General features: G+C 56.8%; 50 protein-coding genes (2 of these 50 only partly in view). 19 read left to right on the top strand and 31 right to left on the bottom strand.

Features of this window, described 5'->3' with window-relative positions; translation table 11 throughout:
• Positions 1–59 carry the 5' end (the start) of a preprotein translocase subunit SecA gene (gene secA / locus ATO67_RS08795; RefSeq protein WP_067647011.1) on the bottom strand. 2,656 nt of this gene lie to the left of the window's left edge, so only the first 59 of its 2,715 coding nucleotides appear in the window; the start codon lies at positions 57–59; its stop codon lies beyond the left edge, outside the window.
• A gap of 243 nt (positions 60–302) precedes the next feature.
• On the opposite strand from secA, the gene ATO67_RS08790 reads away from it, so the two are divergent.
• From ATO67_RS08790 to ATO67_RS08770, 5 genes are all read left to right on the top strand, one after another.
• Complete coding sequence (locus ATO67_RS08790) at positions 303–1,178, top strand: peptidylprolyl isomerase (RefSeq protein WP_067647007.1); 876 nt, start codon at positions 303–305, stop codon at positions 1,176–1,178.
• Between the two features lie 79 nt (positions 1,179–1,257).
• Positions 1,258–2,499: a bifunctional glutamate N-acetyltransferase/amino-acid acetyltransferase ArgJ gene (gene argJ, locus ATO67_RS08785; protein WP_067647004.1), complete on the top strand. Its 1,242-nt coding sequence runs from the start codon at positions 1,258–1,260 to the stop codon at positions 2,497–2,499.
• A gap of 3 nt (positions 2,500–2,502) precedes the next feature.
• Entirely contained in the window at positions 2,503–3,288 is a 786-nt protein-coding gene (locus ATO67_RS08780; protein WP_425352190.1) for a GNAT family N-acetyltransferase, read from the top strand.
• Complete coding sequence (mutT, locus tag ATO67_RS08775) at positions 3,288–3,701, top strand: 8-oxo-dGTP diphosphatase MutT (RefSeq protein WP_067647001.1); 414 nt, start codon at positions 3,288–3,290, stop codon at positions 3,699–3,701. The genes ATO67_RS08780 and mutT overlap by 1 nt, the downstream gene beginning before the upstream one ends.
• 131 nt (positions 3,702–3,832) lie before the next feature.
• Positions 3,833–4,153 carry a hypothetical protein gene (locus tag ATO67_RS08770; protein WP_067646998.1) on the top strand — a complete coding sequence of 107 codons (321 nt, stop codon included), beginning with the start codon at positions 3,833–3,835 and terminating at the stop codon, positions 4,151–4,153.
• Positions 4,154–4,262: 109 nt separating this feature from the next.
• Here ATO67_RS08770 and ATO67_RS08765 read toward each other — a convergent pair whose 3' ends face one another.
• From ATO67_RS08765 to ATO67_RS08750, 4 genes are all read right to left on the bottom strand, one after another.
• Positions 4,263–7,400: an efflux RND transporter permease subunit gene (locus ATO67_RS08765; protein WP_067646996.1), complete on the bottom strand. Its 3,138-nt coding sequence runs from the start codon at positions 7,398–7,400 to the stop codon at positions 4,263–4,265.
• 9 nt (positions 7,401–7,409) lie between these two features.
• Positions 7,410–8,549, bottom strand: coding sequence for an efflux RND transporter periplasmic adaptor subunit (locus ATO67_RS08760; RefSeq protein WP_067646993.1), 1,140 nt, complete (start codon positions 8,547–8,549; stop codon positions 7,410–7,412).
• 74 nt (positions 8,550–8,623) lie between these two features.
• On the bottom strand, positions 8,624–9,181 hold the full coding sequence (locus tag ATO67_RS08755; protein WP_067646990.1) for a TetR/AcrR family transcriptional regulator: 558 nt from the start codon (positions 9,179–9,181) through the stop codon (positions 8,624–8,626).
• A 90-nt stretch (positions 9,182–9,271) separates the two neighbouring features.
• The gene (locus ATO67_RS08750; protein ID WP_067646987.1) at positions 9,272–10,213 is read right to left on the bottom strand and encodes a hydrogen peroxide-inducible genes activator; all 942 of its coding nucleotides are present in this window, start codon (positions 10,211–10,213) and stop codon (positions 9,272–9,274) included.
• A gap of 189 nt (positions 10,214–10,402) precedes the next feature.
• Here ATO67_RS08750 and katG point away from each other — a divergent pair, with 189 nt between their 5' ends.
• The 4 genes from katG (at position 10,403) to ATO67_RS08730 (ending at position 16,160) form a co-directional block, all read left to right on the top strand.
• Positions 10,403–12,592 carry a catalase/peroxidase HPI gene (gene katG / locus ATO67_RS08745; protein ID WP_067646984.1) on the top strand — a complete coding sequence of 730 codons (2,190 nt, stop codon included), beginning with the start codon at positions 10,403–10,405 and terminating at the stop codon, positions 12,590–12,592.
• A gap of 345 nt (positions 12,593–12,937) precedes the next feature.
• Complete coding sequence (locus ATO67_RS08740) at positions 12,938–13,444, top strand: putative pterin-binding protein (protein ID WP_067647336.1); 507 nt, start codon at positions 12,938–12,940, stop codon at positions 13,442–13,444.
• Between the two features lie 9 nt (positions 13,445–13,453).
• A complete protein-coding gene (locus ATO67_RS08735) occupies positions 13,454–15,385 on the top strand; it encodes a putative bifunctional diguanylate cyclase/phosphodiesterase (protein ID WP_067646981.1) in 1,932 nt (643 codons plus the stop codon).
• A gap of 79 nt (positions 15,386–15,464) precedes the next feature.
• Positions 15,465–16,160, top strand: a complete 696-nt coding sequence (locus ATO67_RS08730; RefSeq protein ID WP_067646979.1) for an FkbM family methyltransferase — start codon at positions 15,465–15,467, stop codon at positions 16,158–16,160.
• A gap of 4 nt (positions 16,161–16,164) precedes the next feature.
• Here the strand turns inward: ATO67_RS08730 and ATO67_RS08725 are convergent, their stop codons facing one another.
• The 5 genes from ATO67_RS08725 to ATO67_RS08705 form a co-directional block, all read right to left on the bottom strand.
• The gene (locus tag ATO67_RS08725) at positions 16,165–16,929 is read right to left on the bottom strand and encodes an ABC transporter ATP-binding protein (protein WP_067646972.1); all 765 of its coding nucleotides are present in this window, start codon (positions 16,927–16,929) and stop codon (positions 16,165–16,167) included.
• The gene (locus ATO67_RS08720) at positions 16,929–17,765 is read right to left on the bottom strand and encodes an ABC transporter ATP-binding protein (protein WP_067646970.1); all 837 of its coding nucleotides are present in this window, start codon (positions 17,763–17,765) and stop codon (positions 16,929–16,931) included. Before ATO67_RS08720 ends, ATO67_RS08725 begins: the two co-directional genes overlap by 1 nt.
• A 3-nt stretch (positions 17,766–17,768) precedes the next feature.
• On the bottom strand, positions 17,769–18,653 hold the full coding sequence (locus ATO67_RS08715; RefSeq protein WP_067646967.1) for an ABC transporter permease: 885 nt from the start codon (positions 18,651–18,653) through the stop codon (positions 17,769–17,771).
• The gene (locus ATO67_RS08710; protein WP_067646964.1) at positions 18,653–19,675 is read right to left on the bottom strand and encodes an ABC transporter permease; all 1,023 of its coding nucleotides are present in this window, start codon (positions 19,673–19,675) and stop codon (positions 18,653–18,655) included. The genes ATO67_RS08715 and ATO67_RS08710 overlap by 1 nt, the downstream gene beginning before the upstream one ends.
• A gap of 245 nt (positions 19,676–19,920) precedes the next feature.
• Positions 19,921–20,652 carry a FadR/GntR family transcriptional regulator gene (locus tag ATO67_RS08705; protein WP_067646957.1) on the bottom strand — a complete coding sequence of 244 codons (732 nt, stop codon included), beginning with the start codon at positions 20,650–20,652 and terminating at the stop codon, positions 19,921–19,923.
• Between the two features lie 328 nt (positions 20,653–20,980).
• On the opposite strand from ATO67_RS08705, the gene ATO67_RS08700 reads away from it, so the two are divergent.
• From ATO67_RS08700 to ATO67_RS08690, 3 genes are all read left to right on the top strand, one after another.
• Positions 20,981–22,825, top strand: a complete 1,845-nt coding sequence (locus ATO67_RS08700) for a type I secretion system permease/ATPase (RefSeq protein WP_082760203.1) — start codon at positions 20,981–20,983, stop codon at positions 22,823–22,825.
• Entirely contained in the window at positions 22,812–24,122 is a 1,311-nt protein-coding gene (locus ATO67_RS08695; RefSeq protein ID WP_067646955.1) for an HlyD family type I secretion periplasmic adaptor subunit, read from the top strand. Before ATO67_RS08700 ends, ATO67_RS08695 begins: the two co-directional genes overlap by 14 nt.
• 328 nt (positions 24,123–24,450) lie before the next feature.
• A complete protein-coding gene (locus ATO67_RS08690; RefSeq protein WP_067646952.1) occupies positions 24,451–26,373 on the top strand; it encodes a methyl-accepting chemotaxis protein in 1,923 nt (640 codons plus the stop codon).
• 77 nt (positions 26,374–26,450) lie between these two features.
• On the opposite strand, the gene ATO67_RS08685 is transcribed toward ATO67_RS08690, so the two are convergent.
• The 4 genes from ATO67_RS08685 to ATO67_RS08670 all read right to left on the bottom strand — a co-directional run bounded on the left by ATO67_RS08685 (position 26,451) and on the right by ATO67_RS08670 (position 31,333).
• Positions 26,451–27,551: an RHE_PE00001 family protein gene (locus ATO67_RS08685; RefSeq protein ID WP_067646949.1), complete on the bottom strand. Its 1,101-nt coding sequence runs from the start codon at positions 27,549–27,551 to the stop codon at positions 26,451–26,453.
• Positions 27,552–27,610: 59 nt separating this feature from the next.
• On the bottom strand, positions 27,611–28,948 hold the full coding sequence (locus tag ATO67_RS08680) for a sensor histidine kinase (protein ID WP_067646947.1): 1,338 nt from the start codon (positions 28,946–28,948) through the stop codon (positions 27,611–27,613).
• 4 nt (positions 28,949–28,952) lie between these two features.
• The gene (locus ATO67_RS08675) at positions 28,953–29,606 is read right to left on the bottom strand and encodes a response regulator (RefSeq protein WP_067646945.1); all 654 of its coding nucleotides are present in this window, start codon (positions 29,604–29,606) and stop codon (positions 28,953–28,955) included.
• Positions 29,607–29,671: 65 nt separating this feature from the next.
• A complete protein-coding gene (locus tag ATO67_RS08670) occupies positions 29,672–31,333 on the bottom strand; it encodes a phosphoethanolamine transferase (RefSeq protein ID WP_067646942.1) in 1,662 nt (553 codons plus the stop codon).
• 275 nt (positions 31,334–31,608) lie between these two features.
• On the opposite strand from ATO67_RS08670, the gene ATO67_RS08665 reads away from it, so the two are divergent.
• The gene (locus ATO67_RS08665; RefSeq protein ID WP_210176113.1) at positions 31,609–32,211 is read left to right on the top strand and encodes a hypothetical protein; all 603 of its coding nucleotides are present in this window, start codon (positions 31,609–31,611) and stop codon (positions 32,209–32,211) included.
• A gap of 1 nt (position 32,212) precedes the next feature.
• Here ATO67_RS08665 and ATO67_RS08660 read toward each other — a convergent pair whose 3' ends face one another.
• Positions 32,213–33,229, bottom strand: coding sequence for a DNA topoisomerase IB (locus tag ATO67_RS08660; RefSeq protein ID WP_067646939.1), 1,017 nt, complete (start codon positions 33,227–33,229; stop codon positions 32,213–32,215).
• A 114-nt stretch (positions 33,230–33,343) separates the two neighbouring features.
• Positions 33,344–34,573 (bottom strand): PQQ-dependent sugar dehydrogenase, encoded by a 1,230-nt coding sequence (locus ATO67_RS08655; RefSeq protein ID WP_067646936.1) that lies wholly within the window; start codon positions 34,571–34,573, stop codon positions 33,344–33,346.
• Positions 34,574–34,764: 191 nt separating this feature from the next.
• Here ATO67_RS08655 and ATO67_RS08650 point away from each other — a divergent pair, with 191 nt between their 5' ends.
• Positions 34,765–34,950, top strand: a complete 186-nt coding sequence (locus ATO67_RS08650; RefSeq protein WP_067646933.1) for a hypothetical protein — start codon at positions 34,765–34,767, stop codon at positions 34,948–34,950.
• A 6-nt stretch (positions 34,951–34,956) separates the two neighbouring features.
• Here ATO67_RS08650 and ATO67_RS08645 read toward each other — a convergent pair whose 3' ends face one another.
• From ATO67_RS08645 to ATO67_RS08635, 3 genes are read right to left on the bottom strand one after another with little or no spacing between them, the layout of a single operon-like run.
• The gene (locus ATO67_RS08645; protein ID WP_067646930.1) at positions 34,957–35,580 is read right to left on the bottom strand and encodes a class I SAM-dependent methyltransferase; all 624 of its coding nucleotides are present in this window, start codon (positions 35,578–35,580) and stop codon (positions 34,957–34,959) included.
• A gap of 7 nt (positions 35,581–35,587) precedes the next feature.
• A complete protein-coding gene (locus ATO67_RS08640) occupies positions 35,588–36,256 on the bottom strand; it encodes an RluA family pseudouridine synthase (RefSeq protein WP_067646927.1) in 669 nt (222 codons plus the stop codon).
• A 45-nt stretch (positions 36,257–36,301) separates the two neighbouring features.
• Positions 36,302–36,889 (bottom strand): IMPACT family protein, encoded by a 588-nt coding sequence (locus ATO67_RS08635; protein WP_067646924.1) that lies wholly within the window; start codon positions 36,887–36,889, stop codon positions 36,302–36,304.
• An 80-nt stretch (positions 36,890–36,969) separates the two neighbouring features.
• On the opposite strand from ATO67_RS08635, the gene ATO67_RS08630 reads away from it, so the two are divergent.
• A complete protein-coding gene (locus ATO67_RS08630) occupies positions 36,970–38,184 on the top strand; it encodes a TIGR03862 family flavoprotein (protein ID WP_067646921.1) in 1,215 nt (404 codons plus the stop codon).
• Between the two features lie 141 nt (positions 38,185–38,325).
• Positions 38,326–41,262, top strand: coding sequence for a hybrid sensor histidine kinase/response regulator (locus ATO67_RS08625; RefSeq protein ID WP_067646918.1), 2,937 nt, complete (start codon positions 38,326–38,328; stop codon positions 41,260–41,262).
• Positions 41,263–41,274: 12 nt separating this feature from the next.
• Here ATO67_RS08625 and ATO67_RS08620 read toward each other — a convergent pair whose 3' ends face one another.
• The 10 genes from ATO67_RS08620 to ATO67_RS08575 all read right to left on the bottom strand — a co-directional run bounded on the left by ATO67_RS08620 (position 41,275) and on the right by ATO67_RS08575 (position 53,688).
• Positions 41,275–42,219 carry a 2-hydroxyacid dehydrogenase gene (locus tag ATO67_RS08620; RefSeq protein WP_067646915.1) on the bottom strand — a complete coding sequence of 315 codons (945 nt, stop codon included), beginning with the start codon at positions 42,217–42,219 and terminating at the stop codon, positions 41,275–41,277.
• A gap of 128 nt (positions 42,220–42,347) precedes the next feature.
• The gene (locus ATO67_RS08615) at positions 42,348–44,696 is read right to left on the bottom strand and encodes a polysaccharide biosynthesis tyrosine autokinase (RefSeq protein ID WP_067646910.1); all 2,349 of its coding nucleotides are present in this window, start codon (positions 44,694–44,696) and stop codon (positions 42,348–42,350) included.
• Between the two features lie 75 nt (positions 44,697–44,771).
• Entirely contained in the window at positions 44,772–45,677 is a 906-nt protein-coding gene (locus tag ATO67_RS08610) for a UTP--glucose-1-phosphate uridylyltransferase (protein WP_067646908.1), read from the bottom strand.
• Positions 45,678–45,720: 43 nt separating this feature from the next.
• On the bottom strand, positions 45,721–46,716 hold the full coding sequence (locus tag ATO67_RS08605) for a glycosyltransferase family 2 protein (protein WP_067646905.1): 996 nt from the start codon (positions 46,714–46,716) through the stop codon (positions 45,721–45,723).
• Positions 46,713–47,651, bottom strand: a complete 939-nt coding sequence (locus tag ATO67_RS08600) for a glycosyltransferase family 2 protein (protein WP_067646901.1) — start codon at positions 47,649–47,651, stop codon at positions 46,713–46,715. The genes ATO67_RS08605 and ATO67_RS08600 overlap by 4 nt, the downstream gene beginning before the upstream one ends.
• A complete protein-coding gene (locus ATO67_RS08595) occupies positions 47,648–48,664 on the bottom strand; it encodes a glycosyltransferase family 2 protein (protein ID WP_067646899.1) in 1,017 nt (338 codons plus the stop codon). The genes ATO67_RS08600 and ATO67_RS08595 overlap by 4 nt, the downstream gene beginning before the upstream one ends.
• A gap of 13 nt (positions 48,665–48,677) precedes the next feature.
• On the bottom strand, positions 48,678–49,859 hold the full coding sequence (locus ATO67_RS08590; RefSeq protein ID WP_067646896.1) for a glycosyltransferase: 1,182 nt from the start codon (positions 49,857–49,859) through the stop codon (positions 48,678–48,680).
• 52 nt (positions 49,860–49,911) lie between these two features.
• Complete coding sequence (exoK, locus tag ATO67_RS08585; protein ID WP_067646893.1) at positions 49,912–50,700, bottom strand: endo-1,3-1,4-beta-glycanase ExoK; 789 nt, start codon at positions 50,698–50,700, stop codon at positions 49,912–49,914.
• A gap of 4 nt (positions 50,701–50,704) precedes the next feature.
• Positions 50,705–51,853 carry an acyltransferase family protein gene (locus ATO67_RS08580; protein WP_106404927.1) on the bottom strand — a complete coding sequence of 383 codons (1,149 nt, stop codon included), beginning with the start codon at positions 51,851–51,853 and terminating at the stop codon, positions 50,705–50,707.
• Positions 51,854–52,215: 362 nt separating this feature from the next.
• A complete protein-coding gene (locus tag ATO67_RS08575) occupies positions 52,216–53,688 on the bottom strand; it encodes a lipopolysaccharide biosynthesis protein (RefSeq protein ID WP_067646885.1) in 1,473 nt (490 codons plus the stop codon).
• A 120-nt stretch (positions 53,689–53,808) separates the two neighbouring features.
• Here ATO67_RS08575 and ATO67_RS08570 point away from each other — a divergent pair, with 120 nt between their 5' ends.
• Complete coding sequence (locus tag ATO67_RS08570) at positions 53,809–54,774, top strand: glycosyltransferase family A protein (protein ID WP_067646883.1); 966 nt, start codon at positions 53,809–53,811, stop codon at positions 54,772–54,774.
• A gap of 37 nt (positions 54,775–54,811) precedes the next feature.
• The gene (locus ATO67_RS08565) at positions 54,812–55,762 is read left to right on the top strand and encodes a polysaccharide pyruvyl transferase family protein (RefSeq protein WP_067646882.1); all 951 of its coding nucleotides are present in this window, start codon (positions 54,812–54,814) and stop codon (positions 55,760–55,762) included.
• A 21-nt stretch (positions 55,763–55,783) separates the two neighbouring features.
• Here the strand turns inward: ATO67_RS08565 and ATO67_RS08560 are convergent, their stop codons facing one another.
• Entirely contained in the window at positions 55,784–56,779 is a 996-nt protein-coding gene (locus ATO67_RS08560; RefSeq protein ID WP_067646880.1) for a glycosyltransferase family 2 protein, read from the bottom strand.
• A 117-nt stretch (positions 56,780–56,896) separates the two neighbouring features.
• Positions 56,897–57,187, bottom strand: a complete 291-nt coding sequence (locus ATO67_RS08555) for an exopolysaccharide production repressor protein (RefSeq protein ID WP_082760202.1) — start codon at positions 57,185–57,187, stop codon at positions 56,897–56,899.
• A 385-nt stretch (positions 57,188–57,572) separates the two neighbouring features.
• Between ATO67_RS08555 and ATO67_RS08550 the strand changes: the two genes are divergently transcribed.
• Positions 57,573–57,671 carry the start of a DUF6074 family protein gene (locus ATO67_RS08550; protein WP_342585710.1) on the top strand. Its footprint extends 177 nt past the window's final position, so only the first 99 of its 276 coding nucleotides appear in the window; its start codon is at positions 57,573–57,575; its stop codon lies beyond the right edge, outside the window.

Genomic DNA, 57,671 nt, shown 5'->3' with positions numbered 1-57,671 from the left:
ACGCGGCGATCATTTGCCGAGCCGAACAACTTGCGGGCGATTCCGCCGAGACTGACCATCTTAGTGGCCCTTTCTGAAATTCCGTTTTTTCCAGGGGGGTGGCGGTCTGGCACTGTAATAAAACACAAATGACAAACTTGACCCTGAAACGTATCTGGACGCGAGGTTACGCGACAGATAAGAGGGGGGGCAAATGATGTCAACGGTTCTGCCCGTTACAGAATGGCCACATTCCGGTGTTTGGAAGTTTTTTCAGCCGGAAAACCACGTCTGGAGCCGGCATTGTCTCCGAAAGGTTTAATATGTTGCGCTATAATAGAATTGCGGCTGCTGTTATCGTGGCCACCCTTGGTCTTCAGTTTCCCGCTTTCGCGCAGGAAGATGCCGTTGTCGCAAAGGTCGGTGATCTGGAAATCCGCCAGTCCGAACTCGATCTCGCCATGAGCAACCTCGATCCGCAGCTTGCACAGCTTCCTGATGAACAGAAGAAGGTTGCTGCTCTCTCCGGCGCCATCGACGTGAAGCTTCTGGTAAAGGACGCGACTGCCGAAGGTCTGGAAAAGACCGACGACTTCAAGAAGCGTCTCGCTTTCATCACCGACCGCGAACTGCACAACGCATATTTCCGCAAGCACGTGGTTGATGCTGTGACCAATGAAGAGGTCAAGGCACGTTACGAGAAGGAAGTGGCTGCGCTTCCGAAGGAAGACGAAATCAAGGCTGCCCACATTCTGGTTGCGACTGAAGAAGAAGCCAAGGAAGTGATCAAGCAGCTGGACGCTGGCAAGGACTTTGCAGCGCTCGCCAAGGAAAAGTCGACCGATTCCAACAAGGATGATGGCGGCGATCTCGGCTGGTTCGGCAAGGGCCGCATGGTTCCTGAATTTGAAGAAGCTGCGTTCGCTCTCGAAAAGGGTGCCTACACCAAGACCCCGGTCAAGTCGCAGTTCGGCTTTCACGTCATCAAGCTGGAAGACAAGCGCGTTGCGCCGCCACCAGCATACGAGCAGGTCGAAGCACAGGTTCGTCAGCTCGTCATGCGCGACAAGTATGTTGCCCTGATCGAAAAGGCGAAGGCCGAACAGAAGATCGACATTCCCGATGAGGCAATGCGCAAGGCTTACGAAGATGCCAGCAAGCAGCAGGCCGCTGAGCCACCTGCACCTGCGCAGCAGTAATTCTCCGCAATTTACGGGGCGGCGATGAGCCGCCCCGTTTTCATTTTATCTCGTCCCGACAAATGCAGGTTCTCCGCCAATGTCCGCTGCCGTTTCTCCGCTCGCCCCCAAATCCTATCCAGAGATGCCTGCCGTTCGCGGTGTGCGAATGGCAACGGCTGCCGCTGGTATCAAATACAAAAACCGCACCGATGTTCTGTTGATGGTGTTCGATGAACCCGCCAGCGTCGCAGGCGTTTTTACCAAATCGAAATGCCCATCCGCTCCTGTCGATTTCTGCCGAGCCAATCTGGCGCAGGGCGTTGCCCGCGCCGTGGTCGTCAATTCCGGCAACGCCAATGCCTTTACTGGCGTCAAGGGTCGGGCCGCGACTGAGCTGACGGGGAAATCCGCAGCTGAGGCCGTGGGCTGTGCAGCAAACGAAGTGTTTCTCGCTTCGACCGGTGTCATCGGTGAGCCGCTCGACGCCACGAAGTTCGCGGGCGTTCTCGGCCAGATGAATACGGATGCCAAGGGTGACTTCTGGCAGGAGGCCGCCAAGGCTATCATGACCACGGACACGTATCCGAAGGTCGCCACACGCACAGCCGAGATCGGTGGCGTCACCGTCACCATCAACGGCATCGCCAAGGGTGCGGGCATGATTGCGCCAGACATGGCGACGATGCTGTCCTTTGTCGTGACCGATGCGGATATCGCGCCCACTGCCTTGCAGGCGCTGTTGGCCGCAGGCGTTGGCCCGACGTTCAATTCGGTGACTGTTGATAGCGACACATCCACCTCCGACACGTTGATGCTGTTTGCAACAGGTGCGGCCCGTGCCGACGGACAGGTGCGTATCGAGACGGCTGAAGACTCCAGGCTCGGCTCGTTCCGTGAAGCACTGAACGATGTGTTGAAAGACCTTGCGTTGCAGGTCGTTCGCGATGGCGAGGGCGCGCGCAAGATGGTGGAAATCACCGTGACAGGCGCCGAAAATGACGCGGCAGCCAAGAAGATCGCTCTGTCCATCGCCAACTCGCCGCTGGTCAAGACGGCGGTAGCAGGTGAAGACGCCAACTGGGGCCGTGTCGTCATGGCCGTCGGCAAGTCCGGCGAGATGGCGGACCGCGACCGCCTTGCAATCTGGTTCGGCCATGTTCGTGTGGCCGTCAACGGCGAGCGCGACGCGGATTATTCCGAGGCTGAAGCCACTGCCGTGATGAAAAACCAGGATATTCCAGTCAAGGTGGATATTGGTCTCGGCAACGGCACGGCAACCGTGTGGACCTGCGATCTGACCAAGGAATATGTCGAAATCAACGGCGATTATCGGAGCTGATCAGTGGGGTCTAACGATATCCAGAGTGCTCCTGTCAATCTACCGCTCGTGCGGCGTCTCGAGGCTGTCAGCTTCCGTGCATGGCCGGCGTCTTCCGTCATCTATGATGGCAGCTGGCAGATAAGACTGACGGGTTCGCATCCGTCGAAGCGGATCAATTGTGTCGTGCCGCTCGATCCATCCGACTACGGTAATTGCAGCCTTCGGCTGGAAAAGGCCCGCAAACGCTTCGAGGACTTCGGGCGGCCGCTGATCGTGCGTGAAACGACGCTGATGCCGCCTCAACTGCGCGAGCATCTTTTGGACGACGGTTGGGCTGTGTTCGAGAACGTCGACGTCATGACAGCGGATCTCGCCTCTGCCGAACTGCCTGAGACCATGGCGCATCTTCCAAGCCATGATATTGGACGCTTCGTGGAAGCCAGTCTGAAGGTCAGTGGCGACGACCCGTCCTTGCGTTCCGCCATCGCCGAGATCGTCAGCTCCATCAAGCCGACGCTTGGGCTGTTTACCAAGGAAGAGGTGGAAGGCGAGCCACAGGCCACCGTGATCTGCGTTCAGGACAACGATCTGGCGGGTATTTTGTCGCTGGATGTCGATGCAGCGATCAGGCGGCAGGGAACGGCCACGCAAATCCTCACCTCCGCGCTCCGCTGGGCGCGCATCAGCGGAGCCAAGACCGCATGGCTGCAAGTGGTTTCCACCAATGTGCCAGCGGTGGCGCTTTATGAGAAATTCGGTTTTTCCACAGCCTATACGTATCGCTACTGGCGCAAGGATGCGGCCTGATGGCTGACGCTGGGCGAAACATTCTTCTGGTGGCAGCCTGCGCACTGATCGACACCGATGGCCGCATTCTGCTGGCGCAAAGGCCTGAAGGCAAGTCGCTTGCCGGTCTATGGGAGTTTCCCGGCGGCAAGGTCGAAAGCGGCGAAACACCCGAGGAAACGCTTGTTCGAGAACTGGAAGAAGAGCTTGGCATCAAGACCAAGATCGCCTGTCTCGCGCCGCTGACCTTTGCCAGCCATACCTATGAGACATTTCACCTTTTGATGCCCCTTTACGTCTGCCGTCGTTATGAGGGCATTCCGCGCGGTGCCGAGGGACAGGCGATCAAATGGGTCAAGCCGCAGGCTTTGCGAGATTACCCGATGCCGCCGGCCGATGAGCCGCTGATCCCCTATCTTCAGGACCTGCTGTAAACAATCCCGTGAATAAGGGCTCGTCTGGGCTTTGAACGTCTCAAAACGGGGCGTTATTAACCAATCGTTTATCACCCTCTGGCAAATTCAAAGACTGAACAATTGGTAAATGGCGCGTAGCGAGGCCTGGTATGAACGAGGATTTTTGGAAGACAGTCGAGGATCGTCAATCCTATTCGAAAAAGTCTCGTAGAATCGGTGTCGTCAACGTCGCCCTGCTGTTCGGCATGGCGGCAATCGCACTTTCGCTAATCGTAACCCCCATGCTGGCAGGCAAAACCCCGCCTGCGCGTTTTGCCCAGACGCCCGACAATTTCGATATGATCAGCACCGGCTCGATCAATCGCGGCGACGCGGCCAAGAAATCTTACAGCATTCGTCGCAGCGTAACCCAGCCAATGCCGGGTTCGGTCTGCATCGTCGATGGCTACGCTGGCGGCCAGGGCTGCTGATTTCCACGCAATGTTTTAACATCCTGACACCTCCCCATTTCTGAATACATGCGTGAGGGAAGACATGCAGAAACGCCGCAGACGATGTCTGCGGCGTTTCTTTTTTTGATCAAGGCTGAGTTGCCTTCGGCTCTTCCGGCGGCGTCTCCGCCTCCGGGCGTTTCGTCCGCATCAGTTTCAGGACGAAGACGAAGAATGCCGGGACGAAGAAGACGGCCAGGATCGTTGCCGAGATCATGCCGCCAAGAACGCCGGTACCGATGGCATTCTGGCTGGCAGCGCTCGGGCCGGTGGCGATGGCCAGCGGCACCACGCCGAGCGTGAAGGCGAGCGAGGTCATGATGATCGGCCGGAAGCGGACCTTTGCGGCGAGGACCGCGGATTCCATCAGCGTTTTTCCTTCCGCATAATAATCCTTGGCGAACTCCACGATAAGGATCGCGTTTTTGGCCGAGAGCCCGATGATGGCGATCAGGCCTACCTTGAAGTAGATATCGTTGGGCATATCCCGAAGAAGGACCGCCAGCACCGAGCCGATGATGCCAAGGGGCACGACCAGCATCACCGCAAGCGGGATGGACCAGCTTTCGTAGAGACCTGCCAGCAGCAGGAACACGAAGAGGATGCTGAGGCTGAACAGGAACGGCGCCTGCGAGCCGGACTTGATCTCTTCCAGGGCTTGGCCCGTCCATTCGTAGCCGATGCCAGCGGGAAGTTCGGAAGCAAGACGTTCCATCTCTGTGATAGCCGCACCTGTCGAATTTCCCGGCGCAGGCGCGCCCGAAATACGGATGGTCGGATATCCGTTGTAGCCGACGACCTGCGGAGAGCCCTTCTGCCACTGCGCGATGGCAAACGAGCTGAGAGGCACCATGCCGCCGCTGGCATTGCGCACGTTCAGCTTCAACAGATCCTCGACCTGAAGACGGTCACGGTCCTGCGCCTGAACGACGACGCGCTGCATGCGTCCGGCATTTGGAAAGTCGTTGATGTAGGACGATCCAAGGTTGGCGGTGATGGTGTTGTTGATATCGGCGAAGGTGACGCCGAATGTGTTGGCTTTCTCGCGGTCGATCACCAGCATGATCTGCGCAGCATCCGGCAAGCCTTCGATGCGCATTCCAGCCAGAACAGGGCTTTTGCTTGCCTTCTGCATCAATTCGCCAGCGGCGGCAGACAGTGCTGCCTGGCCGATGCCATTGCGGTCCTGCAAGCGGAAGGAGAAGCCGCCAGATGTGCCGAAGCCTTCAATGGGCGGCGGAGACAGCGCGAAGGTCTGCGCATCCTTTAGCCCGAACAGCTTCATGTTGGCGCGGTTGGCGATGTCCTGAGCCGAATTATCGGCTCCTCTTTCGCTCCAGTCCTTCAAGGTAATGAAGGCCAGTGCCGCATTGGCACCGTTACCGGAGAAGCTGAAGCCCTGAATAGCAACGACGTCCTTTACCGAAGGTTCGTCCTTGAAGATTTTCTCGATCTGTTCGATGGAGGCAACCGTGCGGTTGGCACTGGCTTCCGGCGGCCCCTGAATATCCACGATCAGGAAGCCCTGATCCTCATCCGGCACGAAGGCGCTGGGAAGGCTGACGAAGAGATAGCCGAGACCGGCGACCAGCGCGAGATAAATGACCATCATCCGCCCTGCACGACGCGCACCGCCCGTTGCCGCCTTGGTGTAGCCATTCGTCAGGCCATCGAACTTCCTGTTGAACCAGCCGCCAAGACCGCGCTTCTCATGGTGGCCCTGCTTGATGGGCTTGAGGAAGGTGGCGCAAAGAGCTGGTGTCAAAGACAATGCGAGGAAGGCGGAGAACAGGATGGACACGACCATCGTCAAGCTGAACTGACGATAGATGATACCGGTCGATCCGGGGAAGAACGCCATGGGTATGAACACGCAGGCCAGAACCAGCGTGATGCCGAGAATGGCACCGGTGATCTGCTTCATGGCCTTTTGCGTTGCAGCCTTCGGCGACAAGCCTTCTTCGGCCATGATGCGCTCGACATTTTCCACGACGACGATGGCGTCATCCACCAGAATGCCGATGGCGAGAACCATGGCGAACATGGTCAGAACGTTGATGGAAAACCCGGTGGCATACATGACCGCGCAGGTGCCCAGCAGCGCCACCGGAACCACCAGCGTGGGAATGACCGTGTAGCGGAAGTTTTGCAGGAAAACGAACATCACGATGAAGACGAGGACGATGGCCTCGACCAGTGTGTGCAACACTTTTTCGATGGAGGCCGAAACGAAGGGACTTGTATCGTAGGGAACGGCATAGGCGACACCGCTCGGGAAGAAGCGTGATAGTTCTTCCAGCTTGGCCGAGACGGCTTTAGACGTTGCGACGGCATTGCCGGTGGAGGAAAGCTGGATACCCACGGCAGCGCTGGCCTGTCCGTTCAGACGGCTGGAAAAGTTGTAGGTCTCCGCGCCAAGCTCGATGCGGGCGACATCCTTCAGTCGCACGCTACTGCCATCCGGGTTGGCGCGCAGGACGATGTTGCCGAACTCTGCTGGATCGGTCAGCTGTCCCTTGACCAGAACGGTTGCGGTCAAATCCTGACTGACGGGATTGGGCGCTGCGCCGATCTGGCCAGCGGCAACCTGCGCATTTTGGGCGGTGATTGCGCTGTTGATATCTCCAGCCGTGAGGTTGAGGCCAACAAGCTTGTCGGCATCGATCCAGACGCGCATGGCGCGTTGGGATGAGAAGAGTTGCGCTCGACCGACACCTTCGATGCGGCGCAGTTCACCCAGCACGTTGCGGTTGAGATAGTCGCCCAGCGCTACCTCGTCCATCGTGCCATCGGTTGAGGTCAGCGTGATGAACATAAGGAAGCCAGAGGAGGCTTCTTCCACTGTCACACCCTGTGCCGCAACGGCAGAGGGAAGACGTGCCTCGACGCGGCGGATGGCGTTCTGCACATCGACCGAGGCCTGATTGATGTTTGTGCCAGCTTCGAATGTGGCGTTGATGGAGACCTGACCGGACGTATCCGAGGTAGATTCGAAGTACATCAGTCCTTCGACGCCGTTCAACTCATCTTCGATGAGCCGGGTGACGCCTTGGTAGATATCCTGCGGCGAAGCGCCGGGATAGGTGGTCGAAATCGTCAATTGCGGCGGTGCGACCTTCGGGTACTGCGCAATCGGCAGGAAGGGCAGGGCAATGACGCCCGCAATGGAAATGAACAGCGCAAAGACCCAGGCGAGGATCGGCCGTCTTATGAAGAGCTGTGCCATGAAAGGACCTTACTGCTTTGGTGCTTGCGCCGGTGTCTCGGCTGTTTGTTCCGGCTGCCATGGTTCCGGCTTGATCTTGCCGCCGGGCTGGACCTTCTGGGCACCGTCGACCACGACTTTTTCGCCAGCGGTCAAACCTTTTTCGACCACCCATTCGGTTTCAAGCGCCTGACCGAGTTCGATAGGGCGTGCTTCCGCTGTATCGCCCTTGACGACATAGACCAGCGGCTTGCCATCGGCATTGCGAATGATCGAGCGTTGGGGAACGGTGACGGCGTTTTCACGAACGGCCTGCTCGATTCTGACCCGCACATACATGCCGGGAAGCAGATCGCGGCGGGCGTTGGGAAACTCCGCCCGCAACGTGACCTGACCGGTGGTGGAATCCACGCTGGCGCTGGCAAACAACAAACGACCGGGTTCCGGGTACATCGAACCATCATCGAAAACCAGCCGGACGCTGGCCTGACCGGGGCCCGGGCTCGCCAGTTTCCCGTCATCGACAGCACGTCTCAGCGCCATCATATCCTGCGCCGACTGGGTGAAATCGGCGTAGCTTGGATCGATCTGCTGGATCAAAGCGAGGTTCTGCGTACCATCGGCAGTGACTAGGGCGCCTTCGGTGACCAGTGCGCCGCCGATGATGCCGGAGATCGGCGCGCGGACCTCGGTGTAGTCGAGGTTTATACGTGCTTCGTCCAGCGCGGCCTGCTGAAGTGCAACATCGGCATCCGCCTGAGCGAGATTGACGGCTGCCGTATCGTAATCGATGCCGGTCGATACGTTGCGTTCACGCAGGTTTTTCTGACGTTCCAGTTGCTGGCGCGCATTGCTCTGCGTTGCCTGGGCGCGCTGCAAGGAAGCTTCTGCGCTGGCAACACGAACTTTGAACAATCGAGGATCGATGCGGTAGAGGACATCGTCCTTCTTGACCAGCGTTCCCTGCTCGAACACGCGTTCAAGCAAGATGCCGGAAACCCGTGCGCGAACTTCGGCCACGCGTGTCGCGGCGATACGGCCCGGAAGCTCGTTGACAACAGGCACCGACTTCGCCGTCAGTTCCAGCACGCCGACGGCAGGGGGCGGCATCTGCGCGCCTTCCTGCGCGTGAACAATCGTCGGTGCCGCCAGTACGAAGGCGGCAGTCATCAAGGTTAGCAGTCGCGGCAGAGTGGTTCTGCTGTGCATCGTATAGTCCTCATCATATCACCCGCAGGTGATCGTCATGTTTCGTCTGGAAAGGTTGAGTAAATAGAACGAATATCGTTGAGGATTGCCAGTCTGTCTTCTGGGTCCCATTGGTGAAAATCGAAATATTCCGTGCAGCAGAAGCCGGTCAACGCCAGATAAGCGATCAGGGCTGCTCTGGGTCTTTTGCCTTTTTCCATGGCGGCAAGATCCTGGCGGGTCCAGTCGCTCATGCGGTCGTGGATTTTCTCTTCGCTCGACATGGCCGCACTGATGGCAAGGCAAACCGCCTTGTCTGTATCATCTGGCACCTTTTCGGCCACCGCAATGCGACCGAACAGTTCGGGGTGCGGCAGGTGACTGCTGCCATTGATGGCGGCCTGTACACGTTCTTCTTCCGACGCAAGGCGCCTTTCGATCAGCGCTTCAAGCAAAGCGGACTTGGATTTGTGATCGTAGACGACACGCGATTTGCTGACGCCCGCTTCCTGTGCCACGGCATCGATGGAAAATCCGGTCGCACCAGCACGCAGGACGACCCTTTCGGCGGCGTCCAGAATGTCATCCGTGCTGATTTTACGTGTTCTTGCCATAATGATTGGGTCCTGAAGCTGAAATTTTAAATACGAACGTTCGTGTTTTAAAGCAAGTGTATAAATATCACGATATTTTGTGTAAGAAAATCAAATACTTGCAGAAATTATTGATGGTCGAAGAGCATTGTTCATTTCCCGCATACCAGTTGCTGAGGTGCGAATGACCTCTGAAATTTCAAGCAATTGCTTGCCGATGGGCGTTGCACTGCGCCAGATCATGCCGATGGTTCTGATCGGTGCGGGGGCGTCGAAATGCGACACAGAGACATGGGCAGAGCGCGTTTCCATGGGAACGGCCATTTCCGGGATGAGCGTTACGCCGATGCCGGCGCTGACCATCTGCACCAATGTTGATAGCGAACTGCCTTCCATGACCTCTCTTGGCTGCGATGAGCCGACATTGCAAAAGGACAGGGCTTGATCGCGGAAACAATGACCTTCTTCCAGCAGCAGCAATCGCATTTCCGGAAGTGCCGTGCGTTCAGGTACAGGCTTGCCACCATCCTGATGCCGCCTGACCAGCACGAATTCCTCATCGAAGAGCTTCGATTCCATCAGAGACGGTTCCGATATCGGCAAAGCCACGATTGCCAGATCGAGATCGCCCTGTTTCAACTCTTCGAGCAATTTGGCGGTTTGCGTCTCGCGCACCCGGATTTCGATGCCATCAAACGTTCTGTTGAGATCATTGATGATTGTGGGAAGCAGATAGGGCGCGATGGTCGGAATGACGCCGATCCGAAGGCGCGACAGGAACGAGTTTTTCGACGCGCGTGCCAGTTCCCCCAGCTCGTTCACGTCGCGCAGGATCTGACGCACACGCAAGGCGAATGTCTGCCCGAAAGCGGTGAGTTTGATCTCTTTCGCGCCCCGCTCGAAAAGATCATGCCCGACCTCCTGCTCCAGTTCCTTGATCTGCATCGAAAGCGCGGGCTGGGAGATGGCGCAGACTTCCGCTGCGATCCGAAACCGCTTGTGGTGTGCCAATGCCTCGAAATAGCGCAGCTGCTTCAACGTCAAATTTTTCATAAGCTGAGCTTATCGCGTCAATCAGTAAATCCAACTTAAATTTATGGCGCTTGGTCGTTAAAAGGTCTTGTGGCGAGGTTACATTTCACTTCGTGTCGTGGTTTTCCGCGATAAAGGTCAACTGAAATCCTGCAATTTTGACAATAACAGCTTTTTTAACGTCCACTCAAAAGTGACATGGAGACTATCATGGATCAGAAAACCGACAGCGCGGGCAAGTGTCCCGTGGCCCACGGCCAGACACCCAAAGCCGTTCGAACGAACCGTGATTGGTGGCCGAACCAGCTCAACATTCAAATCCTGCATCACGGCTCGTCCCTTTCTGATCCGTTGGGCAAGGACTTCGATTATGCCGAAGCGTTCAAGGCGCTCGATCTGAATGCTGTGAAGGCCGATCTCCACGCCCTGATGACGGATTCTCAGGAATGGTGGCCCGCCGACTTTGGTCACTATGGTGGTCTGTTCATCCGCATGGCCTGGCACAGTGCTGGTACATACCGCATCACCGATGGTCGTGGCGGTGCCGGCGCCGGTCAGCAGCGTTTTGCGCCGCTCAACAGCTGGCCTGACAACGCCAACCTCGACAAGGCCCGGCGCCTTCTTTGGCCGATCAAACAGAAATACGGCAACAGCATTTCCTGGGCCGATCTGATGATCCTGACCGGCAACGTCGCGCTGGAATCCATGGGCTTCAAGACATTCGGCTTTGCCGGTGGTCGCGCAGACGTCTGGGAGCCGGAGGAGCTCTTCTGGGGTCCCGAAGGCACATGGCTCGGCGATGAGCGTTACAGCGGCGAACGCGAACTGGCGGAACCGCTGGGCGCGGTTCAGATGGGTCTGATCTACGTTAATCCGGAAGGCCCAAACGGCAATCCCGATCCTATCGCCTCCGCCCGCGATATTCGTTCCACATTTGCCCGTATGGCAATGGACGACGAAGAGACGGTGGCGCTGATTGCAGGCGGCCACACCTTCGGCAAGACGCATGGTGCAGGCGATCCGTCCCTTATCGGCGCAGAGCCTGAAGGCGGCGAACTGGAAGCGCAGGGCCTAGGCTGGCACAACAAATTCGGCACGGGCATCGGCAAGGACACGACGACCGGTGGTCCGGAAGTGACGTGGACGCAGACACCGACGCAGTGGAGCAACTTCTTCTTCGAAAACCTCTTTGCTTTCGAATGGGAACTGACGACAAGCCCTGCCGGTGCCAAGCAATGGGTGGCGAAGAACGCTGATCCATCGATCCCCGATGCTTATGATCCACATACGAAGCATCTTCCAACCATGCTGACATCCGATCTGGCACTGCGTTTCGACCCTGCCTACGAGAAGATTTCGCGGCGCTTCCTTGAAAACCCGGACCAGTTTGCCGATGCTTTTGCCCGTGCATGGTTCAAGCTGACCCACCGCGACATGGGACCGAAGGCTCGCTATCTCGGACCGGAAGTGCCAGCCGAAGACTTGATCTGGCAGGACGTCATTCCATCGGTCGACCATCCGTTCGTCGATGATTCCGATATTGCCAATCTCAAGGCGAAGGTGCTGGCGACCGGTCTCAGCGTACAGGAACTGGTGTCGACAGCCTGGGCGTCGGCGTCTTCATTCCGTGGATCGGACAAGCGTGGCGGTGCCAACGGTGCCCGTATCCGTCTGGAGCCGCAGAAGAACTGGGAAGCCAACCAGCCTGAGCAGCTTGCCAAGGTTCTCAGCATTCTCGAAGACATTCAGAGCGGTTTCAATGCCGGCCAAACCGGCGGCAAGAAGATTTCGCTGGCTGACCTGATCGTTCTGGCCGGTGCGGCAGGTGTTGAAAAGGCGGCGAAGGCTGGCGGTCACGATATCACCGTTCCGTTTACGCCTGGCCGCACGGATGCGTCTCAGGAGCAGACGGACGTTGCGTCCTTTGCAGCACTCGACCCGCGCGCCGATGGCTTCCGCAACTTCGTCAACAAGGCTCGTCACCAGTTCATGAAGCCGGAAGAGGCGCTTGTGGACCGTGCGCAGCTTCTCACGCTGACAGGGCCGGAAATGACGACCCTTGTTGGCGGCTTGCGCGTTCTCAATGTCGGCAAGCCGGAACATGGTGTGTTGACCACGCGCCCGGAAACGCTGACCAACGACTTCTTCGTCAATCTTCTGGACATCGACCTGCAATGGGCGCCGGTTCAGGGACAGGAAGGCGTTTATGAAGCCCGCAGCCGCAAGACCAACGAAGCAAAGTGGACGGGAACGCGCGTCGATCTGATTTTCGGTTCGCATTCGCAGCTACGTGCCCTTGCGGAAGTCTACGCCTCGGCAGACGCAAAACAAAAGTTCGTGAAGGATTTCGTGGTTGCGTGGAATAAGGTCATGAACGCTGATCGGTTCGATCTCGTCTGACCAATGCCGATTCGTTGTTGTTAGACGACGGCACGATTTTACCGTTCAAATTTAACCTTAGATAGCACCGGGCGTGGCGACTGCCACGCCCGGTAACCATGTGTTTTGTTTTCCTAAACCATTTTGGGTTTTTTTTACGATTTCGCTAACCACAATCATCAACATTGGATAACCGTTACTATGCTTTGGGTGTGTCAGGGCAGGTCGTGGCAGCACGATCGAAATGGCATCAGGGCCCCAGGGTCCGGCAAGAAATCCGAATACTCGTATTGTATAAAATACTGATATAAGATTTTAGAAGAGCCTCCGGGTTAACCAAGAGTTCTATCGAGGGACAAGACGATGATGGGTATCGTGCGGTTAGTTCTCAGTGCCGTTTTGGCGATCTGTTTTTTTTCTTACGCTCAGGCTGACGCGTTGCCGCAACCGACGGGTAAGCCTATCCTGACGATCTCGGGCAACATATCCAACACCAACGCAGACGCTGCTGCGAAATTCGACCGCGACATGCTGGAAGCCGTCGGTCTTGTAACGATCGAGACACATTCCCCGTGGTATGACGGGTTGACGCGTTTTGAGGGTGTTTCGCTGAAAAAACTGATGGATTTCGTCGGCGCCAAAGGCACCACGGTAACCGCCGTTGCACTGAACGATTATGTCAGTACGATTCCTATGGCGGATTTTGACAAGTTCAATGTAATACTGGCCATGAAGCGCGATGGGAACTATATGGAGGTTCGCGAAAAAGGGCCTTTATTTGTGATTTACCCTTACGATACAGCATCTGAACTTCAAACACAGACATATTATACCCGCTCCGCATGGCAGGTTGCAAAGCTTATAGTCGAGTAAAGGTGCCAATTGCGCAAAGTATTGGCGGTCATCATATGCTGCTTCGTGTTGGCGACAGGCTACATAGCCTATGTCATCGCGCAGCGGCAAACCGCACTGCAGAAATTCGCCAGATACAATGATTCTTGGGCGGTCAGTCAGACCGTCTCGGAATATCTGCGTCTTCAGAATAATCTTTATGGCTTCCTCGTAGACCCCGAAAACGTAACGCATGACGACCTGCGCTTGCGAATGGATCTGATGCTGGGCAGGCTCGAGCTTTTGAAACAGGGAAATCTGGGCGCGTTCATTGGCGGAAGGCCCGAATGGCGAAACCTCGTTACGCAGCTGAATGCGGTTCTGTCCGACCTCGACACGCGGATCGACACCCTGCAACCCCCTGCCGTCAGACCCATTCTGGAAGCGATGAAAGCGCTCGATGGCCCTTTGACGACGCTTGCCTCCTCATCCGTCGCCTATGATGTCGAAGTCGTAGACAATGCCCACTCCGAGGTCCGCCAGCTTCACACGATATTCTCCGCACTGGCGGGCGGTCTGATCGTCTGTGGTGTGGCGCTCATCCTGCTGTTGAACCGGCACAACAATTTGCTCGATGGTGCTCATAAGGAGATGCGCGGCCTGACGGATGATCTGCAGGCGGCCACGTTGGAGCTGAAGGACAACAATGCCCGCCTTGAGCATGATGCCTATCACGACGCTCTGACCGAACTGCCCAACCGTGCGCTGTTTCGCAAGGAGCTGAACGAAAGACTGGCGTCTGGAGGCGCTGGAACATCGATCATCCTGCTGCTGGATCTGGACGGTTTCAAGGACATCAACGATACGCTCGGCCATGATGTCGGCGATGCGCTTTTGCAGTCCGTGGCCGTGCGCCTGTCTGACATCCGCGAGGATGATGACATGGTATGCCGGCTCGGCGGCGACGAGTTTGCTTTCATAACCAGCGCCCGTGACGAAGAAGAAGCGCTCGTCTTTGCGGATACCCTGATTGCGCAGATAAGCGAACCCTACAATCTCGGGGATCTGGAAATCAAAATTGGTACCTGCGTGGGTATTGCCGTTTCCAGCGACGTGACGAATGCCGACGAGCTGTTCAAGCGTGCCGACCTTGCGCTTTACGAGTCGAAGCGGCTGGGGCCGGGCCGTGTCAGCGTTTTCCAGGATCATATGCAGCAGCAGCTGACCGAGAAAAGATCGTTTGAAGCGGACCTGCAAACCGCGGTTCAGAACAATGAGATGGAAGTCTATTATCAGCCGCAGATGCTGACGAAGACTCGCGAAATCTGCGGCTTCGAGGCTTTGCTGCGCTGGACGCACCCGGTTCGCGGCAGTGTTCCCCCGTCAGCGTTCATTCCCGTTGCGGAGCGGACCGGGTTGATCCATTCGCTGGGCAAATGGGCGATGGACACTGCGTGCCAGGAGGCCAAGACATGGAAGGGCGATCTCAAGATTGCGATCAACCTGTCCCCCGTCCAGTTTCACAGCACCAGCCTCATTCAAAACGTGGTGGATGCACTGGACAAGAGCGGGCTGGACGCCAGCAGGCTCGAACTCGAGATTACCGAGTCCGTGCTGCTCAACAAAAGCGACCAGACGCTCGACACGCTTGAAAAACTGAAAGATGTCGGCATAAAGATCGCCATGGACGATTTTGGAACCGGCTATTCGTCGCTTGGAAATCTGCGCGGCGTACCCTTCGACAAAATCAAGATCGACCAGTCGTTTCTGCGCGATGTTGCGACCGATACCGATGCGCTGGCCATTGTGGAATTCGTGGTCGGTATGGCCAAAAGCTTGAGAATGACGACGATTGCCGAGGGTATCGAAACGCAGGAGCAGTTCGATTGCATGTCCCGGTTGGGCTGTGACCAGATGCAGGGGTATCTGATCGGCCGACCAGGCCCTGCCGAAAAGCTCGATGTCTTCAGGCGTGTCAGCTGAGTGTTTCCATTTGTCCTTTTTATGAGGGCGAGACTTGTAATGGCGTTTATGCGTGGCTTCGCCACGAAGGGAAGTTGGAATGGAACGGCTTGACGTGCATGGGGTGAAGCTCGATCTGGCGCGGGACGAGGTTTCTCCCGTCATCTGGAAAGCGCTGGCTGATGGCAGCTATGAGGCCAAGGAAGCCCGCAGCATTCTCAAAGCCATCAAGCCGGGCGACCGTGTTCTTGAGTTGGGCTCCGGCATCGGCATCATCACCTCCATCATAGCCGGCATAAAGGATGTCATGGTCTGGGCGTTTGAGGCCAACCCGGGGACGGCGGCATTGGCTGAGCGGGTGATCAAGACCAATTGCGCCGATAATGTCGTGTTTTCGCAGGGGTTGCTGACCGCTCATGCCCCGCATGTTCACTCGTTTTATGTGCGCAAAGACCTCTGGATGTCATCCATGGATGAAAATCAGGGGCCATATGAGCACCGCATCGAAATCCCTTCGGAAAATATCGATGCGTTCATTGCGCAGCATCGCATCAACGCATTGGTCATGGATATCGAGGGAGCGGAGCACGATCTCCTGCAGAATGCGCAGCTTGCCGGTGTCGAGCGCATCTTCGTGGAACTGCACGACCACCTCTATAATCTGGCAGGCATTCGCGATATCACCCAGGCGCTTGCGCTGAAGGGGTATTCCTACGATCCACGCGGTTCTCGCGGACCGTGCGTCCTGTTTTCCAAGGACGACAGCAAACGGGAATATGATCCCGACGTGGACTGAAGCGTCAGGCGTTCACGCCTTCATATTCCAGCGATGCCGCGATCAATTCGCGCGCGTAAGGGTGCGTTGCGCCGTTTCTGGCGATGGCGTCACGGGGGAGAACTTCGGTAACTTCGCCGCGCAGCATCACCGCAAACCGGTCACACATGTGGTCAACGACGGCCAGATCATGCGTGACCATAATGTAGGTGAAACCGCGTTCCTCCCGCAGACGCTGGAGCAGATTGAGAATTTCAGCCTGCACCGAAACATCAAGCGCCGATGTCGGCTCATCCAGCAACAGCAAAGATGGCTCGAGGATCAAAGCGCGGGCAATGGCTACGCGCTGGCGCTGGCCGCCGGAAAGCTGATGGGGGAAACGGTCGAGAAATGAAACGGGCAGGCCGACATCGGTGATGGCCTTTTGCATCCGCTCTTCCTTGTCCGTAAGCTTATGGATGGTCAGCGGTTCGTTCAGCACGGTTCTGACGGACTGGCGCGGATGAAGCGAACCGTAGGGGTCCTGAAACACCATTTGCAACTTGCGGCAGCGCTCGATCAACGGCATGTCGCGCACGGATTTGCCATTGATCAGAACATCGCCTTTCCAGAAATCGGTCAGCAAGGAAACGCAGCGCAGCACGGTGGATTTGCCCGAACCGGACTCACCGACAAGGCCGAAACACTCGCCGGGTTTAACGGAAAACGAAACGGATGGCAGGACTTTTACCGCCGCAGGGCCATCGCCAAAGCTGATCGACAGGTCGCGAATTTCAACGGAAACTGACATCAGGCATGTTCCTCCAGCCATTCCGGGCGGCGGTCCAGTACCGCAAGCGGCGCACGGGTGCCGCCAATGCGGGGCTGAGCGGCCAGAAGGCCGCGTGTGTAAGGGTGTTGCGCGGCATCCAGATTGCCTGCCGACAGGGTCTCCACCACCTGACCCGCATACATGATGAGAACGCGGTCACAGAAATTGCGCACAAGATTGAGATCGTGGCTGATCATGATGAGGCCAATGCCGCGATCACGAACGAGGCCGTCGAGAATGTTGAGAACCTGCAAACGAACAGTAACGTCGAGCGCCGATGTCGGCTCGTCGGCAATGACGAGATCAGGGTCGGCCAGCAACATCATGGCAATCATCACCCGCTGGCCCATGCCGCCGGAGATTTCATGCGGATATTGCGCATAGACGCGCTCAGGGTCGCGGATTTTAACCGCCTCCAGCATGACGAGCGCCTTGATCTTGGCTTCCGCTTTTGTGCATTTGAAATGCCGCAGATAGGTTTCCGCCACCTGATCACCGACGCGCCTGATAGGGTTCAGTGAAAATTTCGGGTCCTGAAGGATCATCGACATGCGCCTGCCGCGAACTTTCAGCATCTCCCTTTCGGACAGGGAAAGAAGATCGAGTTCATCGAAGCGCAAGGTATCGGCGGTAATCGCGGCACCCGGCAGAAGGCGCAGCAGTGCACGTCCCACGGTGGATTTGCCCGAACCGCTTTCGCCAACGATGCCCAGCCGCTCGCGACCGAGCGTGAAAGACACGCCGCGCACTGCCTCCGTTGCAGAGCCACCATAGCGAATGCGGAGATTTTCGACGTCCAGTATCGTCCGTTCCATGGTCTATCTCCGGTTCATCTGCTTCGGATCGAGCGCATCGCGCAGACCATCACCCAGAAGATTGAAGGCAAGGCTGACGGTGAGGATCGATATGCCGGGGAAGGTGACCAGCCACCAGTTGTCCAGCATGTAGCGACGGCCGGTCGCAATCATCGCGCCCCATTCCGGCAGCGGTGGTTGTGCGCCGAGGCCGAGAAAGCCGAGGCCAGCGGCGGTCAGGATGACGGTTGCCATGTTCAGTGTCAGGCGAATGAGGACCGATGGCAGGCACATGGGCATGATCGACTTGACGATGATGCGGATGGGTGATGCGCCCTGGAGGCGGGCTGCGGCAATGTAATCGGCATTGCGGAATGTCAGCGCTTCTGCGCGGGCAAGACGGGCGATTGGTGGCCATGAGGTCAGGGCAATGGCGATGATCGCATTGTTGAGACTGGGTCCCAATGCCGCAACGAAAGCCAGCGACAGGATGAGGCTTGGGAATGACAGAAAGATATCGGTGATGCGCATCATCACCGTATCGAACTTGCCGCCGAGATAACCAGACGCGGTGCCGATGATGAGGCCGATGGGGCCGACCACGACGGAGACGAGAAAAATGATCGTCAGCGTGATGCGCGCCCCGAAGATCAAGCGGCTGAATATGTCGCGGCCGAGTTCATCGGTGCCGAACAGATGGCCGTTTCCGGGTGATTTCAGCACGTTGGTCAAGTCCTGCACGTAAGGGTCATGCGTGGCGATCAAGGGTGCGAAGACGGCAGCCAGGATCAGCACGGCAAGGACCGCCAGACCAAAAGCGGACGTCGGGCTGCGCAGGAGGAAAAGAACGATGTTCTTCATCGCATTTACGGAAGCTGGCAGCCTGATTTTTTCTGCATGGGCGGTCATCAGCGTGTCCTCGGATCGAAGAAGCGGTAGAGAATGTCGGACAGAAGATTGAGCCCGATGAAGATGACACCGACGATGAGAACGCAGGTCATGACGGCATTCATGTCGCCGGTGATAAGGTTGCTGGTCAGATACTGACCGAAACCCGGCCATGCGAACACGGTTTCGATCAGCACCGCGCCTTCGAGCAGCGAACCATAGGCAAGGGCGACGATGGTGACCAGCTGGACGCGGATATTGGCGAAGGCATGCCGCCAGATGGTCTGCTGGCTGGAGAGGCCTTTGACGCGCGCGGTCGTTACATATTCCTGACCGAGCTGGTCCAGCATGAAGCTTCGGGTCATGCGGGTGATGTAGGCGGATGAGGAATAACCAAGCAACGAGGCTGGCAGGATGAGGTGGTTCACGGCGGACCAGAAGACATCCATGTCCCCTGCCAGAAGGCTGTCGATCAGGAGAAAGCCGGTACGCTCGTCCACCAGCCCGATATAGAACTGGTCCATACGTCCGCTGCCACCGACGAGATCGAGCTTTGCGTAGAATACGATCAGCGCGATCATGCCTGTCCAGAAGATGGGCATCGAGTGCCCAAAAAGGCTGACGACGCGCACGAGATGATCCGGCCAGCGATCCTTGTTGACGGCGGCAAAGACGCCCATGGGGATGCCCAGCCCCGCACCGATGAGAATTGCGAATGTCGCAAGCTCGATGGTTGCAGGCATGACGTGGAGAATGTCCTGAATGACGGGCTGGCCGGTGCGGATGGATGTGCCGAAATTGCCGGTTAAGACATCGCCGAGGTAATAGAAGAACTGCTGCCAGATCGGCTTGTCGAGACCCAGCGAGCGGAACACCTGTTCATAGGTTTCGCGCGTCGCATCTTCCCCAACCATGGCGCGGACAGGGTCGGCAGGCATCAAGCGCCCGATGAAGAAAGTCAACAAGAGGAGGCCGAGCAGCGTGATGGCGATAGTGCCGATCTGCCCCGCCACGCCAGCCAGGCGCGGGCTTCGTATGTGCATATTTCCTCCCTGCGTCAGAATGTGGAAGCCTAAGCTTCATGTCTGACAACTTTTCAAAAATCTGTCACATGTTGTCGTATCTGTCAAGCGAGTGGCGTGAAGCTGCGATACAGGTTTGCATGAGAGATGGAAATGGCAAGCTCATTTTGGGCTGCCTCTAATAGAGATCAGCGCAAATGACGCGTTTCCTGATCGCTTGCATCAGCGGCGGGAGTGAGATGGGATCGAAGGAAAATTCGGCGCTATCAGACGCTCGTGGTTTTGGAGCGCAGGAGCACTTTGTAGCGTTCCAGGCTTCCGCGCAGGTGAATGCGCATCTGCTCACGCGCTGCCTCCGCATCTCCTTCGATGATGGCGTCTACGATACGCCCATGTTCTTCTTGCAGATGAAGGTTATAGTCTTTCGGGCGCGAGCCCGGTTCGGCACCCTGTAATTCCCCGCGAGGAATGATGCCGGAGCGAATAAGCCGCAAAAACTCCGGAAAGCGCCGATTTTGTGTGGCTTCCGCTATTTTGAAATGCAAATCGAAATCCGCGTCGCGGGTGGATTTTCCTTCCGCAAGACACAAGCCGATGGTGTTGTGAGCATCGAGGATTGATTCGATCTGTGCCGCGGAGCGCCGTGAGGCCGCAAGCCCTGCGGACTCCACCTCGAACACCGTTCTCAGTTCGAGAAGCTCGATGACGGAAGATATCCGCTCTGTGGTCAAATCCTTGAAAGGTTCGTCTTTTTCATGCTGGACCTGCAGCGCGAAAACGCCTGCACCCTTGCGGGCCTCCACCAGTCCATCCGCTCTCAGGATGGCGATGGCCTCGCGCACGACGGTGCGGCTGACGGAGTATTCGCGGGTGAGGGCGCTTTCGCTGGGAAGCCTGTCGCCGGGACGGAAGACACCTCCGACCAGATCACGCCGCAGCGCGGTGCTGATCTTGGTAGCGAGTGAAGCTCCGCGCTCCGGCGTCTGTACGGCGTCCATATATGCCCCATCTGGCTGTTACTTGTCTGGCATGTTAACAACTTGCTGCTGCAATGCAAGTTTTGATCGCGTCATCTCATGTTGCAGCGCACATCGAAAGCACTTTGTCTATCCCAATTGGCACTGACGCGGTCTCAGGGTTTACAACGGCGACGGGTAAATACTACATTTATCGTGCGCTTCACAGACATGGTCCTCCCTGATTTTGCGGCAAATTTTGCCGTGGCGAAGCTATGTCTGGATGCCATCGACTCTACCAGAAGACGAGATTATCGGCGCTTCGGCGTCGGTAGCGGGAGTTCGTTGCTTGAACATGCGGAATTGAAATTTGTTTGGCGTTTTCAAACAGACATTGCTTCACGACGGAACGGCTGGTGCCGTTGTAAGCTCACGGTGGGTGATCTGCGCCATCGCCGTTATCAGCGGTGTCGTTAATTTGCTTGCATTGACCTCACCCATTTTCATGTTGCAGGTCTATGACCGTGTGCTGCCAAGCGGCAGCGTCCCGACGCTTGTCGGTCTGGCCATTCTTGCGGTTGCCATGTTTTCCGTGCAGGCAGCGCTGGAAATCATTCGCGCCCGTATTCTGTTGCGCATTGGCGAGCAGTTCGACAATCAATTGTCGCGAGGCGTTCACAGCGCCGTCGTGCGGCTGCCGTTGATATCCAGAATGCCGGGAGATGGTTTGCAGCCGTTGCGGGATTTGGACAATGTTCGCGGTTTCCTGTCCGGGCAGGGGCCGAACGCGTTTTTCGATCTTCCGTGGATGCCGCTCTATCTGGGCATATGTTTCCTTTTTCATACATGGATCGGCGTAACCGCGCTTGCCGGTGCTGTCGTGCTGATTGCGCTGACAGTGCTCGCGAACGCTCTCTCGCAAAAGCCGATCCGCGATACGATCAAGTATAACATGGCGCGAAACGGTTTGCTGGAGGGCGCCCGACGCAATGCCGAAGTCATTCAGTCCATGGGCATGGGCATGCGTCTTTCATCACGCTGGGCGGGTTCCAACCTTCAATATCTCGCTGCCAACCGTAAAGCCGGTGACGTCTCCAATATGCTGGGCGGCATTTCGAAAACGCTGCGAGTGGTGCTTCAATCGGCCATATTGGGCGTGGGTGCCTATCTCGTCATTCGTCAGGAGGCGAGTGGTGGCGTGATGATTGCCAGCTCGATCATGATGGGACGGGCATTGGCGCCCGTCGATATGGCAATCGCAAGCTGGAAACCGTTTCTGATGGCCCGCGAAAGCTGGAGGCGCTTGCAGGATCTGCTTGCAAAGCTGCCCGCTGATCTGCCTGTCACGGCACTGCCCGCACCGGTGCGGGAGCTTCGCGTCGAAGGTCTCGTCATCCTGCCGCCGGGCGAGAAAATACCAACCGTCACGGGCATCAATTTCACCGTGCCGGCGGGCAGTGCGCTCGGCATCATAGGTCAATCTGGCTCCGGCAAGTCGACGCTGTGCCGCGCGCTGGTTCACGTCTGGGCGCCCGCATCGGGAAAGGTCCGGCTGGATGGCGCAAGCTTGCAGCAATGGGACCGGGAGGCAATTGGTTTCCACATCGGTTATCTGCCGCAGGGCGTCGAGCTTTTCGACGGCACCATTGCCGAAAACATTGCTCGTTTCGAGGAGAATGCCGATCCACAGGCAATCGTCGCTGCGGCGAAATCGGCTGGCGCACATGATCTGATCCTGCGTTTCGAAACAGGATATGAAACCTGCATCGGAGAGGCCGGCTCGGCGCTGTCGGCGGGTCAGAGACAGCGCATCGGCCTTGCCCGTGCGTTGTATCGAAATCCTTTTCTGGTGGTTATGGATGAACCGAATGCGAACCTGGATGCGGAAGGTGAGGCGGCGGTGGTGAAAGCCATCGCCTCCGTTCGTGCGCGTGGCGGTATCGCCGTGGTGGTCGCGCACCGGCCAAGCGCCATTGGTGCCGCCGATCTTGTTCTGGTGATGGAAAGCGGTCGGCAAAAGGCATTTGGGCCGCGAGACGACGTTCTTTCAAAGGTACTGAAAGGTACATCCACCGCTGCGCCTGCCGCAAGGAGTTTCATGGCAACCGGCTATGGGGTCCGTCCGCTCCGCGCCGTTGCGCAGCAGGCCGCACAGCCTGAACATGTGGGCGCGGACGTTCTGGACAGAAACGAGGGTGAGGATGCCAAACGCTGAGCCTTTCAATGTCAGGCGGTCTATCCGTCGCCATCTGGCGGCGGGTCTTGTTGTGGGCGTGGTGATGGTGGGCGGTGCAGGGGCCTGGGCCTCGGTGACGTCTCTATCCGGTGCGGTGGTCGCTTCGGGGCATTTCGTTGTCGGTTCCTATGTCAAGAAAGTGCAGCACCCGACAGGCGGCGTGGTGGGTGAAATTCTGGTTCGCGAGGGCGATGCGGTCAAGGCCGGGGACATTCTCATACGCCTGGACGCCACGCAGACCCGCGCCAACCTCGCCATCGTCACCAAACGGCTGGATGAGTTGACGGCACGGCAGGCGCGGCTGGAAGCGGAGCGTGATGACCTTGCGCGGATCACATTTCCTGATGGCATGCTGGCGCGCGTGGATAATGAGGATGTAGCCGCTGCCATACACAGTGAAACGCGCCTCTTCGAGTTTCGTAAACAATCCCGCGACGGCAAGAAGGCCCAATTGATGGAACGCATTGTGCAGTTCCGCCATGAAATCGAAGGGCTGAAAGCCCAGGAGACGGCTTACGCGGATGGTATGGACGTTCTGAACCGGGAGATATCGTCGTTGAACCCTCTCAGGCAGCAGGGCGTGGTGTCCGACCAACGTCTGAACGGCTTGAAGACGCAGGTCGCGACATTCGGGGGAGAGCGTGGCGAGAAAATAGCCTATCAGGCGCAGGCCGCAGGCAAGATTTCGGAAACCAGGCTGCAAGTTCTTCAGGTCGATCAGGACCAGAAGGCAGAGATTGGCAGCCAACTGGCCGATGTTCAGGCGCAGATCGGCGAATATGTCGAGCGCAAGATATCCGCTGAAGACAGTCTGAAGCGTATCGATATCATCGCGCCGCAAGCTGGTGTCGTCCATCAACTCACCGTCCATACTGTGGGCGGCGTTGTCAGCCCTGCCGAGGCCATCATGGACATTGTGCCGGAAGGTGATGAACTGGCACTGGAGGTGCAGATTGCCCCGAAAGACATAGACCAGATAAGCCTTGGTCATGCGGCAGTGCTGCGCATGTCTGCCTTCAATCAAAGAACCACGCCGCAGTTGAACGCGCATGTAACCCGCATCGCCGCTGATCTCGTCACAAATGAGCGAACCGGGACGTCGTACTATGTCGTACGTCTTACGGTTGCTGACGCGGAACTGACAAAGCTGAAGGGGCTCAGGCTTGTTCCCGGCATGCCCGCCGAAGCGATGATAAAGACCGAAGATCGAACCGTGCTGTCTTATCTGTTCAAGCCGCTTTCTGACCAGATCACTCGTGCGTTTCGGGAGGAGTAATGTCAGCTTGGCGTCAGACGTGAAAATGATGCCATAGCGTGGGCTGTTTTTACTTACGCAAGAGCCGAAACCTAACGTAACGTAAGTAAACGTTTTGGATGTGTTAGGCTGCTTTTTCATCCTAAGTGTGTTGTTTATGTTAGGTAATTATCCTGCCGAGCCGATTGTTTTAACTCAGTTTAAATTGTTTTGGTCCAAAACATAAATCTCACCGCCGCTTCATGATGAAGTGCATTCAGTTTCTGGCAGCACGATGGTGGATGCTCACGATTTCGTGACGTCACACAATGTGCCTCGTCGGTTTCCTTGAAACACTCATTGAGGCCCTATGTCTTTTCTGCAAAATGCAAAAATCCGCACCAAGGTGCTTTCTCTTATCGTTCCCGTTGCACTCATTGGTTTAGTAGGTGTTGGCCTTGTGTCCAGCAACTACAAAAACGCCGACAACAGCTATTCGGATTTCATCTCGAACAACGCTATTGGGTCGACGGAACTGTTCCGCGCCAACACGGCACTCGTGTCGCTGGGTTACGATACCACGCTGGGACTGGTGCTGCGTGAGCAATCGGCCAACACCGCGAAAGTGGAAGAGGGTTACAAGAACGATGTGGCGACCACGATCCGGCGCCTCGAAAATGCAAAGAAGCTCTTGCCGGATATGGCCAGTGAGATCAACGCATTCATCTCGCGAACAAACACGATCTCCGCAATGACGGACCAGGTCTGGCAGGTCGCGAAGACAGGTGATTTTCGGACAGCCCGTAAAATCCTCGTTGAGGTTGGACCGCAAATTGAACAATGGCGTTCCGATATCCGCGTCATCAGCGAACGTAATCTTGCTGTTGTTATGGAAAAGTCGGATGCATTAACCGATCAGACCAACTCCACGATCCTCACGACGCTTGTCACTCTGGGCATGCTGTTTTTTGCTGCAATCGCCCTTGCGCTTTTCGTGTCTGCTCGTGGCATCACCGGTCCGATCGATCGTTTGCGCAGCCGCATGGTATCGCTTGCCAATGGTCAGACAGAAGAAAATATTGCCGGGCTCGATCGTCGCGACGAAGTTGGTCAGATGGCTGAAGCCGTTGCCGTTTTCCGCAACAACGCGCTTGAGCGTGCCCGCTTGGAACAGGAGGCCGAAGCCAATCGCAGCCTCTCCGAAAAGGAGCGTATGGCCCGCGAAGAGCAGAAGGCCAAGGAAGCCGCTGACACGAGCTTTGCCGTCGATAATCTGGCCGATGCCCTGTCGCGCCTGTCGGATGGCGATGTATCGTTCCGCATCAGCCAGCCTTTTGCCGCACATCTGGACAAGGTCCGCGAGAACTTCAACGGTTCTGCCGAGAAGCTACAATCGGCCCTGAGCCGTGTTGCCGAAAACGCCCGTGGTATCGATGCCGGTGCCAACGAAATTCGCTCCGCTGCCGACGATCTGGCAAAGCGCACGGAACAGCAGGCGGCATCGGTAGAAGAAACCGCAGCAGCGCTGGAAGAAATCACCACCACGGTGAAGGATTCCACCCGCCGTGCACAGGAAGCCGGTGAGCTGGTGGCGAAAGCCCGCACCGGTGCCGAACAATCCGGTAATGTCGTCCGCAAGGCCGTGATTGCCATGGAGCAGATCGAAAAGTCGTCGTCGGAGATTTCCAACATCATCAGCGTCATCGACGAGATTGCCTTCCAGACCAACCTACTGGCGCTGAATGCCGGTGTGGAAGCGGCGCGTGCCGGTGAAGCAGGCAAGGGCTTTGCAGTGGTTGCACAGGAAGTGCGCGAACTGGCGCAGCGTTCCGCCAACGCTGCCAAGGACATCAAGGGCCTGATCACCACTTCGAATACGCAGGTCCAGCAGGGTGTGCAGCTGGTTGGCGAAACCGGCCGTGCGCTGGAAACCATCGTGACCGAAGTGCAGGAAATCAACCGTCACGTGGTGGCCATCGTCGATGCCGCGCAGGAACAGTCTTCCGGTTTGCAGCAGATCAACACGGCTGTGAACCAAATGGACCAGGACACACAGAAGAACGCGGCGATGGTGGAAGAGCAGACCGCTGCCAGCCATGGTCTGGCGCGGGAAGCGGCTTCGCTCAACCATCTGCTGGGCCAGTTCAAGCTGGGTGGTGGTTACGAAGCACCGGCTCGCCAAGCCACGCAGGCCGAGCGTCCGGTACAGTCTCCAGCCCGCGCGCTGGGCCGCAAGGTTGCCTCCGCGTTCAGCGGCAATGCCGCCGTCAAGGCCGACTGGCAGGAGTTCTGAGCTGTAGGGCTTGGATGACCTGATAGGTTTTACGCCGCCCGCGCCTGTCGCGGGCGGTTTTGCATTTGCAGGTTGGGTTAAATAACGCCCCAGGCACGAAAACGTCCGCGCCCTGTCATTTCACGCAGTTCAAGCTGGTTGGCGAGCCCGACAGCGCCTTGAGGTGTGGTGCCCAGTGTCTTCACGATCATGGAGGTGGAAACCACGGGCCGCGCCAGCACCAACTCGATCAGATCGGGCAGGCGTGAGTTGGATCTACGACCCACAAGTCTGCGCTCCATGCGGTTCTTCGCATTCAGCAGACGGTCATGTTCCTTCAGGCCAAAGCTTGCGGCTTCTTGGATACTGTCCAGAAAAGCCACCAGCCGCTCAGTCCTGCTACTGGCGTTGCGCCGTTCCCGAGGGACGGCTTTCAAACCGGTGTTGAAAGCGGTGAGGTGGGAGAGGGTCATGCCTTCCTGCCGTAACAGGGCAGAGGCAAGCTGGCGGCCAAGCCAGGGGCTTCGCTGCAACACTTCGAGCTTGGACCATGCGTCGAGCGCGATGGCTGCGCGCAACGCAGCAGGAAGCCCTGCCGTGTTTTTCACAACCGTCCGCCATTCCTCCAACCGTTCGTCCTCGTTCCAGTCCGGATCGCGGATTATGGTTTCGGTATGGGAATAGGAGGAGGGGCGCTCGTCCTTGGTTATGGCCTCAAGCGTTGCCGAGCTTCTGGCCAGAAGACGGTCGATGGCGGAAAGCTCGTCGCTCAGTGCCATATCCTCGTCGTCGTCTGAACGGGCTTCGGCTTTGGATGGTAGGGGGTCGGATTGGGCTGTCGCGATGTTTGCGGCCTCCTCGCCACGCAGACGAGAAAGACCAGCCGGGCTCAACGCCCATTTCGGCTCATTGCCCGCTATCTGACGACGTGCGCGCAGGATGCGGCTTGCGATTGCCATCTCGTGGGTCGGCGCGCGGATATCCATATGGGCATCATGGAGAACAAGGTCTTCGATATGAACGAGTTCGCCATCTATCCACAGAGAGGACGCGGCATCGATAAAATCCTGCCGTTCGAGAAAACCCTGCCCGAAAGGTGAACGGGAAATGCGCTCATCCAGCCGCGCCAGCGCGTCAGTTGCGCGCATGCATGGCAAGATCAATCTGTCCAAAGGTAGCCGATTCACATCGTAAAGCATGGGATTTGATAGAATGGACGCGATATGAAAGCAATTTCGCAATTGGCTTTCATATGATTTTATCCCGCTTTTATGCCTGGTAGCGAAACCCTGGCTTCAAACCCGTCATCTCGACCCATGGCGGGAGAAGAGAGGGTGAGTGAGCCGTTCATTTGCTTGACGAGGTGCTTGACGATAGCAAGCCCGAGGCCGGACCCGGTGGCCTGCGTCGTGCCTCTGGTGAAGCGTGTCGTCAGCTTTGGCAACAGTGCCGGATCGATGACAGGGCTGTCGTTGATGACACGAAGAGAATTGTCATCTCCAACGTGAACATCGACCGTCGTGCCTGCGGGGCTGTGGATCAGCGCGTTCTCTACCAGATTGCGCACGACGATCCCGAAAGCATCGCCGTTGATCATGCCACGAAGCTTGCCGCCTGACGGCACATGCAGCTCGATGCGGTCATCACCCTTATCCGAACGGCCGATATCTTCCAGAACAAGGCCGACGATGGGGAGGAGATCGGTTTCGACATCCGAGGTGCCGATGCCCGCTTCGGCACGCGACATTTGCAGAAGTTTTTCGGCAAGCTGGGCCAGATGTGACAGAGAGCGCTCGATCTGGGCGACACGCGGTGCGAATTCGCGAGGGATGTCCGCCTGCAAGCGCTGCGCCTGCGCCAGTGCGCCAGCAATGGGCGTTCGAAGTTCATGGGCGCTGTTCGATGCAAAGGCGCGTTCGGACTCCAGCGCTGCCCGCAGGCGTTCCAGCAGCAGATTGACCGACCTGGCTATGGGGTTCAGCTCTTTGGGTAGGCGCGTATCGTCCACCGGCACCATGTTGCCGCTGTCTTTTCTGCCGATTTCATCGCGCAATGTCTGGACCGGGGCCAGTGTGCGCCGGACGACGAGGATGACCGCCACGATGCTGGCGGGAATGAGCAGCAGCAAAGGTAGGATCAGCGCCGTTCCGGCCTCCACGATCGCTTCGCGGCGATTGGCGAAGGCATCCGCCATCTGTAGATAAAGAGTACCGTCTTCGGTTGCGACGGTGTAGATGCGCTGCGTGGCGGTATCGGCAAAGCCGGGTGTCAACGGCACGTCGAAGGGCTCATAGGCCCCATCGCGGGAGCGAAGAAGGACTTCGCCTTCACTGTCGCGCAATTGGTAGGTCAGGTACTCCTTGCCATCTGCGGGCTGAACCAGATGGCGTTCGTCCTCGGGGCTGCGTTCCTTCAGATCGTCGGCGATCAGCGGCAACAGCCGTTCGGCGGTTTCCTGCACGCCGCTGTCGAAAATTTCGGCAAATTCGTCCTGCATCACCATGACGCCGAGGGCGGAGGCGATAAGCCATGACAGAGCGACGACGCTTGTCAGTGCGATCACCATTCGGCGTGTCATGCTTTCGCTTCGCTTCATGTCTCTACCTGATCGTGTAACCAAGGCCACGCACTGTCTCCACCCTGTCAGAGCCGATCTTCTTGCGCAATCTGCTGACATAGACCTCGACGGTGTTGCTTTCTATTTCGGCACCGAATTCATAGAGCGTTTCGTGCAACTGCGCCTTGGAAACGACCGCACCGGGACGCTCGACCAGTTTTTCCAGCACCGCCCATTCTCTCGCGCTGAGTGTGAGTGCGATGCCGTTGACGACGATGTTGCGTGCAACCTGATTGATCTCGATACCGGGCAATTTGACCACAGGTTCCGAACGACCGTCATAACGGCGCGAAACAGCCAGCATGCGCGCGGTCAATTCTCCGAGGTTGAAGGGTTTGACGAGGTAATCGTCTGCGCCCGCATTCAGCCCCTCGATGCGATCCGACACCTGATCGTGGGCGGTCAGGATGATGACCGGCGTCGGATCGTTGCGCTGGCGCAAGCCTCTGAGAATGGAAAGGCCCTCACCATCGGGCAATCGCAGATCAAGCAGGATCAGGCCGTAATCGACGGTTTGGGTTGCGGCGTTCGAGTCCGCGACTGTCTTGAACCAGTCCACGGCATGCCCTGCGGCTGCCACATGGTCGCGAAGCGCTTCACCCAGAACATGATCGTCTTCGACAAGTAGAACGCGCAAGCATACCTCACTTCCAGCCATATGCGGGAGGGCTAAAGAGTGGGTATGCTTCGCATTTTGTCACGTCAAGCTGTGGGTCTGCGTTTGCATGCGCTGAATACATCGAGAGAGGGATCATAGACCGAGGTCGAGACATTCATCATGCTCAATATGCTGTGGAAGAAGTCGTCGTGGGAGCGCCCGCCCGCCTTCGCCTCATTCGCAAGGCAAGCGGCGTCCAGCCCCATGGACTTGGCGAAATCAGGATCGAACCAGACCAGGAACGGAACATGTGTCTGCTCGGCAGGTGCCAGAATATAGGGCGCACCGTGGAGATAGATGCCGTTCTCGCCCAGCGATTCGCCATGGTCCGATGCGTAGATCATTCCCGTCGCCAGCTTGTCCGAGCGGGCCTTCAGCTTGTCGATGATGCTGGCGAGGAAGTGGTCGGTGTAGAGGATGGTGTTGTCATAGGCATTGACGATTTCGATATCCTTGCAATCCGGCAGCTCTGCGGTCTGGCAATCGGGTGTGAATTTTCTGAATTCGTCGGTATAGCGCAGATGGTAGGTGGGGCCGTGGCTACCCAACTGGTGTAGGACGATGACGCTGTCTTTCGTCACATTGTCGAGCCAGCTATCCAGCCGGTCGAGGAAGATGTCGTCGCGGCATTCGCCGTTCGAGCAGAATTTGGGGTCCTGTGCTGCGGTCAGGTCGAAATAGGGAACGCGGTCTGCGACATTCTTGCTGCCGGTATTGTTGTCCCACCAGCGTGCATCGACGCCTGCGTGGACGAGCACGTCGAGGAGGTTTTCATTCGAGAGTGCTTTGCTGTGGCTATATTGCGAACGAGTGAATTTGGAGAACATGCAAGGGATGGAGATTGCCGTTGCCGTGCCGCAGCTGACCGTGCTTGGGAAATAGACGACATCACGCTTTTCCAGCTGAGGATTGGTGTCGCGGCCATATCCGTTGAGCGAGAAGTTGGCGGCGCGCCCGGTTTCGCCAGCAACGATGACGGTTATGCGGGGTTTGGTGATGCCGCCGAGAGCGGGCATGACTTTCGCGTCCTGACCGGTGGGTGAGACGGTGAGTTGGGCTTCCTGATCGGCCTGCGAGATGTAGCGAACCGCCGAGGAAATCGGCGTAAAGGGATTGAGACTTTTGGCGATGTCCTTGTGCTGGCGAACGGCGGTCGTAAACGTCTTGGAGTTGGCAGCGGCAATTGCGCAGACAATGGCAAGGCAGCCGATGATGCTGGCTACGTTCCACAGGAATTTGCTGAAGAACGGTCTATGATCGATTTTCACGATCGCCAGCAGGGCGATGGGAATGCCGGCAAACAGCACGAGGTGCAGGGCAAAACCCGGCGTCATCAGGTTGCTCGCTTCCGCCTGAGTCGTTTCGAACGCGTTGCGCACCATGTCGCTGTCGATGACCGCACCGAAGCGGTCCATGAACCATGATGACACCGCAGCGATGATGATCAGCACCGCGAAGATCGGTTTCGTGATGTATTTGACCGAAAACAGGATGAGAACCGCAGAAAATGCGGCGCCCATCCCAATGTAAAGGCCAAAAATCGCAACGGGATAGGCCGATAAATAGGTGTGAATCTTGGCCCAGAATGTGTGATTGGTGAAAAACAGAAGGTAGAGAGCCGTTGCGATGCTGAGTGTAACGCTGCCCACGGCTGGTCGTGCGATAGCGCCACGCCCGCTTCTCATTGTTGGAGATGATAGCGCCATATGTCTCGTTTTCCCGCTGCTTGTCCTGCGGGGGATGTGTCATCTAGCTGACATGAAACTGAACGGGGTCTGGCAAGGCTACCAGGAAGGCATATGCCGGTAAAATGGGCATGTTAACGAATGTTAAAATCTACCCTTTAGAAGGTGCGGTTTTCGTTTGTTTCCAGATATGTACATTCAAACTGACGTGATCTCTCAGGGATGGTTCTGCCACATCTGAAATTTTCGCAAAATATGATTTTTTTCGATTTTTCGCCGCTGTGAATGGAATTCAGATGGCTCTCTTGGATTTTCCAAAAACGCTGCTTTTGGTACAACTTCTCTTCCCGATCGCCGCCTTTGCGAGCGAGGACGTCCCGCGAAAAGATCAGATTGCCCTGATGGACGAGTTCAAAAAAATCGACATGGTGGGTGTTGCTCGAAAAACCAAAGATGTTGACGCCCGCCCCGCATCTCCTGGTGAAATCGTCATCACCTACATCCGGGGGCAAGGGGTCGAAACGCGCTCCAAGCCCGCCGAAGACGGTGATTGGGTGGTGCGCAATCGCTGCGAAGAGACGGGCAACGAAGAAATCCTCGTCAAAAAGCGGAATTTTTCGGACCGATATGGCGAGCCGCTTTCGCAAGCCGACGCAGCCGGTTACCGCGCTTTCAAGCCGAAGGGCTCCGAGATGAACTATTTCATCGTGACGGACGAGATTGGTCCGTTCAACTTTCGTGCGCCTTGGGATGAGACGATGGTTGCCCTGCCGGGAGATGCTATCGTGCAAGTGCAAACGGATGAGAGCGACACCTACCGTGTTGCAGCGGCTGCTTTCCAATGTACATATGAGATCGTCAACCCGGCAAAGTTCATTATCGATGCGGCTTTGCGCTAAGTCACGGCAAAAATTCCAGTAGTCTCCGCTCGTCGGCTCTTAATCCCGCAATGGATTTGAGTTCGCTGCCCATGATTTTCTCCAGCCGTTTGACGGCTTTGTCTTCCGTTGCAAGGTCCAAGACCGCTGGATGGACATAACTTTTCCGGCATATTGCGGGTGTGTTGGACAGCTCTTCAGCGGCTGCCATGCACATGCCCTTTATCGTTGGTCGCTCCTCGCTTCCTAGAGCACGGGAGGCGTGCCCGAAGGCAGCAAGAGTGCCGCCCCATGTGCGGAACGTCTTTGCGGATATGCCTTCGCCCGCACTTTGCGAGATGTACGCATTGAGTGCGCTGGAATCGATGGGGTGAACGACACCATTTTCGTCCTGCCAGACAAAGAGCTGCCTACCCGGCAGGTCGGCGATGTTTTCCAGAATGCGTTGCAAACGTGGATGTTTGAGTTTGCGGTTTACGCGCTGCCCGCCCTTGGCTGTAAAACGCAGTTCTATCGTCTCGCCGAAAGAAACATGTTTTTTCAGCAAGGTCGTTGCACCATAAGTGCCATTTGTTTCGAGGTAGGTCTTGTTGCCAACCCGAAGATAGGCTGCGTCCAGCAACAGGACGAGGGCGGCGAGCGTTACGTCTGCGCCGTGCACCTGTCTCGACAGGTCGGTCGTTGCGCGGCGGCGAATGGCGGGCAATGCCTCCCCGAATGTCTTCAGCTGGTAAAATTTGTTTTCGCCCCGCAAGGCGTGCCAATCCGGGTGATAGCGATATTGCTTGCGCCCACGCGCGTCGTAACCCGTCGCCTGCAAATGGCCGGATGGGTCGATGCAGATCCAGACCCGTTCATAGGCGGGCGGTACACCAAGGGATTTGAGACGACTGATCTCCAGCTTGTCGGACAGAAGCATGCCATCGGGAAGCCTGTAAGCGAAACCCTTGCCGCGTTTCTCTCGGGAAATACCCGGTTCCTGATCACTGACATATGTCAATCCGACTTTTCTCAGGATGCGAACTGGAAGCTGATTCATGGATTTTTGTGCTCCTCACCATTGTGAGGCTTAATGCGCCTAACCCTGCGTCTGTTCCCAGCCGGATGAGGCAAGATGAGAGCGGCTTAGACCGCTCCCATCAGATGCAGGAGATCAGGCGCCGGGCGCCAGTTTGAGAATTTGTGACTTTCCGCCCCCGCGCTCTTCGGTCACGGCATAGACCGCGCCATCACTGCCGATCTTGACGTCACGAATGCGCGCCTCAAGCGGCAAGCGCCCTTCCGACACGACCTTGTCGTTCTCCACCTTCAGCACGACGAGGCCCTGGCTGACGAGGCCGCCGATGATGAGAGAGCCTTTCCATTCCGGGATGGCATCTGAATCGTAATAGGCCATGCCCGATGGACCGATGACGGGGTCCCAATAATAGACCGGCTGTTCCATGCCGTCTTTTGTGGTCATACCGTCGCCGACCGCACCACCGCTATATTCGATGCCATAGGTGATGACAGGCCAGCCGTAATTGAGACCGGCCTTCGGCAGGTTCAGTTCATCGCCACCCTTTGGGCCATGCTCGACCGTCCAGAGCCGTCCCTGACCATCGATAGTCGATGACTGGACGTTGCGGTGGCCGTAGCTCCAGATTTCGGGAAGAGCGTTTTGCTGGCTAGCGAAAGGATTGCCTTCAAATGCTTTGCCGTCCTTGTCGATGCGGAAAACCTTGCCAAGTCCGCTGGACAGATCCTGCGCCTGAACCCGCGGTTCCTTGTCGGACCGCTCGCCGACTGTGACGTAGAGTTCGTTGTTGGGTCCGAATGCGAGGCGCGAACCGAAATGTTTATCGCCGTCATAGGTCGGCATCTGACGGAATATCACCTTGGTATCTTCGAGAACCGCGTTGCCGTCACTCTCCATGAGCTTGGCGGATGCGACCGAAGTTCCGTTACCGCCATCTCGTGGTTCGGAGAAAGAGAAATAGATCATTTTGGAGGTGTCGAAATCGGGGGCAAGCGCGATGTCGAGAAGTCCGCCCTGTCCGGAGGACGCAACGTCGGGGACGCCTTCCAGAGCCGGACCTGCCTTGCCATCGGCGACGATATGCATCGCACCTTCCTTGGCGGCGACGAGCATGCGGCCATCAGGCAGAATTTCCATGGACCAGAGATGCGGCAGATCGTCTGCAACCACCATCTTCTGTAGCGACGGCATTTTCTCCGGCTGGACCGCACGCGTCTGACCTTCAAACGCCGGTTTCTGGTCCGGTGCATTCGCCTGTTTTGTTTCGGCTGGGCCTGTCGACTGCGCGGTGGCCATGGGGGCAAGCGGCGCGAGGAGGCACATCGAAAGAACGGTCGTCGTCAGCAGGTGGTGAGTGCGTGGCATAAGTCTCCCTTCCATAAAGTATTTGCAGGCGGGAAACATGTGGGAACGTTTTTCGTTTCACCTAGCGGTTTCAACAAAACTTGATTCCGCCGTGTAAATCTCGGTCCTCTTATATTTCGTGGGCGAAAATTAGTCGGGAACGTTCCGTCGCTTTCCGAGTTTTGTGATGTCGCAAATCGTAGGAGGGTGCCATGCAAATCATCGACAACAAGGAAATCGAAACGACGGAGATAAAGCCGATCCTCAGCGTCGTCGAATTTTGCCGTCGTTACAGGCTGGACGATGCCGAGGAGTCCCGTCTGCGCAAGCTGTTTGGAGATTTTGCCTCTCGTCATGAGCTGCTGATGAACGCCCAGCGCAAGGCTACGTTCCGCTGATCATATTCAAGTCGGTTTGTCACCCAATACCATGAAGACATCGTAACGCGTACTTTTACCGAGAAGCTGATGAGAGGGTTTGCGGATGCCGGGCATTGGTTCGGCACGCAATGGCCACTTCAGCACTACACGCTTCGTCGCGTATGCCAGGGCCACCGTCATCAGCTCAACCTGATCCGGGTCGGCCCCAACCAACTCCCTCAGAACACGCATCTCCTTCTTCACCAGCGCCGTATTGTGGCGTGGAGGGTGCATCGGGTCGATGATGACGACCTCTGGCGACAGCGTTGGAATGAGTGTGCGGGAATCGCCATGAAGAAGCGTCATTCTGGATGTGATCTCCCGGTAGATGCCGCCCTCCGCATCGGCCCGCGCAATCGCGCCAGCCAGCAACGCATGCATTCCCGGCGATCTTTCGATCAGCGTCACCTCGGCACCGAGAGAGGCGAGCAAAAACGCATCGCGCCCCAATCCGGCAGTCGCATCGACAATTCTGGGTGTTTTTCCGTTTTTCAAACCGGCTGCCTTTGCGAGCGCTTGGCCGCGCCCTTCGCCAGAGCGTAACCGGTGGCCCACGGCACCGCCGACAAAATCAACGATAAAACCTTCGTTGCGATCTTTTTCCGTCATCTTCGTCTCAAAAAGGGCAGGGAACGGTTACTGTCATATCGCGACCATCGGGGTGGCGAAAGCGCAGGTCTTGCGCATGCAGCAGCAGGCGGTCGGACGCGACGAGCGCGTCACCTTGCGCGTAAAACGCATCACCGAGAATAGGATGGCCTATGGCTTTCATATGAACGCGCAGCTGGTGCGTTCGCCCTGTCAGGGGATGCAGACGAAGACGTGTGGCGGGCAACGGTAGCCGCTCGATGACGTGCCAGTCCGTTTGCGCCGACTTGCCACCTTGGTGGTCCACGCGGTGGCGCGGCTTGTTGTCGGGATCGATCGTAAGCGGCAGATCGACGTGGCCGCTTTCGCCGTTGACGTCGCCCCAGACCACGGCGATATAGGTTTTTTCGGTCGTCCGGTTTTCGAACTGAGAGGCGATGACTGCATGTGCCTTGCGGTTTAGCGACATCAGCACGAGGCCGGATGTGTCCTTATCCAGCCTGTTGATCATCAACGCCTTCGGAAACTGCTTTTGTACGCGCGTCGCCAGGCTATCGGACAAGGCCGGGTCACGGCCTGGAACGGACAACAACCCGCTGGGCTTGTCGAGAACGAGGAGGTCGTCGTCCCGATAGACGATGGAAACATAAGGTTCCATCGGCGGATTATAGACCGGGTTTTCAAGCTCTGATGTCATGCTGCCTCATAGCATGAATCTGGATGATGGCGAGGAGATTGCTCATCATTCTGGAAGAGGAACGGTGACGCGACCGCTGGTCAGGTCCATGACCATTTTCGCGACTGTTTCAGCAGATGAGATCGGCACTGATAACGTCAAACGGGCACCATCCGCGGTGAACGCCTCGCTTTCGATTGTCAGGTCCGGCACGGCCATCAGCCTCGATTTGACCAATGCCAGGTCAGAAAAACCGCAGTCGATTTCCGTCGAGAAGGTCGGAATGACCGGCGTTTTCTCACCCTGTCTCAGGCAGGTGGCGGCTGTTCCGCCATAGGCACGCATCAGGCCGCCGCTGCCTAAAAGTATGCCGCCGAACCAGCGTGTAACCACCACTGCCACGCAATCCAGCGATTGTCCGTCGATGGCTTGAAGGATGGGCTTGCCTGCCGTACCCGAAGGCTCGCCATCATCGCTGAAACGATAGACCTGACCGACGCGCCAAGCCCAGCAATTGTGGTTGGCGGTTGCGTCGGATTGCTGTTCGATGAAGCGCTTTGCCGCCTCCTCATCCGCGATGGGACAGGCAAAGGCAATGAAGCGGCTTTTCTTGATGTCTTGCGAAAATGTTTCGGGACGATTGAGCGTGAACATGTTCCGTCAATAGCGCATGTACCGGCGCGGGCAAATCGGTATAAGGCGGATGTAATCAAACCGCGTTGGAAATTTGTGTGATGCACGGCAAGACAGTGGCGATCATTGGTGGCGGACCGGCGGGGCTGATGGCGGCAGACGTGCTGTCTGCGGCCGGGTTGACTGTTACCGTCTATGAGGCGATGCCGACGGTTGCGCGCAAATTTCTCATGGCTGGCAAATCGGGTCTCAACATCACCCACGCGGAAGACTACGACGGGTTCGTCACGCGGTTTGGCCACGCGCAGTCAAAGCTTCAATCGGCGCTGGATGATTTCACGCCTGCCATGCTTCGCGACTGGGCGCTGTCTCTTGGGCAGGAGACGTTTACCGGAACCTCCGGTCGGGTTTTTCCCGTTGCCATGAAGGCTTCGCCGCTTTTACGTGCCTGGCTGTCCCGATTGAATGCGCAAGGGGTGGAGATAAAGACGCGCCATCGCTGGGCAGGTTTTGATGGGAATGCGCTTGTCTTCCAGGCGCCCTCCGGTGACGTGACCGTTGAGCAAGGCACCGTCCTTCTGGCGCTCGGGGGTGCCAGCTGGCCAAAGCTGGGCTCGGACGCGGCCTGGGTGCCGTGGCTTCGGCAAAAAGGCATCGCCATCAATGATTTTCAACCCGCCAATTGCGGTTTCGACTTGGAGTGGAGTGATCATTTTCGAGGCCGCTTTGCAGGTGCGCCGGTAAAGTCGGTTGTCACGACGTCTCAAGCCGGACGTTTCGAGGGTGAATTCGTGGTGACCCGGCATGGCATCGAAGGCAGTCTGGTTTATGCGCATTCAGCGGCTTTGCGGGATGCCTTCCAGCGGACCGACAGACCAACTCTGATGGTTGATCTCGCGCCCGGACGGATGCAACAACGTCTGACGCATGATCTCGAACGGCACCCCCGAAAGGATAGTCTTTCAAACAGATTGCGAAAGGCGGCTGGTCTTTCGCCGGTCAAGGTCGCGCTGCTGAGAGAGCGCAGACCTGAGCTCTCTGCCATGTCCGCGTTTGACATCGCAGCGCTGATCAAGGCTTTGCCCATTGCCGTTACATCTGCACGTCCCATCGCCGAGGCAATATCGAGTGCTGGGGGAATCGACTGGCGAGAGATCGACCAGCGCTATATGCTCAAATCCATGCCCGGAATATTCGCGGCAGGCGAGATGCTGGACTGGGAAGCGCCAACCGGTGGTTACCTGTTAACCGCTTGTTTTGCGACGGGAAAAGCCGCTGCCAAGGGTATTATCGATATGCTTGGACATACTCGATAATTATATAGTGGGTTGGCTATTGCTTCCTTCCAAAAAAAACGCTTGATAAGTTTCTTCGAATAAAGTGGTAAGGTCGGCCAGTCTGTTTTCGTGGCTGATTTTGTGGTGGATGAGAGCCTTTGCTTTCGCTGGTGATGTTTTATGACTGATATATCTGCATTTGGCCAATGGCCGATCGGCGGCGGTGAGGCTGGCGCCCTCGTGCGTGCTTTCGACTGGTCCAAAACATCACTTGGTCCAATCTCCTCTTGGCCAGCCAATCTTCGCCACAAGGTGAATTCGGTCGTCAATTCGCCCATTCCGCAGGTTTTGATGTGGGGCAAAGACCACGTCATGATCTACAATGACGGTTACATCGAGATTGCCGGGAACTATCACCCCAGAGCGCTTGGTGGCACTGTTCCAACGATATGGCCCGAGATATGGGACTGGAACAAGACTGTTCTAGCCGCTGGCTTTGGCGGCGCGGTACAGTCCTACCGCGACCAGACAATGGTTCTGAAGCGCAACGGGCAGCCTGAGGAGGTCGTGTTCGATCTGTTCTATACCCCCATTCACAATGATGGTGGAACGGTCGATGCGGTGTTGTGCACCGTGCTTGAGAATACCGAGAAGGTCAAAGCCGTTTCCGACCTTGCTGCCAGCCGTGAAGAGCTGAGCCGCCTGACGGATGCCTTGCCTATTCTCGTGGGCTTTATCGACCTTGACCATGTCTACCGGTTTGCCAATCGGGGTTATCTCGAATGGTTCAATCGTCGCCCCGAGGATGTGCTGGGACGCAGGGCAGTCGATGTGGTTGGCGAGACCTTCTATCAGGCCCGGTTGCCTTACATCGAGCGGGCTATGGCTGGCGAGACAGTCATCCACGATGCCGCAATCCTGTGTCCCGATGGCAGGACCCGCGCAGCGGAAATCCGACACGTTCCCCGGCACACGGCAAAGGGGGATGTTGACGGTTGTTACGTCCTGATCATCGATATCGACGCACGCAAACGCGTCGAGCTTGAGCTGACGGTCAGCAACAACCGTTTTCGTGCAGCCGTCAATGCGGTTCACGGCGTGTTGTGGACGAATAGCCCTGATGGCAGAATGCTGGGTGTGCAGGGCGGCTGGGCCGGATTGACGGGCCAGACCGTCGAGCAATATCAGGACTATGGCTGGGCGGATGCAGTCCACCCGGAAGATCGCGACGGCTCGATCAAGAGCTGGAACGAAGCGGTTGCGGCCAAGTCCACCTATGTCTGGGAACACCGCGTTCTGCGTCACGACGGCGTCTACCGCACCTTTGCTGTTCGTGGCGTTCCCATCTTGAATGCCAGCGGTGACATCATCGAATGGGTAGGTGTGCACACCGACATCACCGACCAGCGTGCAGCCGAATCCGCACTTCAGGAACATTCCGCCAATCTGGAGCGTGAAATTCGACATCGTCGGCGTGCCGAAGACCAGCTTCGTCAACTGAACGAAGGGCTAGAAGCGCGTGTTACATCGGAAATTGCCGAGCGTCGTCAGGCTGAAAGAGCCTTGCAGCAGGCGCAGAAGATGGAATCCATTGGCCAACTGACCGGTGGTGTGGCGCACGATTTCAACAATCTTTTGCAGGTTGTGGCGGGCAATCTCCAACTGCTGGCGAAGGATGTCGTCGGCAATGAACGCGCTGAGCGACGGGTTGGCAACGCACTGGCGGGCGTCAGCCGTGGTGCAAAGCTTGCCAGCCAATTGCTTGCCTTCGGTCGTCGTCAGGCGCTCGAGCCGCGCGTGATCAATGTCGGCCGTTTCGTCGCCGGAATGGATGATCTGTTGCGTCGCTCCATCGGAGAAGCCATCGAAGTCGAAGTTATCACGGCAGGCGGTTTGTGGAACACATTTGCCGATCCGGCGCAGGTGGAAAACGCGCTGCTGAACCTTGCGATCAACGCTCGAGATGCGATGGCAGGTTCCGGAAAGCTGACTATCGAAGTCGGCAACGCCTCGCTCGATCAGGATTATGCGCGTACCCATGCCGAGGTCGAAGCCGGGCAATATGTCATGCTGGCGGTGACCGACACGGGTTCGGGCATGGCGCCTGAGATTGTCGACAAGGTGTTCGAGCCATTTTTCTCCACCAAACCGGAAGGCAAGGGCACAGGCCTTGGCCTTTCCATGGTCTATGGTTTCGTCAAGCAGTCCGGCGGCCACGTCAAGATTTACAGTGAGATCGATCAGGGAACGACGGTCAAGGTTTATCTTCCCCGTTCGCTTTCCAACGAAGACCGTGAAATCGTGGTGCAGAGCGGACCCATCGTCGGCGGCAGCGAGACGGTTCTCGTTGTGGAGGACGATGATGAGGTAAGAGGCATCGTCGTTGAAACGCTGACGGATCTCGGCTACCGGGTTCTGACAGCGCGGGATGCACAGGCAGGCCTGACGGTCGCAGAAAGCGGCGTTCCCATTGATGTCATCTTTACCGATGTCGTCATGCCCGGGCCAATGAAGAGCAGTGAAATGGCGCGGCGCGCCAAGGAGCGGCTGCCCAACCTCGCCATCCTCTTCACCTCCGGTTACACGGAAAATTCCATCGTTCACGGAGGCAAGCTTGACGCAGGCGTCGAGTTGCTGTCGAAGCCCTATACGCGCGAGGCTCTTGCCAGACGTTTGCGCCATGTCATCGCCAACCAGAAACAAAGAGTCGAGTCGAACAAGGACCGCGCGTCCAATCAGGACGCTATTGCAAGACTTCGCAGCAAGGCCGCGATGCGTATTCTGCTGGTGGAAGACGATGAGCTGATCCGCATGAATACATCCGATATTCTTCTCGAAAGTGGCCACGACGTCGTTGAGGCGGCAAACGCGACGCAGGCGCTTGACCTCATCGAAAGAGAAGAGGTCGATGTGCTGGTAACCGATGTCGGCTTGCCGGATATGAGCGGTGCTGATCTTGCCGTGCTAGTCAAGGAGCGCAAGCCTTTGGTGGGCGTGGTGTTTGCGACAGGCGACAACTTCCTGCCGAACAATGCACCGGCGGGCGCGGTTTTGCTGTGCAAGCCCTACAATGAAATCGATGTCCGTTCGGCGATCGTCCAGGCCATGAGCGAGTAAGGTCGGCGTGGCTCAGTAACCGCGGGCCATGTCCACGGTTGCTGGCAGGCTGCCTGTCTTCCGCCATGCGCTGATGTTCTCCGCAACGATCGCGGCGGATGTCTGCCGATTGGTGGGCGCGGAGATATGCGGCAGTACAGTCACGCGCTGGTGGCTCCAGAAAGGTGATCGCGCATCCAGCGGTTCCTGCTCGAATACATCGAGGACGGCGTGCGACAGATGCCCGGCATCCAGCGCTGCCAGCAGATCCTCCGATACGATGACTGCGCCGCGTGCGAAATTGATGATCGCGGCGTTGGCTTTCATGGTGCCGAGACGAACCTTGTTAAGCAGCCCTTTCGTATCGGCTGTCAGTGGAACGAGGCAGACGAGAATATCGCTTTTCGCCAGTAATGTCTGAAGACCGCTGTCGCCGGACAGCGTGTCGATACCCTCCAGCGTCTTGGGTGAACGGCTCCAGCCGGTGGTGTTGAAACCCGCTTCACGCAATCTTGCAGCGGCGGCTGCTCCCAAGGCGCCGAGCCCGAGAAGGCCAACCGCAACATCCCTCGGATGGCGATATTCCAGTTCCTTCCACAGCGCCTTTTGCTGGTTGTCGCGATAGGCTGGCATGTCGCGGTGGAGATAATAGGTCCACGCCAGCACGGCCTCGGCCATCACGCGTGTCAGTTCCGGGTCGGTCAGACGCACGATGGGTGGCGCTGTCGTGCCGAGTTCAGCCACGAGGCGTTCCACGCCCGCCCACAGGCTGTGTATCCATTTCAAACCGGTCAGCTTGGCAATATCGGCTGGATCAGGATTGGCGACGATAGCGATTTCCGCTTGCGCCTTCTCGTCATCACTCATCGTTTTGACCGACAGAATTGTCTCGCCTGGCAGGGCTGACGACAGCATCTCGATCCACTCCGCTTCGTTGGCGTCGGTGGTGCGGGAAACGAAGGCGATGGGAGATGGCATGAAGGAAGTGTCCTACGCTGATATTCGTGATGTCATATCAATGCGGAAAACTTCTGTCGGAAGCCAGCCATTATTGTTCAATAGCGGGTAAAAAGATGCCCGCTCGACGCGGGCATCTTGATCTTGTTTTAAGCGGGTTCGGAAACCGGTTTTTTCGCGTCGCCATAATAGGCGGAGAACTGCTCGTGATAATGTTCCGAGCCGCCCGGACCGGCATAACGCTGCAACTCGGTCATATCGGTCTTGTTCAGCACGATGCCCAGCGTCTTGTTGGCGATCTGGGGTTCGTGGCTCATGAGGTTCTGCACCATCTGGATAGGTGTCTTGCCCCATTCGGTGACGAACACGAAACCATCGACCTGAGAGGCGAATGCCTTGGCATCGATAACAGGCACCACAGGCGCAAGGTCAACGATGATGTAGTCGCAGGCTTCGCGCGCCGAATCCATGAACTTGCGCATGCCGGATGAGGCAAGCAACTCGCTGGAGTGAGCAAACTGGTTGCTGGTGGAAACCGGCAAAATACCCATCTTGGTGCGGCTATCGACCTTCACGGCCTTGGTCCAAGGGACCTCGTCCAGCACGACTTCCACGAGACCAGCGGACTGGCGCGTTGTCAGCATGCGGCTGAGGCCCGGATTGCGAATATCGGCATCCACGACAAGCGTGCGCTTGCCGGTGGTGGCGATGAGGCCCGCAAGGTTGAGGGCGACCACGGACTTGCCCTCGTTGGGCAGGCAAGAGATGACGCCGATCACGCGGCACTGGCGTTCCTGGATGACGACATCGGCGGTCAGTTTCACATTTCGCAGCGTCTCCGTGAAGCTGGAGCGCGGACTATCGACCGCAAGCCGCAGCATTTTCTGGAACGAGACCTGTCCGTTATCTTCGATATCGGTTTCAGGGATTTCAGGCGTCGCGGCACCCGTTTCGGATTTAGCCGTTTCCACGCCTTTCTCGCCGATGAAGGGGAGATAACCAAGGAAGCGCATGCGCAGATTATCGCGCACATCGTTGCCGGTATGGAAATAGCGGTCGCGGAATTCCAGAACAGCAGCCACACCGCCACCCAGCATCAAGCCAAGAATGATGGAAAGCGCCATCGTCATGGTCTTTTTGGGGCTGGAAGGCGATGTCGGCAGTCCAGCTTCGGAGATGACGCGGGCCTTGGCAATCGGGAAGGATTGCTTCTGCGATGCCTCTTCGAAGCGACCGAGGTAGGATTCGTAGAGAGTCTTCAGCGCCGCCGCCTGCTGCTCTAGCTCACGCAGTTTGACCAACGTTATATTGGCTTCGGAATTGCGTCCGGCAACGCGGTCGATGTTTTCGCGCAGCGACTGTACGCGGGACTGCGTTACATCGAAGTCGTTCTTGAAGCTGCCGGTGAGCTGTAGAAGCTCCTGGTAAATCTGGCGAGCGAGATCACCCTTTTCGCCCTCAAGCGCGATTGCTTGCGGATGGTCCTTGCCGAATTGCTGCACGACACCGCGTTCCCTGTCGGAAATGGCGATGTAGCGCTTGCGCAGGTCCTGGATCACCGTGTTATCCGTATCACGCGCCGAGACGATGGCGTTATTGACGGCATTGTCCGGCCCCTGATCGGTGATGGATTTATACTGCGTGTAGCGGGCGGACGCGGTGGCTGCATCTGCCTGTGCGGCAATCAATTGGCCGTTCAGGTCCGAAAGCTGGCTTTCAGACATCAGTTCGCCACGCGACGACACGATGTTATTGGCGGCCTTGTATTTTTCGACGGCAAGCGATGCGGCCTGCGAACGCTGGTTGAGATCGGTCAGACGCTCCTGCAGCCAGACGGAAGCGCGTTCCGTGGCGTCGAAATTCGCGTTCAACTGTTCGGTCAGATAGGAGTTGGCGTAGGTTTTGGCGATCTGTGTTGCCAATTGCCGGTCTATCGAGCGGATGGAGATGGCAATGACCGAGCTTCGGCCCACGCGCTCTACCGTCAGTGCCTGCTGAATAACTGCCGCAGCTTTCTCGCGGCGACCGTTACGCATGGCTTCTTCGGAGGCCGGTGGGGAGTTTGGCGTCAGAAGATCGACCACGCCCTTGATCGACGATTTGACCAGATCAGCAGGGCTCTTGGGGGGATTAACGATGGTCTCGTTGCTGTCGAGGCCCGCCTTGTCCACCACGGTCAGCGCCATCTCCTTGGATTTCAAGATTTCAACGGCGCTGGCGATACGGTTGTCTATCACCTGTGCCGCGGGTACGGGCGTTTCGTCTTCCGCATAACGCGACAGACTTTCATCCAGCAGCACCTGCGTCATAGCTGTGTAGACCGGTGTTGCCAGAACGAGGTAGAGCCCTGCCAGAACCATCGTCGCGATAACGCAGGCTGCGATGATGTTGGCACGGCGCACCACGGCGGCCCAGAGGCGGTCGAGGTCAATAAACGTGTCGGCGTCCTTGGACTGGTCCGGGAAATTCATGTTCGATCTAAAGGTCTTGTGGTGCATTGACCCACCTGTGTTTAAAAAAATGACGAGCGGGACGGCAGTTTTCCTGCCATCCCGGCTCTCTTGTTTTTAGTTTCAGGCCGCTTTGACGCGGCTCTCATGGTTCAGAACCAATTCCTTAATGGAGGCCAGAACCTGGGCTTCCATGTCAGAGCGCATCAGCGAGAAGGCGACGTTGGCGGAGATAAAGCCTTGCTTGCTACCGCAATCGAATGTGCGTCCTATAAATTTTTGAGCATGAAAAGGCTGCGTTTCCGCAAGACGTTTCATACCATCTGTCAATTGAATTTCATTGCCCGCGCCGCGCTCCTGCTTTGCGAGAATATCGAATATCTCAGGCTGCAGAATATAACGGCCATTCAGGTAATAATTGGACGGGGCAGCCGAAGGTTCAGGCTTCTCTACCATTTCCGTCACGCGGAAACCGTGGCTGACCGTGCTGCCGACGCCCACGATGCCGTAGGATGAGGTTTCCTCAGCCGCGCATTCCTCGACGCCGAGAATATTGCCGCCGACTTCATCATAAAGTTCCATGAGACCGGCAATGCAGCCGCGCGCACCGTAAGACACCATATCTGGTAAAAGAAGTGCGAATGGCTCCTTGCCGACGAGTTCACGTGCGCACCATACGGCGTGGCCGAGGCCAAGCGGAACCTGCTGGCGCGTATAGCTGACGGTACCCGCCACCGGCAGCATCTTCTCAAGCTGAAGGACCTGCATCGTCTTGCCGGATTTCGTCAGGGTGCTGACCAGTTCCGGCGCGCTGTCGAAATAGTCTTCGATGGCTGTCTTGTTACGGCTGGTGACGAAAATAATGTGTTCGATGCCGGCCTGCATGGCCTCATCGACGGCGTATTGAACCACGGGACGATCAACAATCGTCAGCATTTCTTTCGGCATTGCCTTTGTAGCGGGCAGAAACCGTGTTCCGTTGCCTGCTACAGGGATGACGGCCTTTCTGACAGTCCTCTTCAAATCCACGGCATTCTCCTTAATTCATTGTTGAGTATCGATATCGGGCAGATCAGGACACTTGTCTGTTCACCCGTTTTGAAACTGATCTTGCGGTCATCGTATCCTTGAGTTTTCTCAACCGTACCTCGATGGGCATGCGCAGGTGTCGAAACGCGATGGGATCGCGGAAGGCTATCTTGACGATGCCGGAAACGGAGCGGCTTTTGATACTGGATATCAGCATCAGGAAATGGCGCGCCTCGACAAGGCTGCGGCTGCGTTGTTTTTGCGCGTCGCGTGCGGGGGGCGAAAGCGTATAGCTGGTCATGAACTCGCGGTCGGCTGCAATCATCGCATCGACGTGACGAAGTTCGAGCACACGGGAAATCGAGCCTTCACGAATGTTGTAGACGTAGCCGGGCGACGGCTCGATGGTGCAGAGGCCACCAACTGCGAGTGCTGATGCCAGAAGCAGGTAGTCTTCTCCGATCCGCAATGTCGGGTGGAAACGCAGTTTGTGATCGTTCAGGAAATCACGCCGGAACATCGGTTTCATGTAACCGAAATTGAAGGTCGAGCGAAAAAGAACGTTCGACGCGATGAAGTCTTCCAGCGTCAGAACGCCGCGTTCCCGCAGGAAAGCGTCGGTAAACATCGTCTCCTTGGGGCGGCCATCCGTGTAGACCACATCGAGATTATCGACGGCGATGTCGGCGGTCGCGGCCTCGGCACGGGCGATCATCTGCGCCGTGCGGTGCGGGAGGATTACGTCGTCGGAATCCAGAACCGCGATCCACCGTCCCTCTGCCGCATCGAGCCCGGCATTGCGAGCGCCGCCGGGGCCGAGATTTTTCTCCAGTTCGATCAACCGGACACGGGGGTCGTTCATGGCGAAAGCCTTCACGATCTCACGGGTGGCATCGTTCGATTTATCGTCAACGACGATGACTTCCAGCGTGACCAGTGCCTGCGCCAGAGCGCTTTCAACGGCCGGAACGATCGTATCTGCGGAATTATAGGCGGCGATGACGAATGTCACGTCCGGCTGTATCGAGGCTTCCATCATGTAGCCTCCACGGTGCCGTACTGGCGAATTTCCTTCACGCCGAAGGCACCGCTGACGGAACCACAATGCAAGGCGACGCGCAGCAATTGGCGGGTACGACGAACCGGATCGAAAATGGCAAGTAGCGCCATTCCGGCGCAGGCAGTCGCTTTCGCAGCGGCAATCGCAACCTGTGCAACACGACGAAGCCCTGGTTTTTTCTCCGCGAGCAGCCGACCATGGGTCTGGCCGGAACGGAAGCGGCGCTTCGCAAGCCATTTGAAACTGGCGCGCGTATTCGGCACCGGCTCTGAAAGAACAGCGTTTTGCGCATAGGCGATGCGGCCACCGGCTGCATGCATGTGCGAGAAAAAGTGCGTGTCTTCGCCACCGCTTTGGCCCAGCGACAGCGCAAAGCGACGACCTGCGACAGACGGTGCCGACATGCGAAGCAGGGTGTTGCAGGTGTAACCGGTGATGATCTCGCCATTGACCCAGACAGGGAGGGTGGAATGGAAATCGCCTCTGCGCATCCATTCCGGCACATTCGGCTTATAGATTGCCGTCACAGGTCCCAGCACGGTTTCTGCACCGGTTTCCTGTGCGGTCTTCAAAAGCTCCGACAACCATTCGCGTGGCGCGGTTTCGTCGTCATCGATGAAGGCCAGATAATCGGCTTCAGAGGTTGAAAGACAGGCGTTACGGGCAATCGAGATGTTTGATTTGGGGCAGTGGACGTAAGTGATCTCGAAAGGCGATATCTCGCGCAGATTGTCGATGGATGGTTTTGCGCTCGGCTCTGCGTCATTATCCGCCACGATGAGCCGCACGGTCACGCCCTCGGGCACATCGAGTTCGAACAGAGACTTCAATGTCGCAACGACCGCCGGACGGCGGTAGGTGCAGATGCCGATATCGACCGTGACGTGTGTGGATGGGAGGGAGGTTACGGTCATGAAACTGCCTTTCCCGCCACGGGCGCTGGTGTGCCAATGGAGCCAAGGAGTTCAAGCCAGAAACCGGTGGACCAGGCAAAATGCATGACCATTGCGGCAAACGCTGCCAGCGGGCCATAGGAATTTTTCTCGGCGACAGCCATCCACAAGCCGTAGCCGAGGCAAGCGCCGACCCAAAGAAGAAGAGGTACGAATGCCGCCCAGTGGAAGAAGCCGAGCAGAGAAAAGACTGCAACCGGCATGACCGCCAGCGGTATCATCTGACGGATCTTGGGGAGCGAACGATGCTTCAAAAGGTTTTTCGCACGTCCCCGACCATAAGCCATATATTGTTTGAACAGGGGGCTGACGTTGGAACGAGGGTAATAGGTCATGCGGGTCTTGTCGGTCATCCATATGCGGAAACCGGCCTTGCGCAGCCGGTAATCCAGTTCGGCATCCTCGTTATGACTGAAGCTTTCATCGTAGCCGCCAGCCGTGGTGAACGCGGATATGCGCATCAACGCGTGATGGCCGTGATCGATCCAATGCCCTTTCGAACCTTCGCGATGTTTCGAACCGCCATTGCCGAGTTTGGAGTTCTGGGCGATGGCCGTGGCTTTCTGGAACGTGCCATGACCAACCGTGTCCATGGCGACGACGACCGAGTCCGCACCCGTCTTCACCGCATCTTCCAGAAGGCGATGGCAATAATCGTCCGGGTAATCGCCGTGCGCATCAATGCGGATCAGGTAATCGTAATCGGTGCCGAACATCTCGACGGCAAGGTTGATGCCGGCGCTCTGAATGCGTTTGGGGTTGGCAAGCAGGATGACGCGCTGGTCCTGCATGGAAAAGCTGGCGACGATATCGCGCGTGCCATCCGTGCTGCCGCCATCGGCGACGATGATGCGGTCCTGCGGATGGTTCAGGCTGCTCGAAAACTTCAGCAACAGATCATCGATCGTGCGGGCTTCATTGAGGCACGGTATGACGATCAATGTTTTCACGTCTGGAATGGTTTGCAACTTCATGGCTTAGATCCCGTCAAGCGGTTGAGAGTGCGGCTTCCACCGTGCGGCCATTGTGCGGCGCTGCCAGGGAGGCGAGTGTGTGAACGAGTTGAACGCAGTCCTGGCGCTCGGTAACCCATTGTTTCTTGTCGATCGCAGAAAGTCGGGCGAAGGCTTTGATATAGGATTGTTCGGTCAGGCTCGCGAAAAGCTGTTCCAGAGTGCTGGCATTTGCGTGGGGCAAGACCTCGCCGATATGCCTGCTCTCAAGAAAGCGCGCCGTTTCCGTTCCCGCCACAGCAATTGGCAGTGTGCCGTACAGGCATCCTTCATAGAGGCGGTTGGGCAGCAGCCAGCTCGAGTTCTGGCCCTCCTCGAAGAAGTCGATGGCCCATGTGAACTGAACCTCGTTATAGATCGAGGCCAGATCCTCGGGGTTCTTGTACGCGCCGAGAAAACTGACATGCGGGGCTTTGGCGACCAAGACATCGAAATCATCGAACTCGGAATAGGCTGGGCGCCCACGCAGGATGATCTCGACCTTGCCATCCATCTTTGCTGCAAAATCGGTCAGTATTTGCAGGGATTTGACGCAGCGCAATGCTCCGAACCATCCAATTTTCCATGGCTCGCCTGGCTTCGAGGCACGTGGCTGTGCAGGAGTTTGCTCAACAGAATCCAGCATCAGCACCTTGTTTTCCTGCAAGAGTACCGGCAACTGCAGACCGGAGCGGGGCTCGAAATACTGCGCGACGAAGGCCGGTGAACTGGTGATCAGCAGCTTTGCGTCTCTTGCAAAATACCGTTGAGCTGCGTTGACGAGTTTGCCGACCTGCCCCTCGTTGAGGAGCAGCCTGTGAATATCGAGGCATTCATAAACCACTGGCACGTCCCGCCCGTACATACCCGATGCGCGGCGCGCCAAAGCCAGCATTTCGAGATTGCGCGCAATGATGACATCGGGTTTGCGCACCTGTCGCAAGGCGCGCGGCAGCGAGAGGCTGGACTTGACGATGGACATGATGCGCTGGGCAAACCGCCCGTCGGCGGTTTCGCCAAGCACGATAGGTGTGACGCCATCGACATCCGCCAGCTTGTTTTCGCCGCGCGTGAAGCCCGCGAGGCTAACCGTTGCTCCGCCCGTCTGCAACGTCATAACCCGCCGGCGAATGGCCGGGTCGGCGAGGTCATGAGCAAAATAGAGAACGTGCGTCATCAAAAACAGTCCTGAAGCGAAGGGTCATCGGGCAGTCTAGAGGTCAAAGGTGTCAGTTCGACAGGCAGGCGACGGATTCCGGAAACTGGCATTTGTCGCCAAGAGCCGTGAAGGCCATACGATCGACGTTCATCACCGTCGGGCCGTTATAGGCGAACTTGCCCATCCAGCTTTTCAGCGTGTCTGTACCCCACAGGCTGAAGAAAATCTTCTGGGGGTTCTGGGGAATTTTGGATGGATCGGTGACTTCGTGGACCATCTTTCCGTTCACGAAATAGCGCAGACGCTGCGGCTCCCAGACGAAGGCATAATCGTTGAACGCTTTGTCGGCACCGCCTGCGACATCCACCAGCTTCTCATTGCCACCCTTGGCGGAAATATACTGGTTGAGCTGGACCTGAGACGTGTTCTTGCCCAGAACTTCCATATCGATTTCATCATGCGGCTTTTTATCGGTTGGTCCGATATAGGTGAAGAAAGCCGAATTCAAGCCGGGGCCTGTCGCGGTTTTGATGCGGGCTTCATAGGTGCCATAGCGATAGCGACCCTTTGTCTGGATTTCACCGCAGGAATAATTCCGGTCGCCAGCCTTGCCTTCCTGGTAACCGAGCTGCAGCTGTCCGCCCTCGAATTTCACCAGTTTCTTCGACCATGTGCAGTTCTGATGCGGACCGTTGTTCCAGCCGTCAGAGACGTACCAGAAGGACCGGTCCATGCTGTCGAAGTTCTCCACGAAAGACTTGCCATTCTCTTCCTGTGCCACTGCGACAGTGCCGAGGCTGAGAACCAGAAGAGCTGAAGCTATCAAGCGCGCGTGAACGCTGCTGAGGATTGCGGTCATGGGTTCACCTTTGTCGTTGTGGAACGGGTGTATCTGCGGAAGGCCGATAGGATTCGGCCTTTACGGATGGTTTGTTTTCAGAGCCGATCTTCGGTTTCTTGGCCCGGCTACCAGTCAACACGCCGTAGAGAGACGGCAGCTTGGAGCGGACCTGCGCATTGCTGACGATCAGGATAACGAAGGAAAGCAGCACGGCACCTACATAAAAGGCGGGATAGAAATCCGGGCCGCCCTTGTTCCAGACCATCCACATGATGACGAGGAGTGGGTAGTGGGCGCAGAAAATCCAGAAGCTCAGACTTCCCGTGTCGGCAAGACGGCGTCCAATACGGCTCTGGATCAGTAAAGACGACGACGCCCAAAGTCCTACCGCGCCGAATACAGCCAGAAGATTTCGCATCAGGTTGAGCTCGAATGTGAAATCCGGCCCGGTGAAATACAGGCCCGTCGCCAACAGCGCTGTTGCAGCGAAGAGCGCGACGGTGATTTTGATTGCATAGGGGTCAAGCGTTTTCAGATCGATCTTATACAGCGCAAGCGCGATGCCGAGGGTAAAGCTGAAGAGGATGGACTTTTTCTGCACGATAAGCAGCGTCAAATCTGGCCATGCGGTAAGAACCAGAAGTGCACCAAGCGTCAGCAGCGGAACGCGCCGTACGAGAAACGCAAGAATTGGCGACAGCAGGATGCAGACGAACAGATCACGCAGAAAATAGAGGGGAACGTTGACCGGGAACTCTTCTACGGCAGCGCCATGGCTGATCATTTCACGCGGCGTCGCGTTCCACAAATCCGGGAAATATCCATCACCCAAGCCAACCCGCTGCATGATGAGAACGGCGACGAAAAGCGCTCCATTCCATAAGAAGAAGGGCAGTAAGACGGTTTTTGCTTTCGATTTGACGGTCGCAGAGTAATCGAAGGCACTCATGCCGCGGCGAAACAGAAGGTAGCCAGAGATCGCGCTCAGGCACGGCACGCCGACACGAAACAGGGCGTCGCCCAGAAATACCCTCATCCAGTCGAAGAAACCGTACATCCCGAGAAACGGGCTGGTCTCGGGATCGTGCGGCACGTGTACGAAAACAATGCCGGAAATTAAAACGATACGCATCAAATTGATGCGGGAAGACAGGTTCTGATCAAAAGTCACATCAGTTCCCCTTTATTGGGCGGTGTCTCCCCTCACCGCGTTACAACCAAGAGCGAACGTAAGCCCACTCGCGGAGTCTGGTTTTTACTTTGGGGTAAAATGTGGCAACGCGGGAAAAACGTCTATCGAATTGTGAGGGGTGAATCTCTGGATCGATGGTCGATATGTCTCGTCTATGTAAGTTAAGTGTTTGTTTAAAATGAAATAACGATGAGAAGAGCCGAGAAATCGCAGACGGTTTCTCATTGTCAACAAACGTCCGATTATGTTGCGGCGCACAAAATAAAAACAGACCTCACGTAACGGGATCGTGAGGAGCTAGCTTCAGGGTGAGTGGATTGTGGCGAAAAAGGTTCGATACCTTACGCAACGGTGGGTTTGGCTTTGCGGTCCTTTACCATGCCCAGAATTTTTCTCAACAACTCCCGTTCCGTCAGCAAGATCAGCACGGCATAGATAACGCCACCGGCGATAGCGCCAACGAAAACCTGCATGTAGGCGTGAGGCAGGCTGCCTTCGAACACGTGCAATATGTAGCGCACGGCAAGCGCCATGACGAAGGAGGCGATCATGGGACGGCTGCTGATGTAGAGCCCCTTCAGCAGTGGCATTTCACTGGCCCTGAACACCGCCCAGGAATAGGCAAACAGCGTCACGCCGTTGACGATGCAGAGCCACACCATGGCGTCGATCAAGGTGCCGTAAGTTGCCGCGATCCACACCGCAAGGGTGGTGAAGACGGCGCGAATCGTTGCCGACCAGAACAGCACACGGCCGTAGCCTGCACCTTTGAGGTATGGGATGAAGGTGCTGCACGGGGTCAGAATCGCCTTGGATAGGGCCAGCAAACCGAGAACCGGCCATGCATAGGCCCAGTTGGGTCCGAAGATGACCAGCATGGCCGGTTCTGCAATAGCCCACAGCCCGAACATCATCGGGGCCAGCAGCACGGTTAGAACCTGTGTCGAGAACATCAGGGCATCTCGTCTGCGCTGCTTGTCATCCATCATGCGGCTGAAGGCGGGAAAGAGAACGCCCATGACGGCAGATAGAACCACCTGATTGGGGATGCTGGCAAAACGGTTGGAGGCGGAATAGGCGCCCGCATCGGCAAGGCCCAGATGACGGGCAATGACGACCATGGGCGACTGGAAGGTGACGAAATTTGCGATTTCCGAGCCCATCAGGCCGGAGCTGAAGCCGAGAAGCGGAACCAGCCGCTTTGGCTTCATCACGAACCGTGGCCTGTAGTGGGAGACCGCGTATAGACCGACCAGCCGGATCAGGGCTGCGGCAAAGAGCTGAATGATAAGCGCCCAGACGCCGTAACCGGCAAAGGCAAGTATGACGGCCACGATGGCGGCGGCACTTTCCGAGGTCATACTCCAGATGGCGTCCTTGCTGAAATTCATCCGCCGCGCCAACAGCGAGTATGCGACATCTCCAGCCAATTGCAGGGGAATGAGAAAGGCCATGATGCGCAGCAAATAGGCGCTTTCAACGGCCCCCAAGAGCTCCCCAAAAAACTCCGCGCCAAAGTAGAGGATTGCAGCCATTGTGCAGGAAATCGCGAGATTTGCCCAGAAGACGGTATGGATCGTGTCCATATCCTCTTCCTTTTCCACAATCAGCGCGGAGGTAAGACCTGCACCTGCAATCATCGTCAGGAACTGAACGACTGTTAGCCCGACGGCGACGACGCCGAATTCTTCCGGTGTCAGCAATCGGGCAAGAATTGGCACCGTGACAAACTTAAGCCCGAATGTGCCTGTTTTTGACAATACGCTCCAACCGACATTCGTGGTAATCGTTTTGACGCTCGGAGCAGGGGGCATACGTGCATCCTATTAAATTTGGAGGCCAGCGGGTGGTGGGCTGGCGGGAGGTTTGCCACTCATCGGGGCCGCTCTTCTTATCGGGCCCGACACTTCTTGAGCAACACAAGGGGCGAAACAATGGCGAAATTTACAGTCGTTATTCCTTATTATCAAAAACAGCATGGCGTTTTGGGTCGTGCATTGACATCGGTTTTTGCGCAGACCGTTCAGGATTTCGATCTCGTCATCGTAGACGACGAATCGCCCTATCCTATTGAAAACGAAATCGCCGAACTGAGTGAAGACCAGAAAAACCGTATCAAAATCGTCAAGCAGAAGAATGGCGGGCCGGGCGGTGCGCGCAATACGGGGCTCGATAATGTCCCGGCTGAAACTGCCTATGTCGCTTTTCTCGATTCGGACGATATCTGGATTCCAGATCACCTGAAGAACGCGGCGTACAGCCTGGAAATCTTCGGCGGTGAGTGCTACTGGGCCTCAATGCAGGCCAGTGACGAGTTTTATTATCACTTCGCGATCTCCGAGCTGGAGAACAACGAGGGTGCTACCCGCCTCTCCGAATCACCAAAGGTTATCGAGCTGCCGGATCTGGCTAGTGTCATGCTGCGCAACTGGAGCTTCCTGCATCTGTCCTGCATGGTCATTGGCAGGCCGCTGTTTGAAAAAATTCGTTTTGACCCGATATTGCGGTTGGCCGCAGAAGACGTTCTGTTCTTCTGCGATTGCATCATGGCATCTAAGCGTAGTCTTTTGTGTGACGATGCCGGCGCCATGCGTGGCATGGGTGTGAATATTTTCCACAGCATCGACAACACGTCGCCGGAGTTTTTGCGCCAGCAGTTTAATACCTGGGTGGCGCTGGATACGTTGCAGGGCCGCTTTGCCAAGCGTCCCGCAGACGTTGCATCCATCGCATCCTATAAGAACACGGCGCGCAAGCAGGCGCTGTGGAGCCAAGCGGGCAAGCTGAAACAGCGCAAGGCACCGGAACTTGGCCTGTTGTTCAAATGGATGATGCGTGACCCGGCTATTTTGCGTGCAGCGCTGGAATTGGGAACCGGCAAATTTGCCCGCCCGAAATGAGCCCGCTGCCAACAGTATTCTTATTCAGGAGTAGTCCATGAAACCCTATCACTGGGAATCGCATCACGGTAATTTCGGCGACGACCTCAATCTTTGGCTTTGGGATTTCCTGCTGCCGGGGCTGCGTGACGTTCACCCGGATGTCCTGCTGGTCGGTGTCGGCACCGTGCTCAACGATGTTCTTTTCCCGCCCACCCAACGCAAGCTGATCATCGGCAGCGGCTATGGTTATGGCGCGGTGCCGGATACGTCCAACAAGGAACTGTGGGACATCCGATGCGTGCGCGGTGAGATGACGGCCGCCAAGCTCGGCCTGCCAGCGGAGATGGGCATTGTCGATCCCGCCGTCATGGTCACCGATATGCCGGACTTCAAAAATCTACCAAAGCTGCACAAGAAGACCTTTGTTCCGCATTGGGAATCGGCTGAATTCGGTATGTGGGAGACGGTTTGCGAGCCAGCCGGGCTTACCTATCTCGATCCACGCGGTGAGGCGAAGTCGGTTATCAAACACATCGCGCAGTCGGAATTCATCGTCGCTGAATCGATGCACGGCGCTATTCTGGCCGATGCGTTTCGGGTGCCATGGGTCGCGGTCAGCACCTCCACCTCCATCAACAGCTTCAAGTGGAGCGATTGGGCGGGCAGTGTCGGCGTGAAGTACGAGCCGCGTTACATCCCGGTTTCGACCCGCGCGGAAGCGGCAAAAAAGGGCTCCAAATTCTGGGGCATGAGCTTTCCACCACCACCGCCAGCGGAAATTGTCGAGCACCAGACCTCTCATCATGACGGTGAGTTACTGGTCCGTCCGCAGCAGGAACAACTATCCTTGAAAAAGCTGGCAAAGCAGGTGCTGGCGGCACCATCGACATTGGCTTTGTGGCAGGCCAGCCGGGCGGAGCCGCGTCTCAGCCCCGATGGCCGTTTGGAAGAACGTAAAGAGCGTTTCCAGGCTGTGCTGGAGAGCATCAAGAAAGACTACTTCTAACGAAAACAGACGCCGCTCGGCTCAAGGGTTGAGCGGCGTTGCTCTCAGCAGATAACGAATATCTGCGACCTGCTGTGGCTTCTTGCGAAAACGCGCCGTCTTATCGCGCCATAGGCCTTGCGCAATGGCAGGCGCTGCGGGCAGCCGTTTCAGCGTATGAGACAATGCGCCACCCAGACCGGCTTTCGCCTTGGCATCGAGGAAGTCACGCAGCTCGAACTTTTCACGAATATGCCGTTCATGCTCCTGCAAAACGGCCTGTTCCTGCGGTGCAAGAGTGTATTCGGCCATGATTTTACGGTCGGCTTCGTAAAGTTGGCGCAAATCATCCGTCCGGTGGCGGCCACTGAGTGAATCGCCTCTCACGATTGCACCATAACCGCAATTGCGAATGACCTTGTAGCGCGCGCCGCAGGCCAGAGCTCGAACGTAAAGTTCGTAATCTTCGCCCAGTCTCAGCGCTTCGTCATAACGTAGGCCGTGAGTTTCAAGAAAAGACCGGCGGATGACGGGTTTCAGGAAACCGGTCTCACCACGTTCGACACCGCGTTTGGAAATATTGCCCTCAACGAACTCTGCCAGTTTCAGGAAATGCGTTTCCGGTGCAAATCGGTCTGGGACCATCGAAGATGCCCCGGCCACCGACTGCTGGATGAACGCGATGTTATCGGCCACCAAATCCCAGTCGTCATGCTCCAGCATCGCGGCAAAACGGCCCGTAAAAAAGAAATCATCGCCATCCAGAATACTGATGAGCGGGGCAGACGAAATGGCAATGGCGTGGTTGCGCGCAGCCGAGGGGCCGCGATTGACATCGAACCGCTCGACTTTCAACCGCCCGGTTCCGTCGTCACAGGATTGCGCGAAAGAGGACGTCGCATCCGTCGATCCATCGTCGATGACGACCACTTCGGCAACTTCCGGCTCTGCGAGCGCGGAGGAAATGGCTGTTGCAATGGTGTCAGATGCGTTCTTTGCAGCAATAATTACGCAAATGGATTGCGGTTCCCCGGTCATGCCCAACTCCTGCTTCGTTGCATCGGTGATATCTCGACGCAGAAAATGTCAGGGATAAGGAAATGGGAGGGTTATTTCGCACCTGCGAAAAGTTTAGGTCCACCTGACAGGTGGCGATCAGAAGTCACTCAGCTTGGGGCTATGTGGAGCAACGACAGAAATCGTTTCCGTCACTGACTTCTCCGGTGCCGGAGCAACGTCTTTCTGGAAGTTAAGTGTCGCACGCATCTGCCGCTTTTCTTTTGCAACAAGAATAAGCACGCCTACAAAATATCCAACTTGTATAATGACAAGACAGATCAGCGTCTGAATAAAACTTGTGTAGAAAGAGCCATAGATAAAATATGTTGCGATGGCGAACACCAGCAGAGCACAGATCATGCTGATGAAAACGCGCGGGGCGTACATATCTTTCTCCTCCGCTAAGCATTGTCCCTCTGTAGAGAAATGCATCTTTATGGCTTTCTTTTGTGGGGTTTATATTACGAAACGAATGCCGTTTCAACACAGTTATACTTTCATTAGATCGCCCAGCGTGAAATTTCGGTAATTTTTAATGGTAAAATTTGCGCAAATTTTTGTTATTTTGATCCATCCGCCTGGATTCTGTTCGATGATCTTGTCGTAAGGTTAAGGGCATTTTCATTATCGCGCCCTTGGCAGCGTAGTTCCCTGCAAATATCGGACATTTCGCGGTGATTCCCGCACTGCCAGCGGCTTTCTGCTGGCTCTGTAGACTTCGTTAACTATGCGCCCGGTAAAGATAGGTGGTTGATTCCCGAAGCAGTAAGGTGTGCGTGTGACAGAGCGTTCAGAAGTAATTGCGTTTCCCGCTAAAAACCGTGTCGCAGACATAAAGCGATGTGTTCAAATGCTTGAAGAGCTTCACGGA

This window comes from Agrobacterium bohemicum (genome assembly GCF_001562555.1).
Classification (GTDB): domain Bacteria; phylum Pseudomonadota; class Alphaproteobacteria; order Rhizobiales; family Rhizobiaceae; genus Agrobacterium; species Agrobacterium bohemicum.
This window is presented reverse-complemented; position numbering and strand designations above follow the sequence as displayed.

Coding starts and splice junctions, on each gene's coding strand:
- ATO67_RS08560 (WP_067646880.1), bottom strand. CDS start 56,779: ATGACCGGGGAACCGCAATCCATTTGCGTAATTATTGCTGCAAAGAAC.
- ATO67_RS08740 (WP_067647336.1), top strand. CDS start 12,938: ATGGGTATCGTGCGGTTAGTTCTCAGTGCCGTTTTGGCGATCTGTTTT.
- ATO67_RS08635 (WP_067646924.1), bottom strand. CDS start 36,889: ATGTTCACGCTCAATCGTCCCGAAACATTTTCGCAAGACATCAAGAAA.
- ATO67_RS08605 (WP_067646905.1), bottom strand. CDS start 46,716: ATGATGGAAGCCTCGATACAGCCGGACGTGACATTCGTCATCGCCGCC.
- ATO67_RS08595 (WP_067646899.1), bottom strand. CDS start 48,664: ATGAAGTTGCAAACCATTCCAGACGTGAAAACATTGATCGTCATACCG.
- ATO67_RS08625 (WP_067646918.1), top strand. CDS start 38,326: ATGACTGATATATCTGCATTTGGCCAATGGCCGATCGGCGGCGGTGAG.
- ATO67_RS08755 (WP_067646990.1), bottom strand. CDS start 9,181: ATGGCAAGAACACGTAAAATCAGCACGGATGACATTCTGGACGCCGCC.
- ATO67_RS08620 (WP_067646915.1), bottom strand. CDS start 42,219: ATGCCATCTCCCATCGCCTTCGTTTCCCGCACCACCGACGCCAACGAA.
- ATO67_RS08730 (WP_067646979.1), top strand. CDS start 15,465: ATGGAACGGCTTGACGTGCATGGGGTGAAGCTCGATCTGGCGCGGGAC.
- ATO67_RS08790 (WP_067647007.1), top strand. CDS start 303: ATGTTGCGCTATAATAGAATTGCGGCTGCTGTTATCGTGGCCACCCTT.
- ATO67_RS08650 (WP_067646933.1), top strand. CDS start 34,765: ATGCAAATCATCGACAACAAGGAAATCGAAACGACGGAGATAAAGCCG.
- ATO67_RS08765 (WP_067646996.1), bottom strand. CDS start 7,400: ATGGCACAGCTCTTCATAAGACGGCCGATCCTCGCCTGGGTCTTTGCG.
- ATO67_RS08645 (WP_067646930.1), bottom strand. CDS start 35,580: ATGACGGAAAAAGATCGCAACGAAGGTTTTATCGTTGATTTTGTCGGC.
- argJ (WP_067647004.1), top strand. CDS start 1,258: ATGTCCGCTGCCGTTTCTCCGCTCGCCCCCAAATCCTATCCAGAGATG.
- ATO67_RS08680 (WP_067646947.1), bottom strand. CDS start 28,948: ATGAAGCGAAGCGAAAGCATGACACGCCGAATGGTGATCGCACTGACA.
- ATO67_RS08710 (WP_067646964.1), bottom strand. CDS start 19,675: ATGCACATACGAAGCCCGCGCCTGGCTGGCGTGGCGGGGCAGATCGGC.
- ATO67_RS08655 (WP_067646936.1), bottom strand. CDS start 34,573: ATGCCACGCACTCACCACCTGCTGACGACGACCGTTCTTTCGATGTGC.
- ATO67_RS08575 (WP_067646885.1), bottom strand. CDS start 53,688: ATGCCCCCTGCTCCGAGCGTCAAAACGATTACCACGAATGTCGGTTGG.
- ATO67_RS08660 (WP_067646939.1), bottom strand. CDS start 33,229: ATGAATCAGCTTCCAGTTCGCATCCTGAGAAAAGTCGGATTGACATAT.
- ATO67_RS08685 (WP_067646949.1), bottom strand. CDS start 27,551: ATGCTTTACGATGTGAATCGGCTACCTTTGGACAGATTGATCTTGCCA.
- ATO67_RS08720 (WP_067646970.1), bottom strand. CDS start 17,765: ATGGAACGGACGATACTGGACGTCGAAAATCTCCGCATTCGCTATGGT.
- ATO67_RS08750 (WP_067646987.1), bottom strand. CDS start 10,213: ATGAAAAATTTGACGTTGAAGCAGCTGCGCTATTTCGAGGCATTGGCA.
- ATO67_RS08670 (WP_067646942.1), bottom strand. CDS start 31,333: ATGGCGCTATCATCTCCAACAATGAGAAGCGGGCGTGGCGCTATCGCA.
- katG (WP_067646984.1), top strand. CDS start 10,403: ATGGATCAGAAAACCGACAGCGCGGGCAAGTGTCCCGTGGCCCACGGC.
- ATO67_RS08590 (WP_067646896.1), bottom strand. CDS start 49,859: ATGACGCACGTTCTCTATTTTGCTCATGACCTCGCCGACCCGGCCATT.
- ATO67_RS08695 (WP_067646955.1), top strand. CDS start 22,812: ATGCCAAACGCTGAGCCTTTCAATGTCAGGCGGTCTATCCGTCGCCAT.
- ATO67_RS08600 (WP_067646901.1), bottom strand. CDS start 47,651: ATGACCGTAACCTCCCTCCCATCCACACACGTCACGGTCGATATCGGC.
- ATO67_RS08760 (WP_067646993.1), bottom strand. CDS start 8,549: ATGACTGCCGCCTTCGTACTGGCGGCACCGACGATTGTTCACGCGCAG.
- ATO67_RS08690 (WP_067646952.1), top strand. CDS start 24,451: ATGTCTTTTCTGCAAAATGCAAAAATCCGCACCAAGGTGCTTTCTCTT.
- ATO67_RS08715 (WP_067646967.1), bottom strand. CDS start 18,653: ATGACCGCCCATGCAGAAAAAATCAGGCTGCCAGCTTCCGTAAATGCG.
- ATO67_RS08570 (WP_067646883.1), top strand. CDS start 53,809: ATGGCGAAATTTACAGTCGTTATTCCTTATTATCAAAAACAGCATGGC.
- ATO67_RS08640 (WP_067646927.1), bottom strand. CDS start 36,256: ATGACATCAGAGCTTGAAAACCCGGTCTATAATCCGCCGATGGAACCT.
- ATO67_RS08770 (WP_067646998.1), top strand. CDS start 3,833: ATGAACGAGGATTTTTGGAAGACAGTCGAGGATCGTCAATCCTATTCG.
- ATO67_RS08630 (WP_067646921.1), top strand. CDS start 36,970: ATGCACGGCAAGACAGTGGCGATCATTGGTGGCGGACCGGCGGGGCTG.
- mutT (WP_067647001.1), top strand. CDS start 3,288: ATGGCTGACGCTGGGCGAAACATTCTTCTGGTGGCAGCCTGCGCACTG.
- exoK (WP_067646893.1), bottom strand. CDS start 50,700: ATGACCGCAATCCTCAGCAGCGTTCACGCGCGCTTGATAGCTTCAGCT.
- ATO67_RS08555 (WP_082760202.1), bottom strand. CDS start 57,187: ATGTACGCCCCGCGCGTTTTCATCAGCATGATCTGTGCTCTGCTGGTG.
- ATO67_RS08615 (WP_067646910.1), bottom strand. CDS start 44,696: ATGCACCACAAGACCTTTAGATCGAACATGAATTTCCCGGACCAGTCC.
- ATO67_RS08665 (WP_210176113.1), top strand. CDS start 31,609: ATGGCTCTCTTGGATTTTCCAAAAACGCTGCTTTTGGTACAACTTCTC.
- ATO67_RS08725 (WP_067646972.1), bottom strand. CDS start 16,929: ATGTCAGTTTCCGTTGAAATTCGCGACCTGTCGATCAGCTTTGGCGAT.
- ATO67_RS08565 (WP_067646882.1), top strand. CDS start 54,812: ATGAAACCCTATCACTGGGAATCGCATCACGGTAATTTCGGCGACGAC.
- ATO67_RS08705 (WP_067646957.1), bottom strand. CDS start 20,652: ATGGACGCCGTACAGACGCCGGAGCGCGGAGCTTCACTCGCTACCAAG.